We start from the raw sequence: 44,642 nt of genomic DNA, 5'->3' as shown, positions 1-44,642 counted from the left end.
GGCGCCGCTCATGGCGACCTCATTTTTTGTTGATTAATGTGTGTTGGGGGGGCTGGGCTCCTCCGGGGTCGGGCGGCGCCACCGCGGCCCGACCTGCGAGGAGCCCTGCCCTCACACCACTCTTGACTCAACACAAAAGGAGGTCGCCATGAGCGTCGCCACAGACCGCCAGCCCGCGGCCACCATCGCGCCAAGGCGCAAGCGCAAGCCCGTCCTTCCGTACTGGCTGCTGGTGCCCGCGATCGCGATCCTCGTCATCGGTACCGGATACCCCACCGCGTGGCAGCTGTTCAACTCGTTCCGCGAGTACGGTCTCGCGCAACAGTTCGGCAAGCCCGCGCCGTGGATCTGGTTCCAGAACTACACCGAGCTGCTCTCCGACTCCCAGTTCTGGGCCGTCGTATTGCGCTCCCTCGTCTTCTGCGCCGTGACCGCTGGCGCCACCCTCATCATTGGACTTGGCATCGCCCTGCTGATGGCGGCGGTTGGCCGCACGGTGCGCATCATGCTGCAGGTCTCGATGCTGCTTGCCTGGGCAATGCCCGTGGTTGCGGCGATGACCGTGTGGACCTGGCTCTTTGACCGCCGGCGTGGCGTCATCAACTACACGCTCGACAAGATCCCCGGCGTCGACATGTACCGCTTCAACTGGCTCGCGGAACCGCTCACGTTCTTCTTTGTGGCATCGGTCATTGTGATTTGGATGTCCGTGCCGTTCGTGGCCTTCTCGCTCTACGCGGGTCTCACCCAGGTCTCCGAGGAGGTCCTCGAAGCCGCGGACCTTGACGGTGCGAGCGGCTCCCAGCGCCTTCGCCTGGTGATCCTGCCCATCATTCGCCCCGTCATGTCAATCGTGCTGCTGCTGCAGATCATTTGGGACCTCAGAGTCTTCACCCAAATCACGATCCTGCAAGATGCGGGCTCGTCGGCGAGCGAGTTTGACCTGCTCGGCACCTATATCTACAAGCTCGGCACCGGATCTCAGCACTTCGGCATGGCCGCCGCGGCCTCCGTGGTGGTGCTCATCATCACGCTCGTGGTCTCCGGTGGCTACGTCTGGCGCATCATGAAGGAGGACTCCAAGTGAAAGCGCGCAATGGTCGCCGCATCGGCCTTTCGATCCTTGGTGTGGTGCTCGCCCTCATCTGGGTGTTCCCCGTCTACTGGATGATCAACTCGTCCTTCCTCCCCAACCGCACGCTCCAGCGCTTCACGCCCACGTGGCTTCCATTCGGCGGCTCGTGGCGCAACTTCAAGGCCGTGCTTGCCGACGGCTCCTTCTTCAGCGCGTTCGGCATGAGCCTCGCGATCGCGGCGGTGACCGTGTTCTTCGCGGTGCTGTTCGCGTTCCTCGCGGCGATCGCGATCTCGCGGTTCCGGTTCCGTGGCCGCGCGTCGTTTGTGCTTGCGGTGCTGCTCATTCAGATGCTTCCCGCAGAAGCCCTGTTCATCGCGCAGTACAAGATGATCTCTTCGGTCAACCTGCTCAACACCGTGATCGGCGTCAGCATCATCTACATCGCGGCCGTGGTGCCCTTCACGGTGTGGATGCTTCGTGGCTTCGTCGCGGGCGTTCCTGCGGACCTCGAGGAGGCGGCCATGGTGGACGGCCTCAGCCGCTCCAAGGCGTTCTTCAAGATCACGTTCCCGCTGCTCATGCCCGGACTCATCGCGTCTGGTGTGTACGCGTTCCTGCAGGCGTGGAATGAGTTCACCGTTGCGCTCGTGCTGCTCACCAAGGATGAGAGCCAGACGCTCCCGTTGTGGCTGCGCGGCTTCATTCAGGCGTCCGCAACCCGTGAGACTGACTGGGGCCAGGTGATGGCCGCCTCGACCCTTGTGGCCGTTCCTGTCATCATCTTCTTCATGTTCGTGCAGGGCCGCATGACGTCCGGCCTGGTCAGTGGGGCGGTCAAGGGATGAGTCTGGCTCTGCTGATGCCCGGCTTCGTGGGCACCGAGTTGCCCTCGTGGCTTGAGCGTCGCTTGCGTGACGGGCTTGGCGGGGTCTGCATCTTCGGCATGAACGTGGTGTCGCCCCAGCAGCTCACAGAGCTCACGGCGGCGATCTACGCGGCCAATCCGCACGCGATCATCGCGATCGACGAAGAGGGCGGGGACGTCTCGCGCCTGTACCAGGCGCAGGGTTCACCGTTCCCCGGCAACGCGGTGCTTGGGCGCCTGGTCGACGCTGGGCTCACCGAACGCGTTGGCGCGCAGGTTGGGTGGGAGTTGCGGGAGGCTGGGGTGAGCCTCACCCTTGCCCCAGATGCCGACGTGAACTCCAATCCCCTGAACCCCGTGATCGGTGTGCGCAGCTTCGGCACCGATCCGCATGCCGTTGCGGAGCACGTTGCGGCGTGGACGCGCGGCATCGAGGCCACCGGAGTGGCGTCGTGCGCCAAGCACTTCCCAGGGCATGGCGACACGTCCGCGGATTCGCACCACGCGCTCCCCGTGATCGACGCGGATGAAGAGACCGTGCGCGAGCGAGAGCTGGTGCCGTTCCGCGCCGCGATCGCCGCGGGAGCGCGCACGATCATGACGAGCCACATCGTGGTGCCAGCGCTTGACCCCCACAATCCCGCAACCTTCTCGCGCCGCATCCTCACGGATCTGTTGCGCTCCGAGCTCGGCTTCGACGGCGTGATCGTCACCGATGCCCTTGACATGGCTGGCGCGAGCGCGGACCGCGGCATTCCGGCAGCCGCAGTTGCCGCGGTGGCCGCGGGCGCCGAGTTCCTGTGCCTCGGCACGCGCAACACGGACCAGCAGCTCACCGAGATTGTTGAAGCCTTGGACGCGGCCGTCTCCGACGGAACTCTCCCTTCCGCCGTCGTCGAGACGGCCGCGGCCCATGTTCGCCAGTTGGGCGCCGAACTCGCCCGCGAGCGCGCGGAGATTGTGGTTCCGGAACACGGCGCCAACGGCGAGATCCCTGGCCTTACCGCCGGCGTGGTCGCGTCCGCGTTTGAGGTCTCTCAGTCCGCGCGGCAGCTCTTTGCGAGCAATGCGGGAGCGCCGCTCGCCTGGGTGGAGCTCGACACGACGCCCAACATGGCCGTTGGCCCCGCGCCGTGGGGTCCCTTCGCAGCCGGCGTGACGCCGACGGTCGAGCCCGCGCAGGGCGCGCTCGTGGTGGCGGTGGGCAAGGACCTGCAGCGCCATCCCGGTGCCGCTGACCGGATTGCCCAGTTGGCGCAACGCAACGATGTCCTGGTGGTGGAGATGGGCTGGCCCCACCCGGCAGACACGACCTTTCACATTGCCACCTACGGCGCATCGCGCCTGGTAGGCGAGGCACTCATCGACTTGATTGGGCATGACACATGCGTCTGGGAGTAGACATCGGAGGTACCAAGACCGACGTCGTCTTGGTGCATGCGGGAGCCATCGTCGCGCGTCACCGCACGGCGTCTGGCCACGGTGCGGAGGACGTGGTGCGGTCCGCGACGGAAGCGGTGAACGCCGTGCTCGCCGATGCCGGTCTCGGCATGGACAGGGTGGAATCCATCGGCATTGGCGTCCCAGGTGGGGTGTCCGACGGCGTGGTCACCTATGCGCTCAACCTTGGCCTTGAGCGCCTCGACCTTGCGAGCGCCCTCGAGGACGCGTGGGGACAGCGTCCGGTTATCGACAACGACGTGAACGTCGCGGCCCTTGGCGCGTGGGCGTTGCGGGGCCGCACGCCCTCGTCACTCGCGTACCTCAACCTCGGTACGGGCCTAGCCGCGGGAATCATCCTTGATGGCAAGCTGTGGCGCGGAGCGCGCGGCACCGCTGGCGAGCTTGGCCACATCAGCGTTGACCCCGCTGGCCCGCTCGATGCCGACGGCCTGCCGGGCGCGCTCGAGACCTACGCGTCTGGCTCCGGAATCGTGCGCCAATGGGGCGTGCAGGGCGCCGTTGCTCGCGATGTGTTGACGGCCGCGGAGGCCGGGGACCCCCGCGCCGTTGCCATCCGCGAAGGGCTGTACGGGGGAGTTGCCGCCGCGGTGCGCGCGCTCGTGCTCATGCTCGACGTCGAGGTCATCGCGATTGGTGGCGGCCTCGCCGCCTACGGCGAGCCGCTCCTCGACGGCGCTCGCGGCGTGCTCGAAGAGTGGGCGCGGTCAAGTGACTTCCTCGAATCGCTCGCCATGCCACAGCGCATCGAGCTTCTCGACCCCGAGGTGCCGATCGCGGCGCTCGGTGCCGCGGACCTTGGGCAGGGCGGCAATGGCTGAGGTGATCGTCGTCGACTCGGCCGCAGCCGCGGGCGAGCTCGTTGCCTCGCACATCGTGCGCGAGGTGGCGTCGCTGCCCGCCTACACACTTGGGGTTGCGACGGGATCGACTCCGCTCCCCGTGTACGAGGCGCTCGCGGCCCACGCGCGGGCGGGCGTCGACTTCTCGCAAGTCTCCGCCTTCGCGCTCGACGAGTACGTTGGCCTCCCCGCGGGGCACCCGGAGAGTTACCGAGCGGTCGTGGATCGCCACGTCGCGCAGCCGCTTGGCCTCGACCCCAGAAACGTGCATGTTCCCGATGGCTCCCTCGCGGGCATCGAGACGGCGGGTCAGCGCTACGAGGACGCGCTGTCCGGTCACGGTGGGGTTGACCTGCAGCTGCTCGGCATCGGCGCCACGGGGCACCTTGGCTTCAATGAGCCAGGATCTTCCTTCGGCTCACTCACGCGCGTCAAGACGCTCACCGAACGCACGCGCATCGACAACGCGCGCTTCTTTGCGAGCCTCGACGAGGTGCCCATCCACTGCGTGACGCAGGGCCTCGGCACCATTTTGCGGGCGCGGCACCTGGTGCTGCTCGCCTTCGGCGAGGGGAAGGCCGACGCTGTTGCGGCCGCCGTTGAGGGCCCCCTCACGGCCTCGATGCCGGGCAGTGCCATCCAGCTCCATGCCCACGTGACCGTTGTGCTCGACCCAGCCGCAGCGTCGGGCCTTGAGCACCGCGAGTACTACCAATGGGCCCAGGATCACAAACCGGACTGGCAGGGCATCTAGGCTCTGAGCATGGCGGCCTTCACGGACATTCACTGCCACGGCGGTGGCGGTCACGCGTTTGGGGATTCCGTTGCGGGTACCCGCGCGGCGTTCGCCGCGCACCGTGCTCACGGCACGTCGCAGGTAGTGGCGTCGCTCGTGTCGATGTCGCTCGCGGACCTTGAGCGCGCGATGGACGTCATCCGGGCCGCACGCACCTACGAGCCGGGCATCCTTGGCGTGCACCTCGAAGGGCCGTTCCTCGCCCCAGAGCGCAAGGGCGCGCACGATCCAGCTGCCCTTGCGATCCCCACCCAAGCGGTGGTGGCCGACGTACTCGACATCGTTGGCGACGACCTTCGCCAGATCACCATTGCCCCTGAACTACCAGGGGCGATGGAGGCAATCCGCACGTTCTCGAGGGCAGGGGCGGTGGTGGCCGTTGGCCACACGACGGCCGATGCCGCCACCACCACGACGGCCTTCGAGGCGGGAGCCTCGCTCATCACGCACGGCCTCAACGCCATGGCGGGCATGGCGGCGCGGGAGATAGGGCCCGTGGGCGCCGCTATCGCGGACCCATTCGCGCACATCGAGCTGATCGCCGACGGCATCCACGTGAATCCCACCCTCATCCGCACGGTGTTCGCCGCCGCGCCAGGGCGAGTGGTGCTCGTGACCGACGCGATGGCCGCCGCCGCGTCCACGCCCGGTGCGTATCGGCTGGGGTCGCTCGACGTGGAGGTCAAGGACGACGGTAGGGCCGTACTCGCTGGCACGGACACGCTGGCTGGCTCCACGCTCACCATGGACCGCGCGGTCGAGGTGTGTGTCGCCGCAGGGGTGCCGCGAGATCAGGCAGAGGCCGCGGCCAGCACGGTCCCCGCCCGCCTCATTCGCAGGTAGGCCGACTTGGCGAGCGAGACCGCTCCGCGCAGGGACATTCAGGCGCTACGCGCGGTGGCGGTGGCGATGGTGGTGATCTTCCACCTGTGGCCCTCCGCGCTGCCCGGCGGCTACGTGGGCGTTGACGTCTTCTTGGTGATCTCCGGCTTCCTCATCACGCGTCACCTGCTCCAGCGAGAGCCCACCTCGGGGGGAGAACTCGCGGACTTCTGGGGCAGGCGGATCCGCCGCTTGCTGCCCGCAGCAAGCGGCGCCCTCGTGGGCACCGCGGTGCTCGCGCTCGTGCTCATGCCAACGACCTCGCTGCTGTCCCTCGCCAAGTCCACCGTGGCGTCGGCCTTCGCGGTGGAGAACTGGAACCTAATCCTCATCTCGAGCGACTACCTCGCCGCCGACGACGACCCCTCTCCCGTGCAGCACTTCTGGTCGCTCGGCGTCGAGGAGCAGTTCTACTTCGTGTGGCCGCTCATCATCGCGCTGTGCCTCACCCCGCTGCTCGCGCGCCACTCGCGCAAGGCGGTTGGCGTCGCGGTGCTAGCCGTGGTTGCCGTGAGCTTTGCGCTCTCGGTTGTGCTCACCGGGCACGGCGGAGCTCTCGCATACTTTGCCACCGTGACGAGGGTGTGGGAGCTGGGCCTTGGGGCCGTCGTGGCGGTGTGGCACGCCCACGTGGTTGGCCGCGGGGCGCCCTGGCTGCGGCGCTTGGTGTGGTGGGGCGGTGCCGCGGCGATTACCTACTCGGCCTTCGCCTTCGCCGACCTCGCGGCCTTCCCTGGCTACATCGCGCTGCTTCCCGTCGCAGCGACCGCGGCGATGATCGCGGTGAGCGGGGACGGGCTTGGTTGGGTGGGCGAGCGCGCTTACGCGCACCCGTCCGTGCAGTGGGTTGGCGATCGCTCCTACTCGATCTACTTGTGGCACTGGCCGCTCATCGTCGCGCTCGCGGCTGTCATGGCGAAGAACTGGGTGTTCGTGGCGCTCGTGCTTGCGGGCACGACGGTGCTCGCCGCGGCATCGAAGCGGTGGCTCGAGGACGTGCCGCGACGCTCGCCACGCCTTATTGGCTCGCGCAAGGCCACCGCCGGATTGCTCGTCGCGTGCACCGCGCTGTCCTTGGTCGCCGCCACGTCGCTGTGGCTCGTCCAAGAGCGCGAGGCTCGGCAGGGGGAGAGGCTGCTCGCCGCCGCGGCACAGGATCCGTGCCTCGGCGCGGCGGCCGCGCGCGATGCCGCCTGCGGCGACGTTGTACTCGCGACCACTCCCGTTCAGGCCTCACAGGACAAGCCGGACGTGTACGCGGATGACTGCTGGAATTCGCGCCCCTTCACGTCCCGCACCGTGTGCCATTACGGCATGCCCGACGCAGCGGTCACCGTTGCCCTGTACGGTAACTCCCACGCTGGCCAGTGGCAGCCGCCGCTCGCCGCGGCGGTGGAAGAGCGGGGTTGGGCCCTCGACACGTATCTGGCATCAGAGTGCTACCCGGCCGACGAAGAACTGGCGTTTGGCTCCGGCGCGCTTGGCCGCAATTGCCTCGCGTTGCAGACGTGGGCCGCGGACAGCATCGTTGGCGGCGGGTACGACGTGGTGGTGATGGCGAGCCGCACCTTCCAGCCGATTGCGGGAGTGCCCAAGGCTGAACAGTTTGACCGGCAGGTTGAGTCGTACGCGCGGGTCATCGAGCGCTTCGTTTCTGCGGGCCAGCACGTGGTGGTGATTCGCGACACCCCGTACCCCGCCCACGACATTCCGCAATGCCTCGCGAGCAAGGTGACGAGAGCGTGCGCCACCGCTCGCGACGACGCGCTGCCGCCGGACCCGCTCGTCGAGGCCGCGCAGGCGACCGCTGCCGTGACGATCCTCGATGTGAGCGACCTACTGTGCGGGCCAGAGGTGTGCGAGCCCGTCATCGGCGGCCTCATCACGAACTTCGATCAGGGGCATTTCACCAAGGCGTTCGCGGCCACCCTCGAACCAGAGGTGAGCAAAGCGCTCGTCGCGGCCACAGCGTCGGGCTGATTGCTAACGGAAGACGATGGTGCGGTGACCGTCGAGCAACACTCGGTGCTCGGCGTGCCAGCGCACTGCGCGGGCAAGTGCCCTGCGCTCGACGTCGGCGCCGATCGCCGTGAGCGACTCGGGGGTGTGAGCGTGGTCAACGCGGTCAACGTCTTGCTCGATGATGGGGCCCTCGTCGAGGTCGCTCGTCACGTAGTGGGCCGTGGCACCGATGAGCTTCACGCCGCGATCGTGGGCCTGGAAGTACGGGCGCGCGCCCTTGAATGACGGCAAGAACGAATGGTGAATGTTGATAGCGCGGCCGCGCAGCGCCTCCGCAAGGGTGGGCGACAGGATCTGCATGTAGCGGGCGAGCACCACGAGCTCCACATCGAGCTCCTCGACCATCGCGAGCAGCGCGGCCTCTGCATCGTCCTTGGTGTCTGCCGTCACCGGGATGTGCACGAACGACTTTCCGTAGAACTCCGCGAGACCCTGCAGGGTGGTGTGGTTGCCAACGACCGCAACGATCTCGATGGGCAACGTTCCCGCGCGCTCGCGGTAGAGCAGGTCTCCAAGGCAGTGCTCGGCCTTCGACACCATGACGATGGTGCGCATGGGGCGCCCCGCGGTATCGAGGTTCCACGTCATCGCGAACCGCTCGGCTACCGGGGTGAGCGCGGCGCGCAGCTCGTCCTCGCTCACGCTCGCCTCGAGCTCAACGCGCATGAAGAAGTTGCCGGTGTCCGCGGCGCCAAACTGATGAGATTCCGTGATGTTGCCGCCAACTCCCGCGATGGCGCCGCTCACAGCGTGCACAATGCCGGGCCCGTCAGGGCAAGAAAGGCTGAGGACGTAACGCGCGGGGGCACTCACAACTAGAGCTCTGCCTCTCGGATCGCCTGAATGATGTCGGTAGTGGAGATATCGGCCGTGCGCGGCAAGTACACAACCTCGCAGATGTCGCCGAACTCGTCGAAGCGGCCCTTCCAGTCGTCACCCATGACAAGGATGTCCGCGCGATGCTCGAGCAGGTACTCGCGCTTGAGGTCCAGCGAGTGCTCGTAGAACACCTCGGAGACGCAGTCGAGGCTGCGCACAATCTCGAGCCGGTGTTCCTGCCGGTAGATGGGGTAGCGGCCCTTCTTGGAGAAGTTGAGTTCGTCCGTGGAGATGCCGACCGTGAGGTGGTCGCCGAGGTCGTGGGCGCGCGTGAGGATGTTGACGTGTCCCACGTGGAACACATCAAACGTCCCAAAGGTGATGACGCGCGTGGGCATGGACTCTCCTCGAGGGGCGGGGCGGCCCCCGCGCTACGAGGCTACAGCCTGGCCACACTTTGTTACGCTCGTGAAGGCCCGCGTCCACACGGGCTGCGGAGAATCGAGGGGTGACATGGTCACAGGGCGCGCAACGGCGCGGGCTGCGCTGAGCTTGCTGGTGGCGGTGCTGTTGCTCGTGACGGGGGTGGGCACGGCCAACGCCGCATCGCCCAAGGTCACGGTCTCCGCGTCCGCTTACGTTGCGGTGGGCGGCAGCGTCACCGCGAAAATCACGCTGACCGGTTCCTCCGCAAAGACCGCGTACCTGCAGATCAAGTCAGGTGGCACGTGGAAGAGCGCCTCGCGCACTATCGCGCTCACCAAGGGCAAAGGCTCCACGGCTCTCAAGCCGACGGCGGCGCGCACCTATCGCATCAAGGCTGGGGGAGCGTACTCGAAGGCCTTCACGATCACTCCCGTGACTCTCACGGCGGCGGCCGCGGCGTCGCCGATCACGCGAGGCTCCTCCACCACCGCGGAGGTCACCGTCAAGCCCGCGATCACCGCAAGCGCAAAACTCCAGTACCTGGAGGGATCCACGTGGGTCACCGCGCGCACCTTCGCCGTCACGAAGGGCAAGGCCTCGACATCGCTCAAGCCAACGGACACCCGCAAGTATCGCGTCGTGCTTGGTGCGGCGGTCAGCAAGACCATCACCGTGGTGGTGGTGCCCAAACCGATTCCCGACGAGTTCGTCTTCACGGGCTCCGGGTGGGGTCACGGCGTGGGGATGTCGCAATACGGGGCGTACGGCATGGCCAAGCAAGGCTCCACCGCCACCCAGATCCTGACCCACTACTACACCGGCACCGCGGTGGAGTCGGTGCCCGCAGCTGGCGACATTCGCGTGCACGTCTTTGGCTCGGGATCCGACAGCACCACCTCCGCCGTGCTCACGGTGCGTTCCCCAGGAACCGGCACCGACGCCAACGGCGGCTGGCGACTGCGCGTGTACGGCGCTGGGTCAAGCACTCCGTCTGCCACCTGGACGGGGCTCAACGACGAGGCGATCACCGTCACGAGGTCCGAATCCACGCTGAGCTTTTCCCGCGCGGGTGGTGCGACCACAACAGGCGCTACGGCGACTCTCGAGTGGGAGGCAACAACCGGCTACTTGCCCACCTCCCCAGAGAACCCGTACGTCGAGGTGACCACAGCGTCGGGCACCGCGGCGACCAACGGCACCTACCGGCACGGCAGGCTCGAACTGAGCGTCACCAACTCGCGACTGACCATCGTCAACGTGCTCAAACTCAACACCGAGTACCTCTACGGGGTGGCGGAGATGCCGTCGTCGTGGTCAACGGAGGCGCTCAAGGCGCAAGCGATCGCGGCGCGCGGATTTGCGTTGCGCAAGGTCGCGAGCGGCGTGCTGTCGACGTGCGCGTGCAACCTCTACGACGACTCCCGCAGCCAGAACTTCACGGGCTGGAAGAAGGAAAACGAGGGCACCAGCGCGGTCTACGGCAAGCGCTGGGTTGCTGCAGTCGACGGCACCAACGGGTCCGCCGGAGCGACCGGAAAGGTGCTCACCTACGGCGCTGGCGGTGCGGCGAACATCGCCACCACGTACTACTTCTCGTCGTCCGGAGGCCAGACAGAGAACAGCGAAAAGGTGTGGACCGAAGGGGTCTCGTACCTGCGCAGCGTCGACGACCACTGGAGCGTCGACGGCACCGTGAGCAACCCCAACGCCTCGTGGACGCGCACGGTCTCTCAGCAGGCGGTTGCCCTGCAGTTTGGGCTGCCCAACGTGGTCTCGCTCACCATCTCCGAACGCACGTCGTCCGCTCCCAAAGCCGCCGCCTACGTCATCACCGCCACCGCGGCGAACGGAGACACCTCTGTGCTTACCGGCGCGGACAACGTGCGCATCGCGTTTGGACTCAAGTCGCCGTGGGTGTGGAGTATTACTCCGCGATAGCGCTCTGCCTAGAGCACCGGCGGGCGTCCGCGCTTCGTCATCGCCCACACCGTCTTCCACGCCATGGGACGCCGCCGCCCAGCATCGGTCGTGATGCCGGCCCATGCGCCGCGCAACCACCCGCATAACTCACGCGGGTGTGTGACGTTGCGAATCGTGGTGAGAACCGCCCAGTCCAGGATGTACGCGATCGCGATGGGGCACGGCAGGTTGCGCTTGGCCAACCACACCCGGTTGCGCGCGTCTTGCCACATGTGGTCCGCATGGCGCGAGCGCTCGACGCGCGGGTGCACCGCGCGCAGGTCTGCGCGGTACTCCACGCGATAGCCGTAGTCCCAAGTGCGCCACGCGAGTTCGATGCCCTCGTGCGCGTAGAAGAATCTCCCCGGCCAGTTGCGCGTCCCGCGCAACACGCGCTTGCGCACCGCAACCGAACCCTCGAGCACGCTGAATACCTCGGAGGACACCATCGGATCCTTGTTTCGAAGGCGCGGCACCCAGCGGCGCAGGCTCTCGCCATCAGGGGTCTCTATGCGCGTCTGGATCGCGCCGAGCGTTGGGTCCGCAGCAAACAGTGCCTCGATGCGCGCCAACGTGTCTGGCTCTGGTAGCACGGCGTCGTCGTCAAGGAAAAACACGAGCCGGCCCCGCACCCGCTCAATGCCCTTATTGCGACCCTTTGGAGCGCCAAGGTTCGTTTCCAGGTAGACGGTGCGCACGCCGTCGGGCAGGCCCGACGGCTCCCACCCGTTCCCCACCACGATCACCTCAAGCGCAACGCCAGTTTGGGCGAGCAGCGAACCCACCGCCGCGCCCAATTCCACCGGCCGAGTGCCCTGGCTGAGCACCACGGCGGACCAGCTCGGCCTCACGGGGTGGGCCCGCGCAGGGTGCTCGACGCGAGGATCGCGGTGACGTGGCCCACGATCACGAAGGGAAGCGCGCAGGCCAACACCGCGAGGCCAACGGCGAGGCCGTTGAAGTCAAAGAGCGCGCCGAGGATGGCTGCAACGAGCAGCACGATGGTCTGCTCGACAGAGTGATAGAGGCGGTGAAGTGGAACAAAGTCCGCGGCCCTGCGGGCCTTGCCGATGAGGGAGCTGGAGATGACCCGTGCTCCCGCGGCATCGCGCGGAAGGTCAAGGCCAGCCTGAACGCGAGACAAGCGCATCGCGTCTCGCAGCGACTTATTGACCAACACGAGCGTGGCGGTGGCCCCGCCAACGGTTGCCCAGCGCCAGTCGTGAGGCGTGGCCGCGAGCGTGACGGCGAGGCCCGCGGCGAAGGGGATCGCGGACTCAGTGGTGGTGTGCGCGATGCGGTCAAGGAAGATCCCGCGCGGGCCCGTAGTGCGCCGCCAGCGCGCCACCTCGCCGTCGATCGAGTCGATCGTCATCTGGAGGAATGCGAGGAAGCAGGCAAGCAGGGGACCCCACACGCCGGGGATGAGCAGCGCGGCGGCCGCGGCCCACCCGCACAGAATCATGATCCCCGTGACCGCGTTTGCGGACAGCCCAAGCCACACTGCAATGCGCGTGAGGTAGATGGAGAAGCTGCGGCCAAACAGCGTGGCCGTCCAGTGCTCGGCGCTCTTGCGGCCGCGAATCTCTGGCGGCTGGCAGACGTCGCGCATCTGCTCGATCGTTGGCCACTCGCGGCTCATCGACGTGCCTTCGCCCTGTGGTGCTCTGTGTGGGCGCGCGCTCGCAAAGGCATGAGGTTCCTAACGGGTATGAAGCTTGTCGCCAAGGATACCCGCCGTGCCTTGCGCCCCCGGAGGTTGCGGTTTGGCCGCGATTTGACGCTCAGGTGGCCTTGCCTGCGAGGTTCATGCGCCCGAGCCTGTAACGATAGAGCCATGGCTGGCGAAAAGGTGCGCATCGATGTCATCGGCAAGGACGACGCTGGTGAGCTGCTCACCGTGCGCCGCGCGGCGTTCGTGAGCGAGGCGCAGATCTTCAATGACCCCAACATCCCGGCGCTGACGCAGAGCCTCGACGAACTACTCGTTGACCTCGAGTCCGACGACGTGGTGACGCTTGGGGCGTGGCGCGGCCACCGGCTCGTCGGCTCCATTCGCGTGGGGATTGAGGACGACAAAGCCACCATTGGTCGCCTTGCGGTGGCCCCCGACCAGCAGGGTCAGGGGATTGGCACGCAACTGCTCTTTGCGGTGCTTGGCCACCTGCCGGAAAACACCAAAGAGGTGTGGGTGTTTACAGGGCAGAACTCGAAGCACAACATCTCGCTGTACAACAACGCGGGCTACGAGCACCAGTTTGACCAGGTGGCGGGCGACCTCACGTACGCGTACTTGCGCAAGGTACTTGAGGCGGGCGCCATCGTCGACGACGAAGCCGACGACGTCGCCATCCGCGGCGACAACTAGTCGCTAGCTGTTCGCCGCGTACTCACCTGGGTGATACAGGCCCCACACGCCGCTGAGCGGGCGCTTGCGCGCGTACACGCCGCGCTGCGGGTCAGCAGTGCCGTCCGTGGTGTTCCCCTCAAAGGTGTAGACGTAGTTGCCGCTCACCTTCACGGCGAAGCCGGTGTGGGTGGGGGTGCCATTGCCCCAGTCGAAGAGCAGGATGTCTCCCGCCCTGATCTCCGAGGCCTTAGGGTCGCGGATCAGCGCGGGGCTGGCCTTGACCGCGGTCACGTAATGGGGGAAGTAGGTGCGCACTGGCGCCTCGCCGGAGCGGCCGGCTGCGTACGTTGACCAGGCCACGAACACCTGGCACCACGCGTGAGTGCCGCCCACCCACTCGTTGTACTTGCTCTCTCGCCAGGACGGCTCCTCGTAGTACTTCTGCGAGTACGCCGCGGCGAGCGTCTCCACCTGCGGCCAGCGCCCGTAGGCCACGTAGATGCCCTTGCTCATGGACGAGGTGTTCGTGTAGATCGCCCCGCCTGAGAACAGCTGTACGCAACCACCCTCTAGCAGGCCGCACTTCACGTCGCGCTCAGGGAGGCCGAGCGAGCCATGCCATGCGCTGCGATCCAGGTAGCCCGTAAGTTGCTTGCCTTCGATGACCCACGTGCGCTTGGTACCGCCGGTCTCTGTGACCTCCACGAGGAAGCCCTTCTTGAACTTCTGGATTCGCGCCGACTCGGCGCCGCCGGTGTACTTGGCTGCCGCCACCTCATCAGCGGCGATCGCGCGGATCGCCGTGGTGGCGGCTCCGAGGCGCCACGCCATGAGCGCGCGGCGCTCCTCGAGGGTGCTTGTGCCGCCGTTAAGTTCCACCTCGAATGTGGGAGACGTGGCGAGGGTGGAGCCGGAGGAGGACAGGATGCGCGCCCTGAACGTGCGATCCGCGCTGAGGCGAACCCTCACGGTGAAGTTTCCGGCGCTCGATGCCTTGACGGTGCCCACCGATTTCCAGGTGCCATCACTCAAGCGGACCTCGACGCGCACCTTGTACGCGCCTCCCTTGCCGTCCTTCACTGCGGAGCCGCCAAGGTAGGCCGACTCGAGGCTGTGCACCTGCGCGGAGCGGGTGCCCGCAGAGATGGCGTAGCCGCTCTTGGAGACCACGTCGGTACGCCACACGGCACTCTGAATGCCATCGCCAACGATCCGGTAGTACGCGCTCTTGGTTGGCAGCCACGAGGTGGCGCCCTGCCCGTCTTCCACCGGGATGGTCGTTGCAGAGGTGTGCCACTCTGTCTGATCCGTTGACCACTCCACGGTGCCCTTGCCGCTCAGCGAGCCGTCTCCCTTTGCGGTGATGTACATGCGCGTGCCCTTTACCACCTGATCGGGCGCGGTCACGCTCACCGAGTCGCCCGGTGCCATTGCAAGTTGGCGCGAACCGAGCGGTGACGACGCGGGCACGTCCGCGGCAACGGCAGTCTCTGCGGTTGCCGCGAGAACGAGGGTAAGGAGGGCGACAAACGTCGCTCGGAGTGGTCGACTAGCCATACCGGGGAGGTTCCTAACGTCATTCCGGCAGCTGTGCCGCTGCCGCTCCGCATCGCCTCCACCATAACCCGGGCCGCCGCTCAAACGCGATACCGAGGCGCCATGGCAAGATTGGGCGCACCGGGGTATCGGTGGGCTTGGGGGCGGAAAGGCTGGCATCCGGTGGGAGGCGTGACGGTGCGATGACGGTCGCTAGACGCGCACGAGATCTGCGCCTCGACTCGGCAACCGGTGCACTGATGTGCCTGGTAGTTCTAGGTCACGTGCTCGCCTCGATGGACGGTGCTGCGAGCCATGCGGCATTGCTGTGGATTTATCTGTTTCATATGCCCGCGTTCGTTTTTCTCAGCGGCTACGCCACGCGCTACGTGACCGCGTGGTCCCCTGTGAAAATAGTCACTCGCCTCCTGTTCCCGTACCTGGTATTCGCCCTCATACAGCGGTTGTTTGACGCTTGGTGGAACTCCACGCCTTTTGAGTTCCCTTTCGCGTCAGCTCCCTGGACGCTCTGGTACCTCATCGCGCTGATGGCGTGGCGGCTCGTGGCGCCCCTGTTCCAGCGCATGTCCTTTGCCGTTGCGGTTCCCGCGTGCGTAGCGCTGTCCCTAGCGGGTGCTGGGGTCTCGTGGCTGGGGCAGGGATTCTCGCTTGGGCGGATCGTGGGCATGCTGCCGTTCTTCGTTGCCGGACTGTTGTGGCGTGACCAGTGGTGGGAATGGGCACTATCGCGGTGGGCGCGAGTGGCCGCCGCGGCTGCTCTCTGTGTCGGCGCGATCGTGGTGCTGCTGACTCACGCAGGGGTTCCCGTGAGTGACTTCTACTACTCGTTGAGCCACGGCACCATGGGCCTCACCGCGGGTGAGGGGATCGCGCATCGGGCCATGGTGTTGGCCATTGGCGCGCCGCTCGCACTGGCCGCGGTGATTCTGACGATGCGCGTGCTTCCGGTGCTTCCAAGCATCGGGGTGGCGAGCCTCACGGTGTACCTGTTGCACACCGTGGTGCTGCTGGTGTGGCACGAGGAGGGAGCTCCCGCGTGGTTCGCCGGGTGGTGGGCGGTCCTTGTCGCCGCCGCAGCCAGCTTTGGCCTTGCCTGGGTGCTGTCGCGGAGACCGGTGGTCGCCGCCACGGCGCCGCTCATGGACCTTCGCTGGTGGCAGGCGCGGTTGGGCAAGGGCAAGGGCAAGGGCAAGGGCAAGGGCAAGGGCAGACGCAACGCTCGCGCGGCGTGACGAGCCCTTGATAGACTCACCCCGTCGCGACTGGCGCACGTGGTGTCACCACGAGGGAGCGGCATCCTGAAGACTGTTGGTCGTTCGCCTGGGCCAAGGTCACCGGACAGAAGCCGGCGGCCCCGTGTCGCCCGCCCCAACAGATAAGGGAACGCCATGAGCACCGACTCCAGCGCCACCGCAGCCGTTATGAACGCCACGCTGCAGGACTTTGATCCAGACATCGCCCAGGTCCTCGAGCGCGAGCTCGACCGCCAGCAGACCTACCTCGAAATGATCGCCTCCGAGAATTTCGTACCGCGCTCCGTGCTGCAGGCGCAGGGCTCCGTGCTCACAAACAAGTACGCGGAGGGCTACCCTGGCCGCCGCTACTACGGCGGCTGCGAAGAGGTGGACGTCGCGGAGACGATTGCCATCGAACGCGCGAAGTCGCTGTTTGGTGCGGCGTACGCGAACGTCCAGCCGCACTCCGGTGCCACCGCGAACGCGGCCGTGCTGCACGCGCTCATCAACCCCGGCGACAAGATCATGGGCTTGTCGCTCGCCCACGGCGGCCACCTCACGCACGGCATGAAGCTCAACTTCTCCGGAAAGCTCTACGACGTCGCCGCGTACGGCCTCGACGAGGCCACGTACCGCGTCGAGATGGAGACGGTCCGCAAGATCGCCCTCGAGGAGCGCCCCGACGTCATCATCGCGGGCTGGTCCGCGTACCCGCGTCACCTGGACTTCGCGGCCTTCCGCTCGATCGCCGATGAGGTTGGCGCCAAGCTGTGGACCGACATGGCGCACTTCGCTGGGCTCGTTGCTGCTGGCCTGCACCCCTCTCCCGTGCCACACAGCGACGTCGTCTCCACGACCGTGCACAAGACGCTCGGCGGCCCCCGCTCCGGCCTCATCGTGTCCCGCGACGAGGAATACGCGAAGAAGCTCAACTCTGCCGTCTTCCCCGGCCAGCAGGGCGGCCCGCTCATGCACGTGATCGCCGCGAAGGCCGTTGCCCTTAAGGCCGCCGCGCAGCCCGAGTTCAAGGAGCGCATGGAGCGCGTCCTCGAGGGCGCCCGCATCCTCGCGGAGCGGCTCACGGCGCCCGACGCTGTGGCCGCGGGCGTCAACGTCGTCACCGGCGGCACGGACGTCCACTTGGTGCTCGCCGATCTTCGCAACTCGCCGCTCAGCGGCCAGGACGCGGAGGATCTGCTGCACGAGGTTGGCATCACGGTGAACCGCAACGCGGTGCCGTTCGACCCCCGCCCGCCGATGGTCACCTCCGGCCTGCGCATCGGCACCCCTGCTCTGGCGAGCCGCGGCTTCGGCGCCGAGGAGTTCACTGAGGTCGCCGACGTCATCGCCACGGCACTTAAGGGCGGCGCGGACGTGGACGCGCTGCGCGCTCGCGTCGCGAAGCTCGCGGACGACTTCCCGCTCTACGACGGCCTGGCCCAGTAAGGCGCGTCGCCCATGACCGCTCAGAAGCTGGACGGCAAGGCGACTGCGGCCGCCATCAAGGGAGAGCTCAAGGAACGGGTGACGGCGCTGCGCGAGCGCGGCGTCGTCCCCGGCCTTGGCACCCTTCTCGTCGGTGATGACCCGGGTTCCACCTGGTATGTCAACGGCAAGCACGCCGATTGCGCCGAGGTTGGCATTGCGTCGATCCGCGAGGACCTGCCGGGAACGGCGACGCAAGAGGAGATCGAGGCCGCGGTAGCGCGCCTCAATGGCAACCCGGACTGCACGGGCTTCATCGTGCAGCTCCCGCTTCCCGCCGGCATCGACACCAACCGCGTGCTCGAGCTCATCGATCCGGACAAGGACGCCGACGGCCTGCACCCCACCAACCTCGGTCGCCTCGTGCTGCGCATGAGCGAGGACATCGAGTCCTCGCTCCCGTGCACGCCCAAGGGCATCATCGAGCTCATCGAGCGGCACGGCGTCTCGCTGCGCGGCAAGGAGGTCGTGGTGATCGGCCGCGGCACCACCGTTGGCCGCAGTATCGGCCTGCTGCTCACCCGCCGCGCGGTCAACGCCACCGTGACGCTGTGCCACACCGGCACCGCGGACCTCGCCTCGCACACGCGCGGGGCCGACGTCATCGTCGCGGCAGCGGGGGTTCCCGGGCTTGTGACGGGGGACATGGTCAAGGATGGCGTGGTGCTCATCGACGTTGGTGTTTCCCGCGTGACGGATCCCGAGACGGGCAAGTCCCGCGTCGCCGGCGACATCGCGGCAGACGCCCTCGTCAAGGCGTCCTGGTACTCACCGAATCCCGGTGGAGTGGGCCCCATGACGCGCGCCATGCTGCTGTCCAACGTGGTCGAGAGCGCCGAACGAGCCCGCTAGCCCGGATCGCCCCTCCACACACGGCGATTGCTCCTCCACACAAAACGCCCTCTGGTCCGACGCTGCGGCCCGCCTCCCCGCACAAGCGGGCCACAGCGTCGGGCACTGTGTGTGGACAGGTATCTGCCGTGTGTGGAGAGGTAGTCAGGGGTGGGGGATAGGCTCGCCGCATGAGAATTGCCACCGTCAACGTCAACGGAGTGCGCGCTGCGCTGCGCAAGGGAATGCTCGAGTGGCTTGACCAGGCCGCGCCCGACGTTGTGTGCATGCAAGAGGTGCGCGCGCCTGACGCTGTGGTTCAAGAGGCGTTCGCCGGCGGGTGGCACGTAGCGCACCAGGAAAGCGAGCAGAAAGGCCGTTCTGGCGTTGCCATCTTGTCGCGGACCCCTCTTGAGGACGTCAAGGTGGCCGTGGATGTCTTCGGCCCAGCGGGTGCCGAGGCAACTCATACGGGACGCTGGGTAGAGGGCACGGTGACCACACCCGTCGGGCCGCTCAGGGTGATCTCCACGTATGTCCACTCTGGCGAAGTGGGCACCCCCAAGCAAGACGACAAGTACTGGTTCCTTGACCTCGTGACGTTGCGGCTCGCCGAACTCGCTCGCGACCACGAGCTTGCGGTGGCGATGGGCGACGTCAACATCGCCCACACCAACAGGGACATCCGCAACTGGAAGGGCAACCTCAAGACCGCGGGATTCTTGCCCGAGGAGCGGGCGTACTTGGACTCGTGGTTCGGCTCCGGATGGGTGGACGTGCACCGAACGCTCTCCGGCGACGTCGACGGGCCTTACACGTGGTGGTCTCAACGCGGCAAGGCGTTCGACAACGACGCGGGCTGGCGCATCGACTATCAGATCGCTTCGGCGAAGTTGGCCGCCCTCGCCACCACCGTGCGAGTGGATCGCCAAGCATCGTGGGACACGCGCTGGACGGACCACGCGCCGCTCGTGGTGGACTACACGCTCTAGATCATCGAGAACGTGGGCGGCTTGTGGCCGCTCGCGACCATCGACTCGGAGATGAGCCGTGCGGTCGTCTCCGCCTGAGCCCTGCGGATGAGGGCAACGGCCGCGCCGCCAAACCCGCCCTCCACGAGGCGTGCCCCAAGGGCTCCCGCTTGGAAGGCGCCGTCCACCACTGCGTCGAGCTCGGGGTTGGACATCTCGTAGTCGACCTCCATCGAGGCATGCGAGCGGTACAGGGCCTTGCCGATGCTCACGAAACGTTCGTGAGCGGGCGCGGTGCCAGACAGCTCCGCGCACACGATGCGCACGCGCTCGATCTCCGTGATGACATGGCGGGCACGCTGACGGAGCACGGGATCGTCGATGGTCTCGAGCCTGCGCAGGGCATGTGGCGCATCCGCGACGGCGCGTAGCCTCGGCGCTCCGAGGGCGGCACTCGCGGCGGCCACCTGATCCCACCGCGACGAGTACTCGGCAAGTGTCAGGGTGTTGGGCTTCCCGGTGTCAATGAGCAGCAGCGCGAGGCCGTACTCGGGGAAGTACAGGGGCTGGTGCGAGACGCGAGGCGGGGTGCCGTAGAAGTCAAGAAGCAGCGCCTGGCCTGGAGGGCAGCGCAGGATTGTGTGCTGCACCATGCCCGCGGTGGGCACGCCGGAGAAGCCCGTCTCGGCGTCTATGCAGATTCCCGCGAGTTCCACGCGCCCGGCGTCGGTGTCGAGCGCTAAGCCCCACAGGTCCTGAATCACCAAGGCGACGGCGGCGAGAACTGACACGCCCTGCGCCAGTCCAGCGTGCTCCGGAACGCACGTGGTGATGGCCAAATCCATGCCGCTGCCTGAGTAGCCGCGCTCGGTGAGCGCCCAAATGATGCCGCGGGACTTCTGCGCATTGTCTCCGGGGCCGCTTGGCCGCGCGTCGTCAAGCACGCCGGTCCACTCGCGGCGTTCGCCAGTGCTGTCAAACCAGGTGACCCGCACGGTGTCGTCATCCCGCGGGTGGCCAGCAACGTAGGTCTCTTGCTGGGTGGTGGTGGCCAGGCAGACCCCGCCGCTGTAGTCCGTGTGCTCGCCGACGATGGTCACTCGCCCTGGCGCGGACTTGACGGTTTTGGCCTCATAGCCGAAGGCGTCGGTGAACAACGCGCGTGCGTGCTGGGCACCCTCATCCGGCGTCCACACGGGACTCCAGATGGGACCCTCAGCGTCTGTCCCTTCTGCCACATATGTCATTCTGCCAGCACTGAGGCGACGCGGCGTGGGACTTTGGAGAGCCGTACCATTGCGGTGTACTGCCACGGCCGATTCGCACAAGGAGCACCCATGCCGCGCACTCCAGCCAACCAAACACCAGACCCCACCCCGGAGCCGGAGCCGACGCCCGTTCGCGCGGCTGCAGAGCCCGCGGCGGCCGACCCCGTGGTGTACCTGCCGGCGCCCTCAATCCTCGACAGGGTGCGCGCCAACCAGATGGGCCCGCTCGCGGCCGCACTTGTGGTGGGCGGGCTCGTTGGGCTGCTGCTCTCGATGCTCGTGCCGAACCCGTCCAACGTATGGGCGCTCATGCTGCTCGCGACGCTCGTGGCCGCGGCGGTGGGCTTCGCGGTGCGTTACCTGTCCTTCACGCGCGACTGGCGCGCATGGGTGCCTGCCTTCCTCGGCACGGTGCTCGGTGTGCACGTGATGGCCGTGACGGGAACGATCAGCGGCATCTCCTTTGACAATCTTCCGGACATGCTCAAGTTGAACGGCCCCGGCTTTGACGACGCGCTGCTCGGCGCCTTCGTGACGCCCGCCGTATCGATGGGCACGATTCTCGCGGGGCTCGTCGCCGTGATCGTCACCGGCTGGGGGCCGCGCGACGAGGCATAGCCAGCCACAGCGTCGGGCGGGTGAAAGCTAGGATCGCACAGGGGTGACGCCGAGGCTTCGCCCGGCGAGCCCTCGCTGGCGCGTCGCGAGCGCCCGCGCGATGCGGCGCAGCTCGACGGCCGCGGGGCTCTCCGCGTCGCGGAGAACTGCTGGCACGCCCGCATCACCGGCCTCGCGGGCGGCAATGTCGAGCGGAATTTGGCCCAGCAACGGCACCGACGTGCCGAGCGTGGCGCTCAAGTGCTCTGACACCAGTGCGCCGCCGCCCTCGCCGAACAGGTGTAGCCGCGAGCCGTCAGGCTGGTCAAGCCAGGCCATGTTCTCGATCACGCCAACGACGTTCTGCGACGTCTGCGTGGCGATGGCACCTGCGCGCTCGGCGACGGTAGAGGCCGCGGCTTGCGGGGTGGTCACCACCACCAGTTCTGCGTGCGGAAGCAGTTGCGCCACGGAGATTGCAATATCGCCCGTACCAGGGGGAAGATCCAGAAGCAGGATGTCGAGGTCGCCCCAGAACACGTCCGCGAGGAACTGCTCGACGGCGCGGTGCAGCATGGGGCCGCGCCACACAACGGGCTGGCCCGCGGGCACGAACATGCCGATCGACACGGCCTTGATGTCGTGAGCGATGGGAGGCAGCAGCATGTCGTCGATGCGGGTCGGCTGCCCCTGCACACCGAGCATTCCGGGGATTGAGAAGCCAAAGATGTCGGCGTCGAGCACGCCCACCTTGAGGCCGTCGGCGGCCATCGCTGCGGCCAGGTTGGCGGTGACGGTTGACTTGCCGACGCCGCCCTTGCCCGACGCTATGGCATAGATCCGCGTCAGGTTGCCTGGTTGCGTGAAGGGAATGACGGGGTCGGCCTTGCCGCCGCGCAGCTTGGCGCGCAGGCCGTGGCGCTGCTCGTCGCTCATGACGCCGAGCTCGATCCGCACGGAGTCGATGCCGTCCGCGCGCAGCGCCGCCTCTTCCACGTCCGTGGTGATGCGGTCCCGCATGGGGCAGCCCTGCGTGGTGAGGTCGATGCCGATGACGGCGGTGGAGCCGTCGATGTCGATGGAGCGCACCATGCCGATTTCCGTGATGGGGCGGCGGATCTCAGGGTCGATGACCTTGGACAGCTCGTCGTTCACGAGTTCGGCGGTGGGCATGGCATCAATCGTAGGCGGTGTGGGGAGTGCCCCGGCCCGCCGCCCGTACCGCCGGTCGCCGCCGTCCCCAACACTCTGAACCACTTTCCGGGTGTTCGGACACTGTGTGAACGCTCAACGTGCCTAGAAGTGGTTCAGAGCCGGGTGACGTCACGGGCTACGTGCGTAACCGGGGGTGAGGCGGAGGGACTATTTGGCGGGTTGGTCTTCGTCCTCGTCGCGCAATTCTTCGAGCAGCGCACGCAGTTCGCTGCGCACGAAGTCGCGAGTCGCCACCTCGTTGAGGGCCTGGCGCAACGACGCAACTTCGCGCGCGAGGTACTCGGTGTCCGCGAGCGAGCGTTCAGCACGCTGACGGTCCTGCTCTGCGGCCACGCGATCGCGGTCGGCCTGGCGGTTCTGCGCGAGCAGGATCAGGGGAGCGGCGTAGGAGGCTTGGAGCGAGAGCATGAGAGTGAGCGCCACGAAACCCCACTGATCAAAGCGCAAGTTCTCAGGTGCGAGCGTGTTCCATAGGATCCACGCGACCACGAACAGCGTGAGCCAGAGGATGAAACTTGGCGTCCCAAGGAATCTCGCGATGGACTCCGCCCACTGACCCTCGCGGTCGCTGTCGCGCTTTCCGCGGCGGCGGAGACGGAGCGCCCGCTCCTCGCCCTTTGGCCGATCGAGGAGGCGCTCAGCCACGGCTCACCTCCGCGGCACTGTTACCGTCGCCAACCGGCTCGCTCTCGTCCTCCAGGTGCTCGCGCCAGTCGCTCGGCAGCAAGTGGTCCAACACGTCGTCAATCGAGATGGCGCCGCGCAAGTAGTGATCGGAGTCCACCACGGGCAGAGCAAGGATGTCGTACGCGGCCATGTGCCGCGCCACGTACGCGAGGTCGTCATCGGGACCGAGCGGCTCGATCGCCGTGTCCACGAAGTTGCCAACGGACTCGTGGGGGGGCTCGCGCAGCAGCCGCTGGATGTGCACCAAGCCAATGAAGCGTCCCGTGGGGGTCTCGAGCGGCGGCCGCACCACGAACACCATCGAGGCGAGCGCGGGCGCGAGCTCCTGACGGCGCACCGCCGCGAGGCACTGCGCCACGGTCGCCTCGGGACCCACGATCACGGGTTCGGTCGTCATGAGACCACCGGCGGAGTCATCGGCGTAGTTGAGCAGCTGGCGCACCTGCTTGGCGTCCTCTGGCTCCATGAGGTCAAGCAGCTCGGCTGCCTTTACGGGCGGCAGGTCACCAAGGAGGTCGGCGGCGTCGTCTGGCTCCATGGCCTCGAGCACGTCCGCAGCGCGATCAGAGCGCAGCGAGTTGAGCAGCACGATCTGGTCCGCCTCTGGCAACTCCTCAAGAACGTCGGCGAGCCGCTCGTCATCGAGCGCCGCAGCAATCTCTGCGGAGCGAGACGGCGCCATCTCCATCAGCGCGGCCGCGAGGTCGGCGGGCTTGTGCCCCTCGAACTGCTGAATGATGAGCGCCGCGCCCTGGTTCTTGTCGCGCTGAGCCAGCCCTGTGACCTGGGCGACGTCCACGACCAGGGCCTCACCCCGTCGGCTGAATCCAAGCACCCCCTTACGCCGTTCCGCCTTGCGCACGTAGAGCTTGGTGAGGACCCACTGCTTGGTGCGGTCCTGCTCGATGGCGATGTCCTCGATGTACGCCGTGGACTTGTCGTCCTTGAGCTTCACCGAGCGCTCGAACAGCTCGGCGACGGCGAGCGCCTCCGAGGTGCGCGCCTGAAAGCGACGCAGGTTGATGACGCCGTTGCAGATGACCTGGCCGGGCGCGATGGACGTGACGCGCGTGAGCGGCATGAACACGCGCCGCCTGCCCGGCACCTCCACGACAAGGCCCGTGGCGGTGGCCGTGGCGCCCCTGCGCATGAGGATGACGACGTCGCGAACACGGCCCACTTGGTCCCCGATGGGGTCGAAGACGGGCGTGTTCACCAGGCGCGCCACATACACGCGCTCGCTCGCCGTGCTCATGGGTTCAGGGTAGTGCGGCCCGACGCTGGGGCCGGGGAGGCTCGCACGCGAACGCGGGCGCCCCATGGAGGAGGGAGCGCCCGCGCTTGCTTGGGGAGGGGTCAAGCCCGCTTCGGGGCCCGGACCTCCTCCCACACCTTGAGCACGGCCGACGCTGAGGCGGCGACGTCGTCAGGGGTGGTGGCGGCGTCACTCACCGAGATGCGCATGGCCTTGCGGCCATGCCAGAAGCTGCCGCCTGCCCACATGGTGCCCTCCGCTTGCACGCCGGCAATGACGGCGTCGGTGGTGGAGTCGTCGCCAAACGCGATGAGCGCCTGGTTGAGGACCACCGGGGCGAGCAGCTCCGCGCCGCCGGCCACGAGCAGTGCGGCGAAGGCGGCAGCGTGGTCGCTCGTGCGGTCCACGAGATCCGCCACGCCGTTCTTGCCGAGCGCGGCCAGCAGCGCCCAGGTCTCCACACCACGCGCTCTCTGCGACATGTGGGGGGTGAGGTGGATGAGCGGCCGGGCCTCGTCGGTCTTGAGGTAGGGAGCCTCGATGCGCATCGCCCTGCGCAGGTCCTCGTCCTTGCGGACGATGATCACGCCGGAGTCATAGGGTGCGTTGAGCCACTTGTGGGCATCTGTTGCCCACGAATCGGCGAGCTGAACGCCTTCCACAAGTGAGCGTCGGGCAGGCGACGCAGCCGCCCACAGGCCAAACGCGCCGTCCACGTGAACCCAGCCAACGCGCTCGCGGATACCAGGGATGATCTGCGCGAAGGGGTCGGAAGCGCCCGTGTTGACGTTGCCCGCCTGGAGGAGCACAAGGGTGAGGGCGTCGGTGTCGGTGGGGAACTCGCTCGCGATGACAGCGCCGGTCTCATCCGTTGGCACGCGCTCCACCTGGCCGGGGCCGAACCCGGCCATGCGCAAGGACTTCAGAGCCGAGGCGTGGACCTCGTCGCCCACGATCACGCGGATGGCCGGGGCACCGAAGATGCCTTGCTCATGGACGTCCCAGCCCGCGCGGGCCAGCAGGGCGTCGCGAGCGGCGACGATGCCGGTGAAGTTGGCGAGCGTGGCGCCGGAGGTGAAGGTGGCGACCGCGCCCTGCGGCATCTGCAGCAGGTCCAGGATCCAGTCCGCGGCGACTTCGTCGAGCAGGGCGGCAGCGGGGGAAGTCACCGCGAGGCCAGTGTTCTGGTCCCACGCGGTGGCGAGGATCGCGGCGCCCGCGGCGGCAGGCTCAACGCCGCCGTTGACGAAGCCGAAGAACCGCCCGTGGTTCTGGACCACGGTGGCGGGAGAGCCGAACGCGTCGAGCTCGGCGAGAACTTCGCGGGCGGGGATTGGGCCGTCTTGGAGAGGGCGGCGGAAGACGTCGAGCGCCTCGACCGCGTCCGCCGTGGGCGCGATGGGGCGGTGAGGCGCGTTGGCGATGTAGGAGCCCGCGCGGCGTGCGGCCTCCGTGGTGATGGCGATGCGCTCGCGGATGCGGGCGTTCGAGGTGGGGTTGTCGTGAACCCTCTCGAGGCGGGTGCTGTGCTCTGCTGTGGTGCTCATGCGCCAAGCCTGCTCCCAACTGGCACCTGGCTTCTAGGGCCAGATTTGCGGAGACTGGCACTTGTTGCCGGGTGCCAGTTTGCTCTTTGATGGCCCTATGCGCACCACAGCAGATCAGCTCGCGGCGGTCCTCGACCACTGGCAGAGCGGCACCGGTCCCCTCTATCAGCAGCTCGCGGGGGCCATCGTGTCCTTGGCCGAGTCGGGTTCGCTCGAGTACGGGACGCGACTGCCGTCGGAGCGCTCGCTTGCCGAATGCCTACACCTGTCTCGCAATACCGTCACCGCCGCCTACCAACAGCTCCGCGACGAAGAGTGGCTCGACGTGCGGCCAGGCGCCGCGCCCACTCTGGGGTCGCGTTCGCGCGGAATCGAGGGCTTGAGTCCACAGGATCGCTTCTCACGCATCCTGAACGCGGGACCCGGCCCCATCGTCGGGCTTTCAGGCGCGTGCCCGCCTCCCGCGCCCGTGGTCATGGACGCATTGCGCAACCCCGGGCCGGATCTGGACTCGATGGTGCTGAGCGGCAACGGCTACGCCTCGCTTGGGGACCCCACTCTCATCGACGCAATCGTTGGCTTGCTGCGACGCGACGGGATCCCGGCGCGTCCGGACGAGATCGTCGTCACCGCTGGCGGCCAGCAGGCCGTGTGGCTCGCGGTGACGGCGCTCGCAGGGCCGTCGTCTCCCGTGGCCGTCGAGGCGGCGACCTACCCCGGCGTGTTCGACGCTATCTCGGCTAGCGGATCGCGAACCCTCGGCCTGCCTATGGGGGTCAACGGACTGGACGTGACGGCGTCGGCCAAGCTGCTGCGTGCGGCGCGGCCAGACGTCGCCTACCTCAGCACGTTCCAGAACCCCACGGGCACGGCGCTCGAGCCGGAGGCCGCGCTCGCGCTGCTGGCCGCTGCGGAGGAGACCGGCACCACCATCATCGACGACCGCATCATGGCTGACCTACCCCTCGACGGAGTGAAGCGCCCTCCCCTCGCGGCGCTGAGGCCCAACGCCAACATCATCACCATTGGCGGGCTGTCCAAGGTGTTTTGGGGCGGACTGCGCATCGGCTGGCTCCACACCAATCCCACCCTTGCCGCGCAACTGCGCCACCGCAAGGCGGCCATGGACCTAGGCAGCCCAAGCTTCTTCCAGCATCTCGCGACGCGGCTCATCACCGATCACTATGACGCCGTGGCCGCGTGGCGCACAGAGCAATTGCGCGTGTCGCTCGACGCGACCGTGCGAGCCCTAGCGGAGTTCGCCCCGGAGTGGGAGTACGCGATGCCCGCAGGCGGACCTTCGCTGTGGGTAAAGGTTCCGGGTGTGAACGAAGACCGGTTCGCAGACCGCGCGGCCGCGGCGGGCGCGCCCGTGGCTCCCGGCTCTGCGTTTGAAGTGCTGCCTGGCGCCGGCTCCGGACGCTTCCGCCTGCCGTACTACCTGGAACCGGACCAGATGGAGTTGGGCGTCAAGATTCTCGCGGCCGCCGCCTAGGCCCCGGGGCTCACCACAGGGAGGCCCAGTTCGAGGCAGGCGGCAACCATGGCCTTGTCGTACGTCACTACTTCGGTGATCGTGTCCCGGGCGGCATGCGCGGTGGCGACGTGGATCGCGTCGAGCGCGCGCAGTTTCAACTGCGTGCCCAACCTGGCCGCCGACTGAGCGCGCGCGGGGTTGAGCGGCGCGGTCGCGACGTTCAGCCCGGGAAGCCGGAGCCATCCGAGAGTTCCCGTGACGCGTTGGCCCACCGTTGCGTCAGCGCGCGAGGTGGCGATGCCCACCTCGGGCACGGCGACGATGCTTGTCATTGCGGCGTCTGGCGACGCAGCGAGGTGGGCACGAAGAGTCGCGGACTCGGCCTCGTCGGCGACGAGCTTGGTCAGGGCGCTCGAGTCGAAGTACCGCGTCATGGCTTCTCGTCGTAACCGCGGCGATCCTCCATCAAGTAGTCGCTGACGGACTTTTGCCCCGGGGCGACACGAGGCAGCGGCTCCCAGTTGGGATCGAGGGGCGGTGGAGTGAACGGGTCAACTCCCTGGGCGATGAGTTCGGCGTACATCGCCTGCTCAAACGCTGACAGTGGGCTGATGCGCGCCACGGGAACGCCGTCGCGCGTGACGACTACCCCGCTGGTCGCGCTAGGCAGTTCGTCAAGAACCTTCGCCGTTTCGCGGGAGAGAGTGCGCATGGTGATAGTGGCCATGTCAGACAGAATACGCGCGATGTCTGACACGCGGTAGAGCTGATCCGCACAGCGCCCGATCAGCCTCTCTCTCTTCGCCTATGTGTGTGTCAGCACCGGAATCCGGTGCCTAGCGCGCGGTGTGTGTGCGTGAGCGTGCAGACAGGCCCAGACCTGTCGCGTCGCCCGCGATCCGTGCGTCCGGCGTGGAGTGACTGCCATGCACACATGGGGAGGATTCGAGACCCGAAAGTGGTGCTGACACACACATACGGGAGGGGAGCGACTACCCCCGCAACCGCGCCATCCAGGCGACCACAGCGTCGGGCTCGCGGGGAAGCGCCGCCGAAAGATTCTCCGCACCATCGGACGTCACGAGCACGTCGTCCTCGATGCGCACGCCGATTCCCCGCAACTCCTCGGGCACCAGGGTGTCGCCGGGCTGGAAGTACAGCCCCGGCTCGATCGTGAACACCATGCCCGGCACCAACTCGCCCTCCATATACAACTCGCGCTTGGCGGCCGCGCAGTCGTGCACGTCGAGCCCCAGGTGGTGCGAGGTCGAGTGCACCATCCAGCGCCGGTAGAGCCTCGCGTCCGGGTCGTCCGCGGGCGGCACGATGCCCCACTCGTTGAGCCTCGCTTCGATCACCGCCATCGCCGCGTTGTGAACATCGATAAAGCGAGCGCCCGGCTTCGCAACGGCGAAGCCCGCGTCTGCCGCCTCGAGAACCACCTGGTAAACCTTCTGTTGAACAGCGGTGAACTCGCCATCGATGGGGAACGTGCGCGTGATGTCGGCCGTGTACAGGCTCTCCACCTCCACGCCCGCGTCTAGCAGCAACAGGTCCCCGCGCCTCACCTGGCCGTCGTTGCGGATCCAGTGCAGCGTGGTCGCGTGGGGGCCCGACGCTGCGATCGTTTCGTACCCAACGGCGTTTCCCTCCTCCCGGGCATGGCCGTCGAAGCTGGCCTCCACCACACGCTCGCCGCGCTTGTGTTCGATGGCCCGCGGGAGCTCGCGGACGACGCGCTCGAAGCCCGCGATGGTCGCGTCTACGGCGTCGCGGAGCTGCTGCACCTCGTACTCGTCCTTGACCATGCGCATCTCGCTGAGCGCGCGCTGCACCGCCTTGAGCGGCTGCGCATGCAACCGGATCCCGGCAGGCAGGTCCGCGAGGGGGGCCGTCTCCAGGCCCGTCATCGCGGCAAACTCGGCCAGCCCCGGCCGTCGGCCAATCCAGAACTCTCCCGAGCGGGGGTCCGCGTAGAAGCCCTCGTCGCCGGCACCGGCAGGAGGGATGAGGTACAGCGTGGACGCGTGGCCGCCAGTCCCCAGTGGCTCCATGACGAGCACGGCGCCCGGCTCAAAGTCCGCGCCAAGGCCCGTCAGGTACGCGAAGTCGCTTAAGGGCCGGAAGCGGTAGTCCGTGTCATTGGCGCGAGGCTTGAGCTCGCCCGCGGGCGCGACGATGCGCTGGCCGGGGAACTTCTCAGACAGCCGACGGCGCCGTTCGGCCGCGTACGGAGCCGCAGCTACCAGGGTCGTTGCGACATCCGTGGGCTCCGCCCAGCCGCTCGCGATGAACTCCTTGAACTCCTCGGAGGAGGGCCGGGTGGAGCGCGCTTCGTTCTTCTGCTTGGGGGTTTCGTCGGTCACGCGTCCATGTTCGCACGCCACATGCCTAGGCTGGGCACGTGCGCATCGACCTCCACACCCACTCCACTGTCTCTGACGGCACGGAGCCGCCGGCGGAGGTGATGCGTGCGGCTGCGCGCGCGCAGCTAGACGTTGTCGCGCTCACCGATCACGACGCGGTGACTGGATGGGAAGAGGCCGCCGCGGCCGCGGCAGACGCAGGCCTCACGTTCGTCCCAGGCATCGAGGTGAGCTGCCGCCATCACGGCGTCTCGATCCACTTGTTGGGGTACTGGCCGGACGCGACGTCTCCCGCCTTCGAGCACATGATCGCTGAGACGCGCGCCGCGCGCGTTGACCGTGCGCGCCAAATGGTCCACCGCATTTCTGCCGACTACCCGCTCACGTGGGACGAGGTGCTGACCCATGCCACAGCGTCGGACACCGTGGGGCGCCCCCACATAGCCGACGCCATGGTTGCCCGCGGCCACTTCGCTACCAGGGACGATGCCTTTGCCGAGGTGCTCGGCGGCAACTCGCGCTACTACGTGCCGCACTACGCGCCCGACGTCCTCGACGCGATCGCGACGCTTCGGACGTGCGGCGGCGTGCCCGTGTTCGCGCACCCAGGTGCGGACGCGCGGGGCAGGGTGGTCCCGGACGCCGTGATCGTGGACATGGCCGACGCTGGGTTGGCAGGGCTCGAAGTTGACCACCGCGACCACTCGCCTCAGCAGCGCGAGCGCCTTGCGGCGCTCGCGACCCAGCTTGGGCTGGTGCGGACAGGTTCTTCTGACTATCACGGTGCGGGCAAGGTGAACCGGCTGGGGGAGAACCTCACGAGCGTCGAGGCCTTCGCCGCGCTGGAGGCTCAGAGGGGCTGACCCACGCGGTGGGGCCCGTTCCAATTCTTACGTTCTGATAACGGTTCGCTGAGATTTGCGTTCAGGGACCGAATATGTTGTACGGTCGCACTAATGCAAGCAACTGTCGAAGCGCTTCGCTAAGTTAGGTTTCGTTGAAGCGCTTCGAGTGCGGTGGCCACACAAGGGAGTGACATGGCAGCCAGAGTTTCGGGGTCCCCCCGCCGTCGCCGAGTTGGTGCTCTGTGAGCGCCCAAATGGTGGTTGTGGCGGCCGATGCCGATGAGCCACTCAGCGGCGACGCGGAAGCGCACAAGGCGCCGCGACACTCGAAGAAGTCGTTCCGACTCTTCCTCGTCATCGCGCCATTTATGGTGCTGCTGTTCCTGTTCTCCTACCTGCCGCTGTACGGGTGGATCTACTCCCTGTACGACTACAAGCCGGCTCTCGGTCTTGGTGGCAGTGAGTTCGTGGGCCTGCAGTGGTTCCGGCTCCTCGTCAACTCGCCCACGCAGCTCGAGCAGATCCTGCAGGTGCTCACCAACACGTTGGCCATCAGCTTCCTTGGAATCCTGTCCTCGGTACTGCCCATCGCATTCGCGGTCTTCCTCAACGAGGTCAAGGCGCCGTGGTTCCGCAACTCCGTGCAGACCCTGACGACGCTCCCCAACTTCATCTCGTGGGTGCTCGTCTACATGATCGCGTTCTCGCTGTTCTCCACGACGGGCCTCGTGAACTCGGTGCTCATGGACTCCGGGATCGTGACCGCGCCGGTGAAATTCCTCGACTCAAGCGAACACGTGTGGCTCACGATGGCCCTGTGGAGCATCTGGAAGGGCGTTGGCTGGGGCGCGATCATCTATCTCGCCGCAATCTCTGGCATTGACCAGTCGCTGTACGAGTCCGCGGAGATCGACGGCGCCGGCCGCTTCCAGAAGATGCGCTACATCACTGTGCCGCAGCTCATGCCCACGTACTTGGTGCTGCTGCTGCTCTCGATCGCAAACATTCTGAACAACGGCATGGAGCAGTACTACGTGTTCCAAAACGCCTTCAACCAGAAGTACATCCAGGTGCTTGACCTGTACGTCTACAACGTCGGCATGACCGGCAACAGTCTGTCGATGGCCACGGCCATCGGCATGTTGAAGAGCCTCGTGTCCGTGATTCTCCTATTCACCGTCAATGCCATCGCCAAGCGCGTGCGTGGCCAGTCGATCATCTAGGCGGCGCACCATGGCAACCAAGACCGCAAACCGGCACATTCGCACCAAGGGCGATGTCGCGTTCTCGATGGGGAACTACTTCATCTTCTTCATCCTCGCGATGATCTGCGCTTACCCGTTCTACTTCCTCATCATCAACTCGATCAGCGCCAACGACGTGGCCGCGCTCGGCGACGTGCGACTGTTCCCGATCGACATTCACTTCTCCAACTACGTCCAGGCCTTCAAGCTGCCCGGCCTGCCGCTCGCTGCGGTGGTCAGCCTCGCGCGCACCGCGCTCGCCACCACGTTCGTGGTGCTGTCCTCGGCTCTGCTGGGATTCATGTTCACGCAAGATCGGATGTGGGGCCGCGTCTTCTGGTACCGCTTCACCATCATCACGATGTACTTCAGCGCGGGCCTTATCCCGATCTTCATCATCATGAAGAACCTTGGCCTCACCAACAACTTCTGGGTGTACGTGCTGCCGTGGATCGTGCAGCCGTTCAACATCATCCTGGTCAAGACCTTCGTGGAGTCGATGCCCAAGGAGTTGCAAGAGGCGGGCGAACTCGACGGCGCGGGGATCCTCACGATCTTCTTCCGCATCTATCTGCCCAACATGACGCCAATCCTCGCCACCGTCGCGATCTTCACGGCTGTGGCTCAGTGGAACAGCTTCCAGGACACCCTGATCTACATCACGGATCAGAAGCTGTACACGCTGCAGTACCTGCTCTACATCTTCATTAACCAGGCCGCGAGCCTCGCGCAAGCGGCCGCCAACGCGGGCGGCAACGTAGGACAACTCGCAAATGCGGCCACTCAACAGACCGCATCGTCCATCCGCACCACGGTGTCGGTGATTGTGGTGCTCCCCATCATCTTCATCTACCCACTGTTTCAGCGCTTCTTCGTGAAGGGCATCATGCTCGGCGCCGTCAAGGGCTGACGTCGCAGGGATTCTCAAAGGAAAGGAAAGCAATGAAGCTCAACCGCACAGCCACCGCCGCGGTGGCTGCTTTGGTGGCGGCGAGTCTGCTCGCAGCCTGTACTCAGAATGATCCGGAGCCGACAACCGGCACCACGACGGGCGCGTCCGGGTTCCCCGAGTCGTGGTCAAACGAGATCACGATTGACGTGTTCGATGGCCTCGCCAACTTCCAGGGCATCCAGACCGGATGGTTCGGCGAGATCGTCAAGCAGAAGTTCAACATGAAGCTCAACATCATCGCCCCCAACGTGGCGGGCGGCGGTGACACGCTGTTCAACACGCGTGTTGCGGCCGGTGACCTCGGTGACCTCATCATCACCGACAAGGGCGAAAAGCTCGACGAGCTGATCGAGGGCGGTCTCATCTACGACTCGTCCGAGTTCTACCCGAACATGACGAACACCAACGTGTTCGACCGTGCGACGCAGAACCTCAACGCGGAGAAGGACGGAATCTGGGCCTTCCCCACGTCCGTGTCCTCGCTCAAGCCAACCGACCCGTCGGAGGGCCTTGCCCCCACGTTCGGCGTGTACCTGCGCTGGGACCTCTACAAGAACCAGGGCTACCCGGCGCTCGGCACGCTCGAGGACCTGCTCCCTGTTCTCAAGAAGATGCAGGACGAGGAGCGCTCCACCACGGGTGCGGATGACGTGTACGCGATGTCCCTGTTCAAGGACTGGGACGGCAACATGATGAACAACGTCAAGCAGCCGATCACGTACTACGGATACGACGAGATGGGCTTCGCGCTTGCGAAGGCCGATGGCTCTGACTACCAGGGCATCCTCCAAGACGGTGGCATGTACCTGCGCGTTCTCAAGTTCTACAACGACGCGTACCGTCAGGGACTTGTTGACCCCGAGTCCACAACGCAGAACTGGGACTCGCTGTACGCGAAGGTCCAGAACGGCAAGGTGCTCTACACCTGGTGGCCATGGCTTGGCCAGTCCGCCTTCAACACGGCGGACCGCACCGGCGCGGGACAGGGCTTCATGCTCGCCCCCCTCGCTGACCAGACGATCTTCTCCTACGGCGCCGAGGTCAACGGTGGCAAGCAAGTGCTCGCCATCGGCTCCAAGGCCGAGGACCCGGAGCGGATTGCCGCGTTCATCGACTGGCTGTACTCGGCCGAAGGCACCTACGCGAACAGCAGCCAGACCTCTGCAGCTGCCGGCCCGCAGGGCCTTACCTGGGACATGAACGCCAGCGGCGAGCCCGAGCTCAACCAGCTCGGTACCGACGTGTTCATCAACGGCGCGGGCACCGTCCCTGCCGAGTTCGGCGGCGGCGACTACTTTGACGGCGTCTCGGCGCTCAACGTCAACGTGGTGCTTCCGCAGGACGTGGACCAGGCCACGGGCTTCCCGTACAACTACACCTTCTGGCCCACGTACCAGACGGCTACATCCACCCCGCTCAGCGACGACTGGTCGGCGAACATGGGTGGCGCCACCAGCGCGATGGACTACCTCAAGACCAACAACCAGCTTCTCGTGGCACCGGGCGCCAGCTTCACGACGCCCGCCGATGACTCGGAGACCGAGACGCTGCGCAACCAGGTCAAGGCAGTCATCGTGCAGTACTCCTGGCAGGCCGCGTTCGCGGACTCCGAGTCGCAGTTCAACTCGTTGGTCGCGGACATGCAGGAGCAGGCCAAGGGCCTTGGTTACGACCAGGTGCTCGAGGTCGACATGGCCAACGCCAAGCTGCAGGACGATGCACGCAAGGCGATTGCAGCGGAATTCCAGTAACCCGCTGAGGCAGGACATCGAGGGGCCCGGTTCACGCCGGGCCCCTCGATGCTTTTACGGCACGTAGCGCGAGAAGACCCTGCGGAACAGGAACGCCGCTCCGTAGGCACCTACGGAGAAGCCGATGGTGATCACCACGAAACCAAAGGCTGGAAAGAGCACCGCGAACGAGAACAGCACCGCAGGAATGATGAGCAGCCCAAACGTGTGAGCAGGTTCTGCGGCGGGGAGCAGCAGCGAATTCTTGAGCGTCTGACGGAAGCCCTCGGAGAACTGGGCGGTCAGCGCGCACGCGTAGAGGAACGCCGCGAAGAAGTACACGGCCGCGACGAACGAGATGATCGCGGGACCGATCGCGGCGGGCTGTTCAGAGGTGGCCCAGAACGCCCCGGCGAAGACGAGCAGCAGCACAGGCAGCCCTGTGGCCGCACCGAGCGCGGTGGCACGCCCAAAGTTGCGACCGAAGTGCACAAAGTAGTCCTTGATGAGGTTGCCGCTCTCGTGGTCCGAAAACCGGATGGTCACGCGAAACAGTGCCGTGGTGGCCGCGCCAATCGTGAAGATAGGGATGCAACTCACCAAGTAGATGATGTTGAGCCCGATGAACAGCAGGAACGTGTTGAGGCCGTCGAACGCCCGGCCGGTGGGGTCAATGCGCACCTCAGGCCGCGCCAAGCTGCGAGTTTAGGTGCGGCTTGAGCAGTGTCAGCGGCGAGACCTCGCGATCCTCGATGAGTCGCCACAGCGTCTCGGCGGCCAAGGCGCCAAGCCGCTCCGCCGGAATGTCGATCAGGTCGCTGAGCCCGCTCACGTTACGAGAGAACTCGTTCGGCGCGAGCGCAATCATCTGCGGAGGAGAAGCGAGCGTCTCCACGTGGCTCGCGATGTGGGGGAGTGCGGCCTCGTTGTGCACAAAGATCGCGGAAACGTCCGCATCGTTCGAGAGGATGGTGTCCAACACGGAGGTGGCCTCGGCACCAGCAGGGCAGGGGTGAACGGATCCAGCAATCCCCGCGGTCTCGCATCCGCGCGCAAACCCGCGAGATAGGCGCTTGGCATATGACGTGTGGCGCTCGATGACCTCCGCCGGCGCACCAAGCAGCGCGACCTTGCGATGCCCAAGCTCCGCAAGTCGCGAGGCGGCCAGTGCTCCAGCCGCCTCGAAGTCGAAGTCCACGCACGTGATCGCCACGTCCTCGGAGGGCACGCCGATGAGGACGGCGGGTGTGCGCAGCGACTCGAGGGTCTTGATGCGGGGGTCGTCGTACGCGACGTCCATGACAAGCAGCGCGTCCACGAGAGAGCTCTTCGACGCCCGCTCAAGCCCCTCGCCTTCGTCGCCGGTGAGCAGCAGCACATCGTAGAAGTGGCTGCGCGCCTCGCGCACCACTCCCGCCACGATCTCCATGACGACGTGCGCGTCGACGCCGGGGCGAAGCGGCGCCTGGAGGCCAATGACGCTGTTGCTTCCGGAGGCCAGCGACCTCGCGCTCGCATGAGGGCTGAATGAGAGCTGGACGATCGCCTCTTCAACGCGCTCTCGCGTCTCGCGCGAGATGGCGCGCTTGCCACTCATCACGTAGGACACGGTCGAGATCGAGACGCCAGCAGCCTTCGCTACGTCGGCGATTGTCGCCATCAGTTCTCCTCTGAAATCCTGCCCGGTTCGACGTCCGCGGGGCGTCCCGGTTCCACGTCAACGCGCCCCGCCCACGCGGGCGTGACTACGTCTATTGTGGCCGCTGACCGGGCCGCGATTCGCGCGCGCACCAGCGCGCCGCCCTCCCAGGTCATGTCGACGGTGAGCCCGCCGCGCGCCCTCAAGCCCACCACCTCGCCACCTGGCCACTCCGGTGGCAACGCAGGCAGCAGCCGCAGCACACCCCTATGCGATTGCACGAGGGCCTCTGCGATGGCCGCCGTGATCCCCATGTTGCCGTCCACCTGGAACGGGGGATGCGCGCTGAACAGGTTCCCGTAGAGACCGCCACGATGCTCGCCGGCCGCGGCCGGCCGGAAGGCCTTGGCTATCTCCGCCCCCACCCGGTCGCCCCGCCCAAGCCGCGCCCACATCGCGGCCCTCCAGGCGAGCGCCCAGCCCGTGGACTCGGGTCCGCGCGCATCGATCGATGCTGCGGCTGCGACGGCCAGCTCTGGCGTCACGTCCGCGGAAATCTGGTCCAGCGGGTAGAGCCCAACAAGGTGCGAAAGGTGGCGGTGCAGGGGTTCGGCCTCCGTGAGGTCGGCGTCCCATTCCAGCAGGGTTCCGCGCGGCCCGACGCTGGGGCCAGGAAGCGCGTCGGTGACCGTTCGCAACTGGGTGACCCAGCCGTCGGCCCTACCAAGGGCTACAGCGGCGCCTGCGCATGCATCGGCGAGCGCCCGCAAGAGAGCGACGTCCATGGCGGCCGACGTGGTGACGGAACGCCGCTCGCCATCTGCCGCGATGAAGGCGTTCTCTGGCGAGGTTGACGGGCTGGTCCACGCGGTCACGCCGTCGGTCTGGATCCATGACAGCGCAAACGCAGCGGTTCGCTCGAGAACGGGCCAAATGCGCGTGCGAAGCGCTTCCGCATCGCCGTGAAAGAGATAGTCGTCCCACAGCTGCACGGCAAGCCACACGCCGCCCATGGCCCAGAACGCCCACGACGGATCGCCGTGCCCGTCCCCCACGGCATAGGCCGTTCCCCACGCGTCGGAGTTGTGGTGGAGCACCCAGCCATCCGCGCCGTAGAGCTCAGCCGCGGCGCTCGCGCCCGGCCCTGAGGACACCCGCTCCACGAACGCGAGCAGCGGCTCAGCGCACTCCGCGAGGGCGGCTGGCTGCGCGGGCCAGTACGCCATCTGCAGGTTGATATTGGTGGTGTAGGCGCTGGACCACGGCCCCGGCAGCTCCGAGTTCCAGATCCCCTGCAGATTTGCCGGCAACCCGCCCGGCCGCGACGACGACATCAGCAGATACCTGCCGTAATGGAACGCGAGGGCCGCGAGGCCCGGATCCGGGTTGCCTTGGGCGCGCGCCACCCTCTCGTCGGTATCGCCATTGAAGCCGCCCGACGGCAGGGTGAGTTGGCAACGGTCGTACAGTTCGCGGTGGGCGGCGATGTGCGCTTCAAGGAACTGGGCGGGATCGGCGTCTTGGCGCGCGACGCCGAGCGGTTCGATGCCGGGGATCGCTGGCGCGGTCGCGGTGAGCACCTGGAGCAGGTGCTCCCGGCTTGGCGCGGTGAGCGACGTGGTGCCCGTGACCACTTGGGGGGCGCTCGACATCACGGTGACCGTGCCGGTGCGGCCGTCAGGGGAGTAGCGGACCGGCTCCTCAAGCTGCTCGTGGCCGGGGGCCACGTCCACCGGAAGCTGCCAGGTTGCCTCCAGAACCTCTGGGGGATGCTCCACCTCAGCGGGGCGCAGCAGGCTGGTCAGGGTCAGCTCGAGGCGCACCGCCGCAGGCACGGTCACGTGGTGGACGAGTGCGCCGGTGACGCAGTCAGCCCACGTGCGATGCACCACAGTGCCAACAGCGGTCTCGTAGGTGTGGGTAGCCACCGCGTCCCGAAGGTTGAGGTCGCGCGCGTACTCGTTTCCCGAGGCGGCGATCGGCGAGCCGTCCGCGTTCAGGACGGTGATCTCCAGGCGCGCGAGCGGGAGGTACGCCTGAGCCCACGGAATCTGCTGCCGCTGGAGCAGCCGCTCGGCCTCACCGAGGTCTCCGCTGGCCACCGCGGCCCTGACGGCCGCGAGCGCCGCGGCGCCCACAGCGTCGGGCTCAAAATGGTGATGGGCCGCTGGGCCCGACCACGCGGTAATGTCGTTGATTTCCAGGTATTCTCCGCCTATCCGGCCCCAGCACATCGCGGCGGAGCGACCGTTGCCGACGGGCAGCGCATCGGTCCATTCGTGGGCGGGCTTGCGGTAGTGGAGACGGTGCAGCGAGCGATCAAACTTTGTCGACAGCACCATCTACGTAGAGTAGTATGAACGAAGCGCATCGAAGCGCTTCGAAGAGGTGGTGACGGAGCCACCAGATCGCGAGGGATGAGTCCGGATGCAACAGCACTCGGGTTATGCCGCACTCACTCGCGCGCGCGGGATTCTCTTTGGCGCGGACTACAACCCCGAGCAGTGGACGCCGGACGTCTGGCGTGAAGACATCGACCTCATGCGCCGCGCGCGCGTGAACGTGGCAACCGTTGGCGTCTTCAGCTGGGCGCGGCTAGAGCCGCGCGAGGGCGAGCGCGACTTCGCGTGGCTCGATGAGGTCCTTGACTTGCTCCACGACGGCGGAATCGCCGTTGACCTCGCCACGCCCACCGCGTCGCCCCCGCCGTGGCTCGGCGTGACCTACCCGGAGACACTCCCCGTGGATCGCGATGGCGTGCGGCTCGTGGCGGGATCGCGCAATCAGTTCGCCCCCACATCTGCGGTGTACCGCGAGCGAGCGCGGGCCATCACCGCTGACCTCGTGGAGCGCTACGCCACGCACCCGGCCGTGCAGATGTGGCACGTGGGCAACGAGTTTGGCCAACTTGACTTCGGGGACGAGGCGGCGCGCGCCTTCCGGGACTGGCTGCGAGCACGTTACGAAAGCGTCGCGGCCCTGAACGAGGCGTGGGGAACGGCCGTGTGGTCCCAGCTCTACGGCGACTTCGACGAGATCGTGCCCCCGCGGCGCATGCCCTACCTGGTGAACCCCGCTCAAAACCTCGACTTCCGCAGGTTCACCTCGGACGCCGTTCTTGAGTGCTACCGCGACCTGCGGGACACGATCCGCGCGGGCGGGGCGACGCAGCCCATCACCACCAATTTCATGGGTCTCTTTGAGCACGTGGACTATCGCTCGTGGGCCGCGGACGTGGACGTCATCGCGGACGATCAGTACCCGGACCACGCCGCGCCAACGTGCGCGGCGGACACCGCGCTGGTGCAGGACCTCATGCGTTCGCTTGGCGGCGGGCAGCCGTGGCTGCTCATGGAACAGGCGGTGAGCGCCACCTCATGGCGAGACCACAACCTGCCAAAGACGCCGGCGCAGGCGCGGCTTGACTCGCTCCAAGCGGTTGCTCGCGGCGCGGACGGCATCTGCTTCTTCCAGTGGCGACAGTCGCGATTCGGCGCGGAGCGCTTCCACTCGGCGCTCGTGCCGCACGCCGGCCCAGACACCGAGGTGTTCGAGGGCGTGTGCCGCCAAGGCGAAGACCTGCAAAAGCTGGCTCCGCTGGTGGGTTCCCGCGTCGAGGAGCCCGTGGCCGTGATCTTCGACTGGCCGTCGTGGTGGGCCGCGAGCGAGCCGGCCCGCCCCACCGTGGGAATCGACTCCGTGGCGCAGCTGAAGTCTTGGTACAGGGCTCTGCACGCGAGAGGCCTGAGCGCCGCGGTCGTGGGTTCTGACGCCGATCTCACGGGATACCAGGCGGTACTCGTCCCGCACGGCTACATCCTCGACGAGGCGGCCGTCGCCAACCTCGAGAGCGCGGCTCGGGCGGGCGCACGAGTGGTGATCGGCCCCTTCAGCTCAGTGGCGGATACCAACGGAACCGTGCTCACGGGCCGTTCACCCGCCCTCTTGCGACACCTGATTGGCGCGAGCGGCGAGGAATGGGTAGGGCTGCCGAGCGCGGGCGCGAAGGTGACCACAGCGTCGGGCTGGAATGTGCCAGGCGAGCACTATGCGCATACCTTCGCCGAGAAGCTGCGAGCGGACGGCGCCGACGTGCTCGTCGCTTTCGCGGCTGGGCCGTGGGACGGCCGCCCCGTGGTGACGCGACGAGCGTGCGGCGCGGGCGAGTTCTGGTACGTGGCCGCGATGGTCGACGACGCGCTGCTTGACGCCGTGATCGGCGCGGGGGTGGACGGGATTGGGGCGCCCGTGACGGCGCTCCCTGAGGGTGTGGAGGCGGTGCGACGCGGAGACGCGCTGTTCTTGCTCAACCACACCGATAGTGACGTTGCGGTGGAGCTGCGCGCTCCGGCGCAGGATCTGCTGACGGGAGAGCGCTGCGCCGGCCACGTGACGGTGGCCGCTCAGGATGCTCGAGTATTGATGGAAGGGCTCAACTCATGAAGTTCACCGACGGGTTCTGGCTGACACGGCCGGGCTACGCCCCGCTGTACGCTGCGGACGTCGACGACATTCGCCTTGACGAGGCCGCGGGCACGCTCACCGTGTACGCGCCCACGGCGAAGATCACCAAGCGCGGCGACACGCTCAATCGCCCCATGATCACGGTGACGGTGTCGTCCCCTGCCGAGGGCGTGGCGAAGGTGCGCGTGCAGCGCCACGCGGGAGGGGTTGTGCGCACCCCCGAGTTTGCGATCGCCGCCCAAGACGGCTTTGTGCCCACCCTGAGCGCCTCTAGCGACGGCGCGAGCCTCGTCACCGGTCCGCTCGAGGTACGCGTGCACCGTGGCGGCCCGTGGCTCATCGAGTTCATCGAGAACGGCCGCACGCTCACCACCTCGCTGCCGCGGTCGATCGGCCACATCACGGGAGACGAGGACACGTGGATGCTTCAGCAGCTCTCCCTTGAGCCTGGCGAGCGCGTCTACGGGTTTGGCGAGCGCTTCGGCAACTTCGTCAAGAACGGCCAGGTGGTGGAGACCTGGAATGCCGACGGCGGCACCTCAAGCGAGCAGGCCTACAAGTCCATCCCGTTCTACGTCACGAGCCGCGGCTATGGCGTGTTCGTTGACGAGCCGGGCCACGTCTCCTACGAAGTGGCGAGCGAGGTCAACTCGCGCGTGCAGTTTTCCGTCAAGGGCGAGACGCTCGACTATCTGGTGATCGCTGGCCCCACGCCCAAGGACGTGCTGCGCAGATACACGGCGCTCACGGGCCGCCCGGCGCGCGTGCCCGCATGGTCGTTTGGGCTGTGGCTCACCACGTCGTTCACCGCGTCCTACGACGAATCGAGCGTCAACGAGTTCATCGACGGCTTTGCGGACAGGAACCTGCCGCTCAGCGTGTTCCACTTCGACTGTTTCTGGATGCGCGAGTACCAGTGGACCGACTTCACGTGGGACGCGCGCACCTTCCCCGACCCCGAGGGGCAGCTTGCGCGGCTGCATGAGCGGGGACTCAAGGTGTCCGTGTGGATCAACCCGTACATTGCCCAGCGCTCCGCCTTGTTCGGTGAGGCGGCAGACAAGGGGTACCTGTTGAAGCGCACGGACGGGTCTGTGTGGCAGTGGGACCTGTGGCAAGCGGGCATGGGGCTGGTGGACTTCACCAACCCCGAGGCCTGCGAGTGGTACGCGGGGCACCTTGAGCGCCTCGCGGACCAAGGCGTGGACTCGTTCAAGACGGACTTCGGCGAGCGCATCCCAAGCGAAGGCGTGGTGTGGCACGACGGCTCCGATCCGGAGCGCATGCACAACTACTACCCGCAGCTGTACAACGAGTTGGTGTTCCGCACGCTCGAGCGGCGCAACGGCGAAGGCAATGCCGTGGTGTTCGCGCGTTCCGCGACGGCTGGTGGTCAGCAGTTCCCCGTGCACTGGGGAGGAGACTGCGATTCCACCTTCTTGTCGATGGCGGAGTCGTTGCGCGGCGGCCTCTCGCTCGCGATGAGTGGCTTTGGCTATTGGAGCCACGACATCGGTGGCTTCGAGGGCACGCCGGATCCCGCGGTGTTCAAGCGTTGGCTCGCGTTCGGCCTGCTGTCCTCGCACTCTCGCCTGCACGGCTCCGATTCCATTCGCGTTCCGTGGGCGTTCGACGAGAAGGCCGTGGACATCACGCGCACCTTCACGGAACTCAAGATGCGGCTCATGCCGTACCTCGCTCGCGTGGCGGAGGAGGCACACACGGACGGCATCCCCATGATGCGTCCGCTCGCGCTCGAGTTCCCTGAGGACCGCGGCGGCTTTGACGCGGACACCCAGTACGCGCTCGGCGACGCGATCATCGTGGCCCCTGTCTTCACGGCCTCCGGCGACGTCGAGTACTACCTGCCGGATGGCGCGTGGACCTCGCTTATCGACGGCTCGGTTCAGCAGGGCCGACGCTGGGTCGCCGAGTCTCATGACTTTGAGTCGCTCCCGGTGCGGGTTAGGCCCGGCACGGTCTTGCCGTGGGGAGCGGTGGACAGCCGCCCCGACTACGAGTGGGCCAACGGCGTTGAGCTGCGGTGCTTTGAGCTTCCCGACGGCTACGACGCGGTCACGACCGTGCCCGGCCTTGCGGGCGAGGCGACGACGTTCCGGGTGCGTCGCAACGGGAACTCGATCACCGCGTCGTCCGACGACGCCCGCGCCCCATGGAGCGTGCGCGTTGGTGACTCCGTGGTCACTGCGAACGGCGTCGGCGAGGTGTCTCTCGAGGTCACCGCGTGAGCGAGGCTTTCCGTGACCCGTCCCTCCCGGTAGCCGAGCGCGCTCGCGACCTGCTGGAGCGGTTGACGCCCCAGGAACGGATCGCGATGCTGCATCAGGCGGCGCCCGCGATCGAGAGGCTGGGCATCGCCGAGTTCCGCACGGGAGCGGAGACTCTGCACGGCGTGGCGTGGCTTGGAGAGGCCACCGTGTTTCCGCAGCCCGTTGGTCTCGCGGCGACGTGGGACGTGGAACTCATCGAGCGCGTTGGCGAGGTGGTGGGGGAGGAACTGCTGGCGAAGAAGGCGCAGAACCCCCTGGTAAGTCCCAATGTGTGGGCACCAGTGGTGAACACGCTTCGTCACCCTGCGTGGGGGCGCAACGAGGAGGGCTATTCCGAAGACCCGCACCTCACCGCGCACTTCGCCACCGCGTACGGGCGCGGACTGCGTGGCTCTCACGAGAGCGTGTGGCGCACGGTTCCCGCCCTCAAGCACTTCCTCGGCTACAGCAACGAGACGGATCGCTCGGCGACCAACTCCGAGATGTCGCTGCGCACCCTCCACGAGGAGGAGTTGCCGGCATTCCGTGGCCCCATCGAGGCCAGCGCGGCAGGCGGCATCATGCTCGCCTACAACCGGGTCAACGGCGCGGCCGCACACACCCAGCCGGAACTTGTGGCGGAGGCACGCTCGTGGGCGCCAGGCTCACTTGCCGTGGTCTCCGACGCCGGTGCCCCCACGTTCCTCGTCACCATTCAGCGTGAGCAGCCGGACGCGGTGCACGCGGCCGCCGCGCTTGTGCGCGCGGGGATGGACTCCTTCACCGACAACGACGCCAACGCGCAGCCGACCATTGACGCGGTCACGGGCGCGCTCGAGGCGGGGCTGCTCACGCAAGCGCACGTGGATACCGCCGTGCTGCACCTCCTCGAGCTGCGCGTGCGCAGCGGAGAGTTTGACGGCGAGGCGAGCCCCTACGCGGACACCACCGCCGTACACCTGGACCTTCCGGCGTCGCGCGAGCTTGCGCGCGAGGTGGTTGCCGCGAGCACCGTGGTGCTTCGCAACGAGGAGGGGCTGCTGCCGCTCGCGGAGCCGCAGCGCATCGCGGTGGTAGGCCAGCTCGCGGAGCTCGTGCTCACGGACTGGTACTCGGGAACTCCTCCGTACGCCGTTGGCATTGCCCAGGCACTGCGCGAGCGGTACCCGAACGCCCACCTGGAGGTAGCGTCGGGCGCCGATGTTGTGACCCTTCGCGATGGTGAGGGGCGCGTGCTGCAGGCGGACGCGGACGGAAAGCTCGCCATGGTTGCGGGCGGCGATGACACGTTCGCCGTCACCGATTGGGGCGACGGCGTGCTCACCTTGCGCTCGCGCGCGAGCGACCGCCTCCTCACCGGAGGCACCTATCCGATGCGCGCCGACGCCACGCGTGTTGGCGGCTGGGTTGTCCAGGAGTCGTTCCGCCGCCATGACCACGAGGACGGCACGATCTCCCTGCTTCACCGCGGCTCTGGCCGCTGGGTGCGCGTTGCTCGCGACATCCC

The 44,642-nt window shown here is 67.1% G+C and carries 38 protein-coding genes and 1 riboswitch (1 of these 39 only partly in view); of the genes, 22 read left to right on the top strand and 16 right to left on the bottom strand.

Annotated elements, in window-relative coordinates; genetic code table 11:
• Nucleotides 1-148 precede the first annotated feature (148 nt).
• The 7 genes from QM618_RS09920 to QM618_RS09890 are packed head-to-tail and all read left to right on the top strand — an operon-like array spanning nucleotide 149 to nucleotide 7,904.
• A complete protein-coding gene (locus tag QM618_RS09920) occupies nucleotides 149-1,087 on the top strand; it encodes a carbohydrate ABC transporter permease (RefSeq protein ID WP_428098024.1) in 939 nt (312 codons plus the stop codon).
• Nucleotides 1,084-1,923 carry a carbohydrate ABC transporter permease gene (locus tag QM618_RS09915; RefSeq protein ID WP_428098020.1) on the top strand — a complete coding sequence of 280 codons (840 nt, stop codon included), beginning with the start codon at nucleotides 1,084-1,086 and terminating at the stop codon, nucleotides 1,921-1,923. The genes QM618_RS09920 and QM618_RS09915 overlap by 4 nt, the downstream gene beginning before the upstream one ends.
• Nucleotides 1,920-3,344, top strand: a complete 1,425-nt coding sequence (locus QM618_RS09910; protein WP_428098016.1) for a glycoside hydrolase family 3 protein — start codon at nucleotides 1,920-1,922, stop codon at nucleotides 3,342-3,344. The genes QM618_RS09915 and QM618_RS09910 overlap by 4 nt, the downstream gene beginning before the upstream one ends.
• Complete coding sequence (locus tag QM618_RS09905) at nucleotides 3,329-4,225, top strand: ROK family protein (RefSeq protein WP_428098012.1); 897 nt, start codon at nucleotides 3,329-3,331, stop codon at nucleotides 4,223-4,225. Before QM618_RS09910 ends, QM618_RS09905 begins: the two co-directional genes overlap by 16 nt.
• Nucleotides 4,218-5,000: a glucosamine-6-phosphate deaminase gene (locus tag QM618_RS09900; protein WP_428098010.1), complete on the top strand. Its 783-nt coding sequence runs from the start codon at nucleotides 4,218-4,220 to the stop codon at nucleotides 4,998-5,000. The genes QM618_RS09905 and QM618_RS09900 overlap by 8 nt, the downstream gene beginning before the upstream one ends.
• A 9-nt stretch (nucleotides 5,001-5,009) precedes the next feature.
• Complete coding sequence (locus QM618_RS09895; RefSeq protein WP_428098007.1) at nucleotides 5,010-5,885, top strand: N-acetylglucosamine-6-phosphate deacetylase; 876 nt, start codon at nucleotides 5,010-5,012, stop codon at nucleotides 5,883-5,885.
• A gap of 6 nt (nucleotides 5,886-5,891) precedes the next feature.
• On the top strand, nucleotides 5,892-7,904 hold the full coding sequence (locus tag QM618_RS09890) for an acyltransferase family protein (protein WP_428098003.1): 2,013 nt from the start codon (nucleotides 5,892-5,894) through the stop codon (nucleotides 7,902-7,904).
• Between the two features lie 3 nt (nucleotides 7,905-7,907).
• Here QM618_RS09890 and purU read toward each other — a convergent pair whose 3' ends face one another.
• Nucleotides 7,908-8,759, bottom strand: a complete 852-nt coding sequence (gene purU / locus QM618_RS09885; protein ID WP_428098000.1) for a formyltetrahydrofolate deformylase — start codon at nucleotides 8,757-8,759, stop codon at nucleotides 7,908-7,910.
• A 2-nt stretch (nucleotides 8,760-8,761) separates the two neighbouring features.
• Nucleotides 8,762-9,163 carry an adenylyltransferase/cytidyltransferase family protein gene (locus tag QM618_RS09880; RefSeq protein WP_428097996.1) on the bottom strand — a complete coding sequence of 134 codons (402 nt, stop codon included), beginning with the start codon at nucleotides 9,161-9,163 and terminating at the stop codon, nucleotides 8,762-8,764.
• A 115-nt stretch (nucleotides 9,164-9,278) separates the two neighbouring features.
• Here QM618_RS09880 and QM618_RS09875 point away from each other — a divergent pair, with 115 nt between their 5' ends.
• Nucleotides 9,279-11,129 carry a SpoIID/LytB domain-containing protein gene (locus tag QM618_RS09875; protein WP_428097992.1) on the top strand — a complete coding sequence of 617 codons (1,851 nt, stop codon included), beginning with the start codon at nucleotides 9,279-9,281 and terminating at the stop codon, nucleotides 11,127-11,129.
• Between the two features lie 8 nt (nucleotides 11,130-11,137).
• On the opposite strand, the gene QM618_RS09870 is transcribed toward QM618_RS09875, so the two are convergent.
• Together QM618_RS09870 and QM618_RS09865 are read right to left on the bottom strand one after the other, a co-directional pair.
• Nucleotides 11,138-12,001 carry a glycosyltransferase family 2 protein gene (locus QM618_RS09870; RefSeq protein WP_428097987.1) on the bottom strand — a complete coding sequence of 288 codons (864 nt, stop codon included), beginning with the start codon at nucleotides 11,999-12,001 and terminating at the stop codon, nucleotides 11,138-11,140.
• Complete coding sequence (locus QM618_RS09865) at nucleotides 11,998-12,792, bottom strand: CDP-alcohol phosphatidyltransferase family protein (protein ID WP_428097981.1); 795 nt, start codon at nucleotides 12,790-12,792, stop codon at nucleotides 11,998-12,000. The genes QM618_RS09870 and QM618_RS09865 overlap by 4 nt, the downstream gene beginning before the upstream one ends.
• A 195-nt stretch (nucleotides 12,793-12,987) precedes the next feature.
• On the opposite strand from QM618_RS09865, the gene QM618_RS09860 reads away from it, so the two are divergent.
• Nucleotides 12,988-13,518, top strand: a complete 531-nt coding sequence (locus QM618_RS09860; RefSeq protein ID WP_428097976.1) for a GNAT family N-acetyltransferase — start codon at nucleotides 12,988-12,990, stop codon at nucleotides 13,516-13,518.
• 3 nt (nucleotides 13,519-13,521) lie between these two features.
• On the opposite strand, the gene QM618_RS09855 is transcribed toward QM618_RS09860, so the two are convergent.
• A complete protein-coding gene (locus tag QM618_RS09855) occupies nucleotides 13,522-15,057 on the bottom strand; it encodes a CHAP domain-containing protein (protein ID WP_428097972.1) in 1,536 nt (511 codons plus the stop codon).
• 182 nt (nucleotides 15,058-15,239) lie between these two features.
• Between QM618_RS09855 and QM618_RS09850 the strand changes: the two genes are divergently transcribed.
• From QM618_RS09850 to QM618_RS09835, 4 genes are all read left to right on the top strand, one after another.
• Complete coding sequence (locus QM618_RS09850; protein WP_428097968.1) at nucleotides 15,240-16,289, top strand: acyltransferase family protein; 1,050 nt, start codon at nucleotides 15,240-15,242, stop codon at nucleotides 16,287-16,289.
• A 16-nt stretch (nucleotides 16,290-16,305) separates the two neighbouring features.
• A riboswitch (ZMP/ZTP riboswitch) is annotated at nucleotides 16,306-16,390 on the top strand.
• 55 nt (nucleotides 16,391-16,445) lie between these two features.
• Nucleotides 16,446-17,738, top strand: a complete 1,293-nt coding sequence (gene glyA, locus QM618_RS09845; RefSeq protein ID WP_428097965.1) for a serine hydroxymethyltransferase — start codon at nucleotides 16,446-16,448, stop codon at nucleotides 17,736-17,738.
• A gap of 12 nt (nucleotides 17,739-17,750) precedes the next feature.
• Nucleotides 17,751-18,629 carry a bifunctional methylenetetrahydrofolate dehydrogenase/methenyltetrahydrofolate cyclohydrolase gene (locus QM618_RS09840; protein WP_428097962.1) on the top strand — a complete coding sequence of 293 codons (879 nt, stop codon included), beginning with the start codon at nucleotides 17,751-17,753 and terminating at the stop codon, nucleotides 18,627-18,629.
• Between the two features lie 170 nt (nucleotides 18,630-18,799).
• Nucleotides 18,800-19,600: an exodeoxyribonuclease III gene (locus QM618_RS09835; protein WP_428097958.1), complete on the top strand. Its 801-nt coding sequence runs from the start codon at nucleotides 18,800-18,802 to the stop codon at nucleotides 19,598-19,600.
• On the opposite strand, the gene QM618_RS09830 is transcribed toward QM618_RS09835, so the two are convergent.
• Nucleotides 19,597-20,817, bottom strand: coding sequence for a galactokinase (locus QM618_RS09830; RefSeq protein ID WP_428097955.1), 1,221 nt, complete (start codon nucleotides 20,815-20,817; stop codon nucleotides 19,597-19,599). The two genes, QM618_RS09835 and QM618_RS09830, sit on opposite strands and share 4 nt — an antisense overlap.
• A 99-nt stretch (nucleotides 20,818-20,916) precedes the next feature.
• Here QM618_RS09830 and QM618_RS09825 point away from each other — a divergent pair, with 99 nt between their 5' ends.
• Complete coding sequence (locus QM618_RS09825; protein ID WP_428097951.1) at nucleotides 20,917-21,465, top strand: hypothetical protein; 549 nt, start codon at nucleotides 20,917-20,919, stop codon at nucleotides 21,463-21,465.
• 27 nt (nucleotides 21,466-21,492) lie between these two features.
• Here the strand turns inward: QM618_RS09825 and QM618_RS09820 are convergent, their stop codons facing one another.
• From QM618_RS09820 to QM618_RS09805, 4 genes are all read right to left on the bottom strand, one after another.
• Nucleotides 21,493-22,617, bottom strand: a complete 1,125-nt coding sequence (locus QM618_RS09820; protein ID WP_428097947.1) for an Mrp/NBP35 family ATP-binding protein — start codon at nucleotides 22,615-22,617, stop codon at nucleotides 21,493-21,495.
• A 189-nt stretch (nucleotides 22,618-22,806) separates the two neighbouring features.
• Nucleotides 22,807-23,304: a DUF1003 domain-containing protein gene (locus QM618_RS09815; protein ID WP_428097942.1), complete on the bottom strand. Its 498-nt coding sequence runs from the start codon at nucleotides 23,302-23,304 to the stop codon at nucleotides 22,807-22,809.
• Nucleotides 23,297-24,601: a magnesium transporter MgtE N-terminal domain-containing protein gene (locus QM618_RS09810; RefSeq protein WP_428097939.1), complete on the bottom strand. Its 1,305-nt coding sequence runs from the start codon at nucleotides 24,599-24,601 to the stop codon at nucleotides 23,297-23,299. Before QM618_RS09810 ends, QM618_RS09815 begins: the two co-directional genes overlap by 8 nt.
• 101 nt (nucleotides 24,602-24,702) lie before the next feature.
• Complete coding sequence (locus tag QM618_RS09805) at nucleotides 24,703-26,148, bottom strand: pyridoxal phosphate-dependent decarboxylase family protein (RefSeq protein ID WP_428097936.1); 1,446 nt, start codon at nucleotides 26,146-26,148, stop codon at nucleotides 24,703-24,705.
• Nucleotides 26,149-26,245: 97 nt separating this feature from the next.
• Between QM618_RS09805 and QM618_RS09800 the strand changes: the two genes are divergently transcribed.
• Nucleotides 26,246-27,643 carry a PLP-dependent aminotransferase family protein gene (locus QM618_RS09800; protein WP_428097932.1) on the top strand — a complete coding sequence of 466 codons (1,398 nt, stop codon included), beginning with the start codon at nucleotides 26,246-26,248 and terminating at the stop codon, nucleotides 27,641-27,643.
• Here the strand turns inward: QM618_RS09800 and QM618_RS09795 are convergent.
• The 3 genes from QM618_RS09795 to QM618_RS09785 all read right to left on the bottom strand — a co-directional run bounded on the left by QM618_RS09795 (nucleotide 27,640) and on the right by QM618_RS09785 (nucleotide 29,991).
• On the bottom strand, nucleotides 27,640-28,059 hold the full coding sequence (locus QM618_RS09795; RefSeq protein ID WP_428097929.1) for a type II toxin-antitoxin system VapC family toxin: 420 nt from the start codon (nucleotides 28,057-28,059) through the stop codon (nucleotides 27,640-27,642). The two genes, QM618_RS09800 and QM618_RS09795, sit on opposite strands and share 4 nt — an antisense overlap.
• Nucleotides 28,056-28,352: a type II toxin-antitoxin system Phd/YefM family antitoxin gene (locus tag QM618_RS09790; RefSeq protein ID WP_428097926.1), complete on the bottom strand. Its 297-nt coding sequence runs from the start codon at nucleotides 28,350-28,352 to the stop codon at nucleotides 28,056-28,058. The genes QM618_RS09795 and QM618_RS09790 overlap by 4 nt, the downstream gene beginning before the upstream one ends.
• 265 nt (nucleotides 28,353-28,617) lie before the next feature.
• Nucleotides 28,618-29,991 (bottom strand): aminopeptidase P family protein, encoded by a 1,374-nt coding sequence (locus tag QM618_RS09785; RefSeq protein WP_428097923.1) that lies wholly within the window; start codon nucleotides 29,989-29,991, stop codon nucleotides 28,618-28,620.
• Nucleotides 29,992-30,029: 38 nt separating this feature from the next.
• On the opposite strand from QM618_RS09785, the gene QM618_RS09780 reads away from it, so the two are divergent.
• The 4 genes from QM618_RS09780 to QM618_RS09765 all read left to right on the top strand — a co-directional run bounded on the left by QM618_RS09780 (nucleotide 30,030) and on the right by QM618_RS09765 (nucleotide 34,783).
• Nucleotides 30,030-30,854: a PHP domain-containing protein gene (locus tag QM618_RS09780; RefSeq protein WP_428097920.1), complete on the top strand. Its 825-nt coding sequence runs from the start codon at nucleotides 30,030-30,032 to the stop codon at nucleotides 30,852-30,854.
• Nucleotides 30,855-31,078: 224 nt separating this feature from the next.
• Nucleotides 31,079-32,059 carry an ABC transporter permease gene (locus tag QM618_RS09775; protein WP_428097916.1) on the top strand — a complete coding sequence of 327 codons (981 nt, stop codon included), beginning with the start codon at nucleotides 31,079-31,081 and terminating at the stop codon, nucleotides 32,057-32,059.
• Nucleotides 32,060-32,069: 10 nt separating this feature from the next.
• On the top strand, nucleotides 32,070-32,990 hold the full coding sequence (locus tag QM618_RS09770; RefSeq protein ID WP_428097913.1) for a carbohydrate ABC transporter permease: 921 nt from the start codon (nucleotides 32,070-32,072) through the stop codon (nucleotides 32,988-32,990).
• Nucleotides 32,991-33,022: 32 nt separating this feature from the next.
• The gene (locus tag QM618_RS09765) at nucleotides 33,023-34,783 is read left to right on the top strand and encodes an ABC transporter substrate-binding protein (RefSeq protein ID WP_428097910.1); all 1,761 of its coding nucleotides are present in this window, start codon (nucleotides 33,023-33,025) and stop codon (nucleotides 34,781-34,783) included.
• Between the two features lie 54 nt (nucleotides 34,784-34,837).
• Here QM618_RS09765 and QM618_RS09760 read toward each other — a convergent pair whose 3' ends face one another.
• Genes QM618_RS09760 through QM618_RS09750 form a run of 3 tightly spaced genes read right to left on the bottom strand, consistent with a single transcriptional unit; the run spans nucleotide 34,838 to nucleotide 38,743 of the window.
• A complete protein-coding gene (locus tag QM618_RS09760) occupies nucleotides 34,838-35,458 on the bottom strand; it encodes a YesL family protein (RefSeq protein WP_428097906.1) in 621 nt (206 codons plus the stop codon).
• Nucleotides 35,445-36,422, bottom strand: a complete 978-nt coding sequence (locus tag QM618_RS09755; RefSeq protein ID WP_428097903.1) for a LacI family DNA-binding transcriptional regulator — start codon at nucleotides 36,420-36,422, stop codon at nucleotides 35,445-35,447. The genes QM618_RS09760 and QM618_RS09755 overlap by 14 nt, the downstream gene beginning before the upstream one ends.
• Nucleotides 36,422-38,743 (bottom strand): glycosyl hydrolase family 95 catalytic domain-containing protein, encoded by a 2,322-nt coding sequence (locus QM618_RS09750; protein WP_428097899.1) that lies wholly within the window; start codon nucleotides 38,741-38,743, stop codon nucleotides 36,422-36,424. Before QM618_RS09750 ends, QM618_RS09755 begins: the two co-directional genes overlap by 1 nt.
• Nucleotides 38,744-38,828: 85 nt before the next feature.
• On the opposite strand from QM618_RS09750, the gene QM618_RS09745 reads away from it, so the two are divergent.
• The 3 genes in view from QM618_RS09745 to QM618_RS09735 are tightly spaced (each overlapping or abutting the next) and all read left to right on the top strand, a layout consistent with a single transcriptional unit that may run on beyond the window.
• On the top strand, nucleotides 38,829-40,844 hold the full coding sequence (locus QM618_RS09745; RefSeq protein ID WP_428097895.1) for a beta-galactosidase: 2,016 nt from the start codon (nucleotides 38,829-38,831) through the stop codon (nucleotides 40,842-40,844).
• The gene (gene yicI, locus QM618_RS09740) at nucleotides 40,841-43,114 is read left to right on the top strand and encodes an alpha-xylosidase (RefSeq protein ID WP_428097892.1); all 2,274 of its coding nucleotides are present in this window, start codon (nucleotides 40,841-40,843) and stop codon (nucleotides 43,112-43,114) included. The genes QM618_RS09745 and yicI overlap by 4 nt, the downstream gene beginning before the upstream one ends.
• Nucleotides 43,111-44,642: the 5' portion of a beta-glucosidase family protein gene (locus QM618_RS09735; RefSeq protein ID WP_428097889.1), read on the top strand. The gene runs 961 nt beyond the window's last position; the window shows 1,532 of its 2,493 coding nt (coding positions 1-1,532); it begins with the start codon at nucleotides 43,111-43,113; its stop codon lies beyond the right edge, outside the window. Before yicI ends, QM618_RS09735 begins: the two co-directional genes overlap by 4 nt.

The organism is Demequina sp. (genome assembly GCF_049841215.1).
Taxonomy (GTDB): Bacteria; Actinomycetota; Actinomycetes; order Actinomycetales; family Demequinaceae; genus Demequina.
The sequence above is the reverse complement of the archived record's forward strand: the minus strand, read 5'-3'. Positions and strand labels throughout refer to the sequence as shown.

Bases quoted from the DNA above. Each gene is read 5' to 3' on its own strand.
- QM618_RS09920 (WP_428098024.1), top strand. From the start codon at position 149: ATGAGCGTCGCCACAGACCGCCAGCCCGCGGCCACCATCGCGCCAAGG.
- QM618_RS09910 (WP_428098016.1), top strand. From the start codon at position 1,920: ATGAGTCTGGCTCTGCTGATGCCCGGCTTCGTGGGCACCGAGTTGCCC.
- QM618_RS09905 (WP_428098012.1), top strand. From the start codon at position 3,329: ATGCGTCTGGGAGTAGACATCGGAGGTACCAAGACCGACGTCGTCTTG.
- QM618_RS09900 (WP_428098010.1), top strand. From the start codon at position 4,218: ATGGCTGAGGTGATCGTCGTCGACTCGGCCGCAGCCGCGGGCGAGCTC.
- QM618_RS09895 (WP_428098007.1), top strand. From the start codon at position 5,010: ATGGCGGCCTTCACGGACATTCACTGCCACGGCGGTGGCGGTCACGCG.
- QM618_RS09880 (WP_428097996.1), bottom strand. From the start codon at position 9,163: ATGCCCACGCGCGTCATCACCTTTGGGACGTTTGATGTGTTCCACGTG.
- QM618_RS09875 (WP_428097992.1), top strand. From the start codon at position 9,279: ATGGTCACAGGGCGCGCAACGGCGCGGGCTGCGCTGAGCTTGCTGGTG.
- QM618_RS09865 (WP_428097981.1), bottom strand. From the start codon at position 12,792: ATGAGCCGCGAGTGGCCAACGATCGAGCAGATGCGCGACGTCTGCCAG.
- QM618_RS09860 (WP_428097976.1), top strand. From the start codon at position 12,988: ATGGCTGGCGAAAAGGTGCGCATCGATGTCATCGGCAAGGACGACGCT.
- QM618_RS09855 (WP_428097972.1), bottom strand. From the start codon at position 15,057: ATGGCTAGTCGACCACTCCGAGCGACGTTTGTCGCCCTCCTTACCCTC.
- QM618_RS09850 (WP_428097968.1), top strand. From the start codon at position 15,240: ATGACGGTCGCTAGACGCGCACGAGATCTGCGCCTCGACTCGGCAACC.
- glyA (WP_428097965.1), top strand. From the start codon at position 16,446: ATGAGCACCGACTCCAGCGCCACCGCAGCCGTTATGAACGCCACGCTG.
- QM618_RS09840 (WP_428097962.1), top strand. From the start codon at position 17,751: ATGACCGCTCAGAAGCTGGACGGCAAGGCGACTGCGGCCGCCATCAAG.
- QM618_RS09835 (WP_428097958.1), top strand. From the start codon at position 18,800: ATGAGAATTGCCACCGTCAACGTCAACGGAGTGCGCGCTGCGCTGCGC.
- QM618_RS09825 (WP_428097951.1), top strand. From the start codon at position 20,917: ATGCCGCGCACTCCAGCCAACCAAACACCAGACCCCACCCCGGAGCCG.
- QM618_RS09820 (WP_428097947.1), bottom strand. From the start codon at position 22,617: ATGCCCACCGCCGAACTCGTGAACGACGAGCTGTCCAAGGTCATCGAC.
- QM618_RS09810 (WP_428097939.1), bottom strand. From the start codon at position 24,601: ATGAGCACGGCGAGCGAGCGCGTGTATGTGGCGCGCCTGGTGAACACG.
- QM618_RS09805 (WP_428097936.1), bottom strand. From the start codon at position 26,148: ATGAGCACCACAGCAGAGCACAGCACCCGCCTCGAGAGGGTTCACGAC.
- QM618_RS09800 (WP_428097932.1), top strand. From the start codon at position 26,246: ATGCGCACCACAGCAGATCAGCTCGCGGCGGTCCTCGACCACTGGCAG.
- QM618_RS09795 (WP_428097929.1), bottom strand. From the start codon at position 28,059: ATGACGCGGTACTTCGACTCGAGCGCCCTGACCAAGCTCGTCGCCGAC.
- QM618_RS09790 (WP_428097926.1), bottom strand. From the start codon at position 28,352: ATGGCCACTATCACCATGCGCACTCTCTCCCGCGAAACGGCGAAGGTT.
- QM618_RS09770 (WP_428097913.1), top strand. From the start codon at position 32,070: ATGGCAACCAAGACCGCAAACCGGCACATTCGCACCAAGGGCGATGTC.
- QM618_RS09765 (WP_428097910.1), top strand. From the start codon at position 33,023: ATGAAGCTCAACCGCACAGCCACCGCCGCGGTGGCTGCTTTGGTGGCG.
- QM618_RS09755 (WP_428097903.1), bottom strand. From the start codon at position 36,422: ATGGCGACAATCGCCGACGTAGCGAAGGCTGCTGGCGTCTCGATCTCG.
- QM618_RS09750 (WP_428097899.1), bottom strand. From the start codon at position 38,743: ATGGTGCTGTCGACAAAGTTTGATCGCTCGCTGCACCGTCTCCACTAC.
- QM618_RS09745 (WP_428097895.1), top strand. From the start codon at position 38,829: ATGCAACAGCACTCGGGTTATGCCGCACTCACTCGCGCGCGCGGGATT.
- yicI (WP_428097892.1), top strand. From the start codon at position 40,841: ATGAAGTTCACCGACGGGTTCTGGCTGACACGGCCGGGCTACGCCCCG.